The organism is Streptomyces sp. CNH287 (genome assembly GCF_000424825.1).
In genome coordinates, this window is sequence record NZ_AUKQ01000006.1 from 148365 (window position 1) to 204611 (window position 56247).

The window sequence follows — 56247 nt, forward strand, 5'->3', positions numbered from 1 at the left end:
GGAGTCGAGGACGACGAGGAAGGCCATGTTGACGGATTCGTCGAGGGTGACGTGGTCGGCGGGGTCGGTGGTGGTGCTGCCGGGGGTGGGGGTGCGTTCGGTGTGGTCGGGGAGGGGTTCGGGAATCCAGTCGCCGACGTAGCTTTCGCGGCGGGCGCGTGCGGAGCGCAGCAGGTCGAAGCAGATGCGGCTGGTGACGGTGGTGAGCCAGCCGCCGGGGGAGGTGATGGCCTCGCGTTCGGTGGGGGTCATGGCGTACCAGCGGGTGCAGGCTTCCTGGACGACGTCCTCGGCGTCGGTCAGGGAGCCCAGCAGGCGGTAGGCGAGATTGATCAGCTGCCGCCGCTCACCCATGATCGCGTTCAGGCTCGCATCAGGCCGGACGTTCCCCTGCTCGGTCCTGGTCTCCATCGTGTCGCCGCCCCCCTTGGCCGCATCGTCTGTCACCCGTACGACGAGACAGCCGCGCCGAATGTGACAGGCCCCGCCTCCCGTTCCGCCGCAGCCCCGTCTCCGCCGCCTCACATCCCGCGAACCTGCCTCGTCGTACTGCCGGGACGAACGCGCGTACGTGCCGGCGAGGTGGGGCCGTACGCGCGTCCCGAACGCTCGGAACCCGTCCACCACCTCTTGCGCTCCGGGAGTGACCACGTATGACAGCCACGGCCCAGTTCGGCGAACTGACCGGCGACTACCTCATCGACCCCGCCCACACCCGGATCGGCTTCGTCGCCCGGCACACGATGGCCACCCGGGTGCGCGGGCGGTTCGAGGAGTTCGAGGGCGGCGCGCACCTGGACGGCGCCGACCCCTCGAGGTCCAGCGTCCGGCTCACGATCCAGGCGAAGAGCATCCAGACCCACCTCGCGCAGCGCGACGACCTGCTGCGCGGCAAGTTCCTGGACGCCGCCGCACACCCCGTCCTCACCTTCACCTCGACCGGGGTGCAGCAGGCCGACGGGAACCGATTCCACGTCACCGGCGATCTGGCCATCCGCGGCGTGGTCAAACCGGTCACCCTGGACCTCGCGCTGAGCGGCGGGGAGAGGGACCCGGACGGCGACTTCCGGATCGACTTCAAGGGCGGCGTCACGATCAACCGCCGGGACTGGGGCGCGAACTGGAACGTCTCGACCACGGCTCTGGTCAGCGCGAAGGTGCTGCTGGAGTTCGAGGTCTCCGTGGTCCGGCGGTCCTGAACCCGCACGGGGGAAGGGGCCGCCGGGTCACGGCGGCGCCCTCCCGCGGGTGCCGGGCGGTCAGGCGGCGCGGCCCGCCTTGAGCGCCGCGGTGATCTCGACCACGCGCCGGGCCTGGTGACCGGCCGCCTGGAGCGTCACCTCTCCCGGCGCGCCCTCGCCCGCGACATGGGAGGTGCCGTAGGGATTGCCCGCCGCGAACTGGACCGGGTCGGTGTAGCCGGGAGGCACGATGACACCGCCCCAGTGGTAGAAGGTGTTCGCCAGTGCCAGGATGGTGGACTCCTGCCCGCCGTGCGCCGTGTTGCTGGCGGTGAAGGCCGAGTACACCTTTCCGGCGAGCCCGCCCTGCCGCCACAGCGGGCCGGTGGTCTCGATGAACGCCCTCAGCTGGCTGGTCGGGTTGCCGAAGCGGGTGGGCGTGCCGAAGAGCACCGCGTCGGCCCAGCCGAGGTCGTCGAGGGCGGCCTCGGCGACCTCGGCGCTCTCCGCGTGGTGCCGTGCCCAGGCGGGCACGCCCTCTATCACCTGCGCGGGGGCGGTCTCGGCGACCTTGCGCAGCCGCACCTCGGCGCCCGCTTTCCGGGCGCCCTCCGCGACGGCCTGTGCCAGCGTGTGGACATTGCCGGTCGCGCTGTAGTAGATGACTGCGAGGTTCACGGGCTCGGTCACTGTCTCCTCGTTCCTTCGGGGCGGATTCGCTCTCCGGCCGTACGACGAGGCAGGCCGCCGCGATGTCAGGCGAGGGGCGCCGCCGCGCGGGCGGTGCGGGCCGTGCGGGCCGCAGGGCGCTGTCCGAGGGGGAAAACGGCTCGCCGGGACCGCGCCCCGGTGCCCTACGATGACTGCGGCCCGCAGATCCGCCCGTCACCCCGCGTGTCCGGCCGAGCCGCTCGCGCGGCCCGTCTGCCACGGCCCCCCGACCCGGGCCCGTCCGGGCCCCCGTGGCGCCGCACCACCGGCGCCGTACGTACGAAATGGAGCATCCAAGGATGGCTCGACACCTGGTCACCAGCGCGCTTCCCTACATCAACGGGATCAAGCACCTGGGCAACATGGTCGGGTCGATGCTTCCGGCGGACGTGTACTCCCGGTACCTCCGCCAGCGCGGTCACGACGTCCTGTACATCTGCGCGACCGACGAGCACGGCACGCCCGCCGAGCTGGCGGCGCACGCGGCCGGCCTCTCGGTAGCGGAGTTCTGCGCGCGTGCCCACGACGAGCAGCGGGCCGTGTACGAGGGCTTCGAGCTGGCCTTCGACTACTTCGGGCGCAGTTCCTCGCGGCAGAACGCCGAGATCACCCAGCACTTCGCGCGCAGGCTGCACGCACACGGCTTCATCGAGGAGCGGGCCATCCGCCAGGTCTACTCGCCGGTCGACGGCCGCTACCTGCCGGACCGCTACGTCGAGGGCACCTGCCCCCACTGCGGCTACGACAAGGCGCGGGGCGACCAGTGCGAGAACTGCACCCGCGTCCTGGACCCGACCGACCTGATCGACCCCCGCTCCGCGATCAGCGGCTCCACGGAGCTGGAGGTCCGCGAGACCACGCATCTCTTCCTGCTCCAGTCCAAGCTCCAGCACGAGGTGGAGGAGTGGGTCGCGCGGCACGAGGACCAGTGGCCGCAGCTCTCGTCCTCCATCGCCCGCAAGTGGCTGACCGAGGGCCTGCACGACCGCGCCATCACCCGCGATCTGGACTGGGGCGTCCCGGTCCCCGCCGACACCTGGCCGCAGCTGGCGGCCGAGGGCAAGGTCTTCTACGTCTGGTTCGACGCCCCGATCGAGTACATCGCCGCGACGAAGGAGTGGTCGGACGCCGCCCAGGGCGGTGCGGACCGCGACTGGAGGTCGTGGTGGTACGAGGCCGACGAGACCGTGCGCTACACCCAGTTCATGGCCAAGGACAACGTCCCCTTCCACACGGTGATGTTTCCCGCCACCGAACTGGGCGTGCGCGAGCCGTGGAAGAAGGTCGACGTCGTCAAGGGCTTCAACTGGCTCACGTACTACGGCGGCAAGTTCTCCACCTCCCAGAAGCGCGGCATCTTCACCGACGCCGCGCTGGAGACCCTGCCCGCCGACTACTGGCGCTACTTCCTGATCGCCAACGCCCCCGAGTCCGACGACTCCTCCTTCACCTGGGAGCACTTCGCCGCCACGGTCAACAAGGACCTGGCCGACACCCTCGGCAACTTCGTCAACCGCGTGCTGTCCTTCTCCCGCAAGCGCTTCGGGGACACCGCCCCCGCGGGCAGCGCCGCCGGTGAGGCGGAGGAGCGGCTCGGCGCGGAGATCGCGCGGCTGCTGGCGGAGTACGAGGAGCAGATGGAGGCCCTCCAGTACCGCAAGGCCGCCGCGGCGCTGCGCGCCCTGTGGTCGGCCGGGAACTCCTACCTGGAGGAGAAGGCCCCCTGGCTGGAGATCAAGACCGACCCGGACGCGGCGGCGCTGACCCTGCGTACCGCGATGAACCTCATCCACCTCTACGCGATCGTCTCCGAGCCGGTCATCCCCGCCTCGGCCGCCGCCATGCGTGGTGCCTTCGCCCTGGCGGACGACACCGCGACCTGGGTGACGGCCGAGCAGGCCGCGTCCCTGGACGCCGTACCGGCGGGCACCGCCTTCACCGTGCCGCCGGTCCTCTTCGCGAAGATTCCGGACGAGGACCTGGAGACCTACCGCGCGCGCTTCGGCGGCGCCGAGTACTGAGCGTGCGCGCGCCTGGCCGGCCGCCGTGCGCCGGTCAGGCGGTGGGGACCCGGCCCAGGCGCTCGCGCAGGGTGCCGGCGAACTCCTCGGCCCGGCCCAGCTGTTTGCGCAGGTCGGCCACGCGCTCGGCGGCGGCCTGCTCGAAGTGCCGTACGCGCTCCAGGAGTTCCTCGCGCTCCGCGCCCTGGGGCGCCGCGCCCGCGTCGAGGCGGTCGGTGGCGTCCAGCAGGTCCCGCATCTGGTCGAGGGTGAAGCCCAGCGGCTTCATACGGCGGATGACCATCAGACGGGCGACGTCCGTCTCGGTGTAGAGGCGGAAGCCGCCCTGCGAGCGGGCGGAGGGGATGACGAGGCCGGTCTCCTCGTAGTGCCGAATGGTGCGCAGCGACAGTTCGGTCCGCGCGGCAACCTCGCCGATCTGCATGTGCTCGCTGGTCACGCGGCGCCCTTCCTCGTATGTCACCAAGGCCACAGGCGGCCGGCGTCGATCTCTACCGTGTCGATCTCTACCGTAACGTCAGGGTAGAGTTGCTGAGTGTCGGGCCGGCTCCGTGCCGTCCCGTACCCATGGTGCGGGACGTACGAGCCCGGGACCAACAGCCGTGCCGGAGCCGACGACGTCCCCGGCCAGGACCGATGCCCGTAGGAGAGCGCGTGCCCAGGACGTCCAGCGCCGCCGCCTGCCCGCCGTGATGCCTCGTTCCTGAGCAGCACCCGGGCCGGGCGCGGAGTGTGCCGCTGCCCTGTGCCCCCTCAGCCCGCCGCGCGGGCTCCGCGAACGGCCGCCCCGGCCTTCCGTACGGTTCCGCACGCCCCTGGTGACGCCGGGTGTGCCCGAGCACGACAGGTTCCGCTTCTCTTGGCCTCCTCCGCACCCTCCCCGTCCCCCGCCGCGCGGCTGCGCGGACTCCGTCCCGACTGGCTGTCCGACCCGAAGGTCTGGCGCACCGAGGTCCTGGCCGGACTGGTGGTCGCGCTCGCGCTGATCCCCGAGGCCATCTCGTTCTCGATCATCGCCGGGGTCGACCCCGCGATCGGCCTGTTCGCCTCCTTCACCATGGCCGTGACCATCTCCGTGGTCGGCGGGCGGCGCGCGATGATCTCCGCCGCGACCGGCGCCGTCGCCCTGGTCATCGCACCCCTCAACCGGGAGCACGGCCTCAGCTACCTGATCGCCGCGGTGATCCTGGCCGGTGTCTTCCAGCTCGTCCTGGGCGCGCTCGGCGTCGCCAAGCTGATGCGCTTCGTGCCGCGCAGCGTGATGGTCGGCTTCGTCAACGCCCTGGCCATCCTCATCTTCCTGGCCCAGGTCCCCGAGATGCACGACGTGCCCTGGCCCGTCTACCCGTTGATCGCCGCCGGGCTCGCGCTCATGGTGTTCTTCCCGAAGGTCACCACGGTGGTCCCGGCGCCGCTCGTCGCCATCGTCATCCTCACGGTGATCACCGTGGCCGCGGGTATCGCCGTGCCGACCGTGGGCGACAAGGGCGAACTCCCCTCCTCCCTGCCCGTGCCCGGCCTGCCCGACGTGCCCTTCACGCTCGACACCCTGACCACCATCGCCCCCTACTCCCTCGCCATGGCGCTCGTCGGCCTCATGGAGTCGCTGATGACCGCCAAGCTCGTCGACGACCTCACCGACACGTACTCCTCCAAGACCCGCGAGTCCCTCGGGCAGGGCATCGCCAACATCGTCACCGGCTTGTTCGGGGGCATGGGCGGCTGCGCCATGATCGGCCAGACGATGATCAACGTGAAGGTGTCCGGCGCCCGGACCCGCCTGTCGACGTTCCTGGCGGGTTCGTTCCTGATGGTGCTGTGCGTCGTCTTCGGCCCGGTCGTCTCCGACATCCCGATGGCGGCCCTGGTGGCCGTGATGGTGATGGTGTCCTTCGCGACCTTCGACTGGCACTCCGTCGCGCCGAAGACGCTCCGGCGGATGCCCGTCGGGGAGATCGTCGTGATGGCCGTCACCGTGGTCTGCGTCGTCGCCACCGACAATCTCGCCATCGGCGTCGTCGTCGGCTCGGTCACCGCCATGGTCGTCTTCGCCAAGCGCGTCGCCCACCTCGCCGAGGTCACCGCCGTGGTCGACCCCGACGGCACCCAGGCCGTCTACTCCGTCACCGGCGAACTCTTCTTCGCCTCCTCCAACGACCTGGTCACCCGGTTCCACTACGCCACCGACCCCGACAAGATCGTGATCGACCTGACCGCCGCCCACATCTGGGACGCCTCCTCCGTCGCCGCCCTCGACGCGATCGAGACCAAGTACGCCCGGCGTGGCAAGACCGTGCAGATCATCGGCCTCAACCAGCCCAGCGCCCAGCTCCACGAACAGCTCAGCGGCGAACTCTCCGGCGGCCACTGAACGGCTCCCGCAGGCCTCTGCGCCTGCCGTACCGTTCGTGTGGCGGGTGCGTGTCGGCCACGGCGAAGGGAGAGGGCATGCAGATCGGGGAACTGGCGCAGCTCACCGGAGCGAGCCGCAGGTCGATCCGCTACTACGAGCAGCAGGGGCTGCTGGAGGCGCGGCGGACCGGCAAGGGCTGGCGGGCGTACGACGAGGTCGCGGTGAACCGCGTGCTGAACGTGCGGGAGCTGCTCGGCGCCGGACTGACGATGGAGGACATCCGCCAGGTCGTCCCGTGCCTGGACATGAAGACCGAGGACTTCCTGGCCTGCCAGGACAGCCCCGACGGCGTCCTCGCGATGTACGAGGGACGGCTGGCCGCGGTGGAGGCGAAGGCCGCGGAGCTGGCCCGGTACCGGGCGGAGCTGGTGGAGCGCATCGCGACGCTGCGCGCGGACGGGCGGCCTGGCGAAGGGCTGGGGGAGGCGCTGCGCCGGGCCGAAGCGGGCGCGGCGGGGGCGGAGACGGGCGCGGGGACGACCGCGACTTGAAGGTGACACCGGTGTCAGTACCTAGCGTGCGGACGCATGAGAGCTGTCGTCGCCGAGAAGAAGAAATCCCGCCTGCCGGGCTGGCTGCTCGTGCTGTTCCTGGCGCTGCTGGCCACGGCCACGGACGAGTTCGTCATCGCGGGAGTGCTGCCCGCCGTCGCCGACGACCTTGAGGTGGGCGTCCCGGCGGCGGGGCAGCTGGTGACCGTCTTCGCCGTCGTGTACGCGCTCGGGGCACCGACGCTGGCCGCGGTGTGCGAGCGGTTCCCCCGGCGTACGGTCCTGGTCGCCGCGCTGGCGTTCTTCGCCGTGGCGAACGCGGCGGCAGCCGTGGCACCCGGCTACTGGTGGCTGATGGCCGCCCGGGTCGCCGCCGCGCTGGGCGCGGCCGTGGTGGCCTCCGCCGTCTTCGCCACCGCCGCCGCCGGGGCCCCGCAGGGCGAACAGGGCCGCTACCTGGGCGTGGTGACGGCGGGCATGACGGCCGCGCTGTTCACCGGCGTACCGGTGGGCTCCTGGCTGGGGGAGGCGCTCGGCTGGCGGGCCACCTTCTGGCTGATCGCCGCCGTGGGCGCGGTGGCCGCGGTGGGCGCGGGCCTGAGCGCGCCGACCGTACCGGGGGCCGAACCGGCGCCCCTGCGCGCCCGGTTGGCACCGCTGCGCGACCTCGGCGTACTGCGGGTCGCCGGTGTCACCTTCCTGGCGGCCGGCGGCGGGCTGATGTTCTACACCTACCTGGCGGCGTACGCGGCGCACACCGTCTCCGGCTCCGCCGGACTGCTCTCGTTCCTGCTGCTCGTGGTCGGCGTCGCGGGCCTGGGCGGGGCACTGGCGGCGGGCCGGATCACCGACGCGTGGGGCCCGGACCGCAGCCTGCGCCTCGTGGTCGGGGGACACACCGCCGCGCTGGCGCTCGCCGCGGTGCTGAGCTTCTCCCCGCCGGCCGGCGCGCCGGTGCTCACCGCGGTCATCGCCTGCTGGGCACTCTTCGCCTGGGGACTCACCCCGCCCGTCCAGGGCAGCATCCTGGCGGCGGCCGGACCGTCCTCGGGCATGACCGCGATGGCCCTGAACATCTCCGGCCTGTACCTGGGCACGGGCCTGGCGGCGGCGGTCGGCGGCATGGTCATCGACCTGGCCGGCGCCGCGTACGTACCGCTGGCGGCCACGGCGCTGATGGCGGCCTCCTTCGCCCTGACCCTCGTACCCGGGGGCGCGCCCCGTCCGGCCCAGGGGTGAGGCGGGGGCCGCGCCAGGCTCCCCGCCGGGCGTCGCCGCACCGCACTTCGTTCAGGAGTCGTCGAAGCGGTACGCCCAGGGCGTGTCCGGACAACTCGGGCAGATGAACAGGTACATCCCGCCCATGTCGCCGATGCAGAAGCCGGTGGGACTGAAACCCCGCTCGATCGCGTCGCCGCGTGGATCGATGTCGGCGCCGACTTGCTGTACCGGTGCCCAGCGCCTTCCGCTCTCCACGTCGTACTCCCGGCTGGAGACCGTGAGCAGGTGCTCCATCCGGCGGCCACAGGCGCACTCCGGCCGGCGTGGCGACTGAATCCAGTTCGGCCACCCGCCCACCTTGACCCCCGGCGCCGCGGACAGGTGGTGGGAGTACGACCAGCCGGTCGCCGCCTCGACGGCGTTCACCCGGCCCAACAGATCGGGCTGGTACGCCAGTTCGCCGAGGTTCGGGTACTCGACGACTCGCTCCGGATCGATGAGGCACGGCCGCGGCACCGTCCCGGAGGGACTGCCCGCGGACGGCTCCGGCATGCCGACGGCCGGTCGGGCACCGACAGCCGCCTCGTTCCGCCAGTACAGCACCGGTCGGGGCCAAGATCCCCCACCCTCGTCGGGGTGGTCGAACGGGCACCAGAGCACCTGCAGCAGGTCCGTCCCGGGCGGGAACGGCACCGCTGGCACATCCCGTGCGTACAACTGGACGATCGGGACCAACGGCACCGCGCCACGGGGATCAACGGCGTCATCGGGGGCGAGGACGCTGTCCTGGGCGCGGCGGTGGGGCGTCAGGCAGTCCGGCCACGGTTCGACGCCGGGCCAGTGCAGCGGACCGCCCACCGAACTGTCCGACGCGGACGGCCGCCCCGGGCAGGGGTGCAGCCGGGTCGTCGTCCGGACCAGGGGAGCCAACTCGGGCAGGTGGTCCGCGAGATCGACCGGCTGCGCCCGGGTGGTGTGCATGCCGAACCGGTGCACTTCCCCTGGCAGAGCCACCTGGCAACGAAGCAAGGAGACCCGCGTCCACTGACCGAACAGCGACACCTGCACCTGGATCTGCCCGTCATCGACGCTCTCCAGCGTCGCTGCCATCCCCTCGAAAGGCCCGCTGACTATCTCGACGCCGCCTCGCATCGTGCCGCCGCCCGTGACCACAGCCACCCCCTCCGGTCCGGCGGCTATCCTAGGTCTGGAAGGTGAACCAGGCGCGGTAGTCCAGCGCGGTGCGGAGGTGGGCGGTGTAGCCGGCCGAAGGGTCGGCGCGACGGGCGTCCTCGATACGGCGTTGCAGCACATCGCGGAGTTGTTCGCTCTGTTCGCGTGTCCGGAGGCTCGACGGGCTGCGCAGCAGTTCGACGGCCACCCGCACGTCGGCGTCCGTGTCCACGGCGGACTCGTCGAGTTTCCAGCGCAGTTCCACCCCGAGGCCGTGCGAGGTGCGTACGGTCTTCAGCGTGTCGTTGAGGTCCGCGACCAGGTTGGCCGCCGTGATGACCTGCGTGGAGAGATGGTCGCCGAGCTCGCCGGTCAGGAAGCGCTGGAACACGTCGCTCTCGCGTTCGGTGAGCCGTCCTCTCGCCTCGGCGGCCTCCGCGGCGATCCGCTCGCCCACGACCGCGACGTCGTGCGAACCGTGGTCGTCGAGCAGGCGGCACACCTTGATGCCGTCGCGTTCGTCGAGCTGTGCGTCGTAGCCGCCCGCCAGTTGATCGCGCAGCGCGCGCAGGCGGTCGCGTGCGGGGGAAGCCGGGTCGTCCAGTACTTGCCCGGGGAGAGACGAGGGGTCCAGCCCCGCTCCGTTGACGATTTCCGGACGACCGAGGGCACCGCGCAGCGAGCGGCCTGTCTCGATCACGGCCGCCTCCTGGTCCGCCAGTTCCTCGCGTAGGCGTGCCTCCTCCTCCGCCGCCCGGACTCGTCGGTCGCGCACTTCGTTATGGGCACGCTCGCTCGCCGGGATGGCCGCCACGGCGGTCGCGATACGGTCCTTGGCCGCCCGCTCGTCGGCGAGGATCTTCTCCTCGGACGATCCGACGGCGGTCTCCCGGGTCCGCAGATCCTGCCGCGCGGTGCGTAGTTGGCGATGGTGCAGCCGGTAGCCCTCTTCTGCCTCCGCGCGCTTCTCGCGGGCCCGTGCGTACCGCCGGTCGGACTTCGACGACGCTGACAACCTGGTCAGCGTCGATCTGATCACCGAGCCTGCTCCGGTGCTGCGGTATGCCATGGCGCGTGACGCGGCATTTCATCATGCCATCTCATACGAGGAGTTCGCGGCACGGTTGACCGCGACGGAGGAGTGAGGCAGGTGCGTACCGGTGAGCACGGACTATCAGCAGGCACGAGAAGCACTCGGGGGACGGCTGCGCGAACTCCGGCTCTCCGCCCCTGGGGGCCCACTCACCGGCACTGAGCTCGCCAAGCAGTACGGGTGGAACAAGTCCAAGGTCAGCAGGTTGGAGAACGGCAGGCAGACGCCGACGCCCGATGATCTGCGCAAGTGGGTGGAGGCAACCGGGCAGCCGGAGGTGTACGACGAGCTGGTCGCACGCCTCCGGGGCTTCGAGTCCCACATCAGGTCTTGGCGGCGTCAGCTGGCCTCTGGGCACAAGGCAGTCCAGGACACCCACCTGTGCGCTCATGCCGACGCCTCGGTGTTCCGCGGCTGGGAGTCCTCCATGATCTTCGGGCTTCTCCAGACTCCGGACTACGCCCGGTCAATCTTCGAGAGATACGCGGAGCTACAGCGATCGCCACGCGACACCGAGCAGGCAGTGCGGTCCCGCACGAAGCGGCAGGAAGCGCTGTACGACTCCTCGAAGCGTTTCCACCTCCTTCTGTGGGAAGCCGCCCTTCACACCTTGATCTGTCCGCCGTCGGTGCTCGCGGCCCGGCTTGATCGCCTCGCCGGAGCCATCGGGCTGGACGCGGTCGAGCTGGGTATCATCCCCCTGTCCGCCTCGCTCAAGATCCCCCCGGCCACTGCTTTCTGGATCTACGACGACCGTCAGGTGATCGTCGAGAACTGGCACGCGGAGTTGTGGATCGACGACGAGGCGAGCGTCGACACGTATCTGCGGACCTGGAGAACGCTCCGCGAGTCCGCCCTGTACGGCGATGTGGCGCGGAACCTCGTCAGCGCAGCAAGACGAGCGTTGCACTCCTGCTGACGCGTCCGTCCGCGCGCCCCCTGCCTCAGTCTCCTCCGTGCCCAGCATGCGCAGAACGACCTGCCGTTCAGCCTCGTTCGCGGGTTCCGGGCGAGCGGACCGTCGGTGTGACCACACCTGGCCCATCGTACACATTTTCGAGTTCACGCTGGATTCAGAAGTCCGTTGACGTTGCCAACATGCTTGCGGCATGATCTGACGGTGAACGGCGTGCCCTTCGCGTCGTGCTCTCCGCCCGATCGTGCAAGGAGCACCGTCATGACCGACGACATCCCTCTGCGTCAGCTGCTCGACGCCCGCCTCACCGCGGGCCTTACCGCATCCGAACTGGCCCCGGGGGCAGCCGCCCTGCTGCGCGGCATGCTTCCCGAGCCGACGCCGGAGAGGCCCGCACGGGCCGGGCCCGTGTACCTGCGCTCCATCACGGCCGCGGGGTGGCGGGGGGTTGGTCCCGAGACCACGCTCGACCTTCCGCCCGGCCCCGGGCTGACCGTCGTCGCGGGCCGCAACGGCACCGGGAAGTCGAGCTTCGCGGAAGCGGGCGAGATGGCGCTCACGGGCCTGAACGCCCGCTGGGACGGCAGCAACGGCAAGCCCCGCCTGGCGGTGTGGAAGGAGGGCTGGCGCAACCTGCACGACTCCGCGGTCCCGGCCGTGTCCGTGCGGCTCACCCTGGACGACACCGGCGATCCGGTCACCGTGCGTCGCACGTGGTACGGGGAGAAGGTGCACGAGGCGCACACGACGGTGGAGCGGGCGGACGGCACGGAGCAGAAGCTGGAGGAGAGCATCGACGCCTCGATGCTCTCCCTCTACCGCCCGTTCCTGCCGTACAGCGAACTGGGCTCGATGGTCGACGGGACGCTCAGCGCGCTGCACAACACTCTGGCCCGGTTCGTCGGCCTCGGCCCGCTCGGTGACATCGACGACGGGCTCGCGGCCCGCGTCAAGGAGTGCAAGGACGTCGAGAAGCGGCCCGGTGCCCTGAAGACCGCGGCCGTCGAGGCCCTCACCGGGCTCGACGACCAGCGTGCCGTCGAAGCGGCTCGGGCACTCGGCGGACGTAACCCCGATGTGGCCGCCGTGCGCGCCCTGCTCGATCAGGACGCCGTCGCCGACACGGGTGGGGACGCCCGCCTCCGGGCACTCGCGACCCTGGTCGGCCCCGACCAGCAGGAGGTCGCCGGGGCACTGGCGCGGCTGCGCGAGGCGGCTGCCGCAGCCGAGGACGTACGGCATTCCGACGCCGAGGACGCGCGGCGGCTCGCCAGGCTGCTGGAGGGTGCCCTGGAATACCGGCGCCACTCCCAGGGCGCCGACTGTCCCGTCTGCGGCACCGCGGACCGTCTGGACCGGGCCTGGGCGGACGGCGCGCGGGCGGAGGTCGAGCGGCTCCAGTCGCAGGCGGCCGGGGCGGAGGCGGCTCGCCAAGCGCTCGGCGCCGCGCGGCGGGCCGTCCACGACCTGGTGCAGCCGGTGCCCGAACTGCTGCGGGCGGAGGAGTCGGAACTGGCGGGCCTCTGGCGCGAATGGGCCCTGTGCCGGAGCCTGACCGACCCCGCCGAGCTGGCGAACCGCGTCGAACACGTCGCCCCGACGCTGGGCGCGGCGTGCCGGCAGGTCGCCGAGGAGGCCGCCCGCAGGCTCACCGACCGCAACACCGCCTGGCGGCCCGCGGCCGTCCGGCTTGCCGAGTGGCTCGACGCGACGGAGAAGGCCGCGGAGGCGAAGGAGCAGCGCAGGGAGACCGAAGCGGCCCGCTCCTGGCTCAGGACGCTGACGGACGAGCTGCGGGACGCGCGGATGGCGAAGTTCGTCCAGCAGTCGCAGGACGTGTGGAGGAAGCTCTGCGAAGGCAGCAGTGTGACGCTCGGGTCCATCACGCTGAAGGGCACGGCCCGGCAGGGGAGTGTGCGGCTCGGCGTCTCCGTGGACGCTCATGAGGCGCCCGCGTACAGCGTGATGAGCCAGGGCGAACTGCACTCGCTGGCGCTGTCGTTGTTCATTCCGCGAGCGACGCACGACGACAGCCCCTTCGGCTTCCTCGTCATCGACGATCCGGTGCAATCGATGGACTCGCGGAAGGTGGAAGGGCTGGCCACCGTTCTGAGCGAGTGCGCCCGCCACCGGCAGGTAGTCGTCTTCACCCACGACACCCGGCTGGAGCAGGCCGTATCCCACCTCGGCATCGAGGCGACGGTCCTCCATGTCTCCCGCGAGAGCGACTCCGTCGTCACCGTCAAGAAGCGGAGCGATCCCGTCCAGCAGGCGTTCCAGGAGGCCCGTGACCTCTCTTACGACAAGTGCCTTCCGCAGAGCGTCGCCGAGCGGGTGATTCCGGCGATGTGCCGGCTCGCCCTGGAGATCGCCTGCGTGGAGACGGCGCGCCGTACCCTGCGGGACGACCACGGCCTCGGCCTCGCGAAGATCGAGGAGCGTATCGCCAAGGCAGAGCGGACCAAGGAGTACGTGGCCCTCGCCCTGCTCGGAGATTCCTCCGGGGAACCGCAGCGCCTGGTCGAGAGCCTGTACGGCGGAGGATGGCAGCTGATCAGCGAACTCAACAAGGGCTCCCACCTGAGTCTGCCGACGGTGCACGACCGCAAGCAGCTCGTGACGCGTACGGAGAGTCTGGCCGGGGCGATCCGGCGCGGGCGGGGCACGGTCGGGCCGCAGGGCGGTGCCCGATGACGGACGACGCCCGCGAACTCATCAGCGGTGCCGAGGCCCTTCTGCGGCCTGCGGCGGGCACGGCGGGACCGCTCAGCCCCGGCGCCCGCGCCCGTGCCGCCGCCATGCTGCTGCGCCTTGCCCTGGACCAGCGGCTGGACGACTTCTGGCACGGTGTGGCCCCTGCCATGACGCCCGTCGCCAAGCACCGCATGCTGTGCCTGGAGGCGTACACGGACCGGGGGACCGCCCGGCGCTGGCGCCTCACCTGGTCCGCGCTCAGCGGCGTCTGCCACCACCGGGTGCCCGAACTGCCGCCCCTGCCCGCCGAGATGCAGGCGCGTCTGATGGAGGTGAACGCCCTGCTGGACGCTCTCGACGCGGCGGTCTCCGGCACGGCTGCCGTGGTCATCCCGGCTCCGGCCCCCCCTCCGGGGGGCCTGCGGGCGGGCCGCCCCGTACCGAAGCCCGGCCCGCCGCCGGGACGACGGGTCGAACCTCCGGTCGTCAGCGGCCCGTGAACGCGTGGGGAACCGTCCTGGAGGAAGCCGCCCCGCCGCAACGCGAGCTGAGCCATGATGACCATCACTACGGCGAAGGACAGGGCCGCTGGGCAAGGTGGCCATGCCTGTGCCGTCCGGAACGGGGGAGCGGGCATGACCGAGACCGAAGACGGGACTCCCAGCGCGGGGGAGCCGCCGCAGTTCCTGCTGCGGCTCCCCGGCGCGAGCGGGGTCGACCGGGCACGAGGGGTGCTGCTGGACGAGGTGGGGACCAACGGAAGCCGGAAGTTCCGCATCCTGGCGGGCTCGCCCGCCCGGGACCGCGAGATGCCGTCCTTCTCCAAGCACTTCTCCGGCACGGCCAGGGTGCGGGAGTTGATGAAGAAGACGGGTGTGCTGCGCCCGTCCACTCGCTGGCCCGGGTGGCTGGAGCTGGCCGAGGACGCCGACTGCGGGTCCCCGTCCTTCGCCGCAGGCGTGCTCGTCGGGGCGCCGCGCAACGGATGGGCCGACTGGAAGACGGAAGCGGGGGCGCCGCTGTCGGACTTCATGGAGGGGGTCTGGTCGGGTCCTGCCAGGGCCTGGCTCGTCCGGGGCTCCAACGTGTCTGGGGCCGATCTCGTCCAGAAGCTGTGGCTCCCCGAGGAGCGGGTTTCCCTCGCCGCCCCTCGCCTGCGCCAGGGGATCGGCCAGGGGGCCAGCAAGGAGCGCCTGCGCACCGTCGTCGAGGAGGACTGGGGCAGCACGGCCACGTACAACCAGAAGCTGGAACTCGTCGAGGAACTCCACGCGTTCCTGTCCCGGATGAAGCCGGGCGACACCGTGTGCACACTCTCCGGCGGGCGGTTCTACGTCGGTGAGATCACCGGGCCCGCCGAGCAGACCGTCTCCGACAACGGCAGGTCCAATCTGCGGCGGCCCGTCGAGTGGCAGAGCACCGGCCACCCGTACGACGTGCTGCCCGAGGAGATCCAGCAGCGGCTTTCCGTCCAGCACGACGTCGTGGACCTCACCTCGGTCCAGCCGCTCGTCGAAGGGCTCGGCCTCTCCGACGAGGAGCTGGCCGTCGAGGCGGAGGCGACAGAGCGCGACCCCGGCGGCACGACACCCGCCCTCACCGCCCGCCGAGAGCTGGAACTCCCCGAACCCAACCGGCAGCTCGCCGACGAACTGCTGGTGCACGACGCGGCCTGGCTGCGGGATATGCGCGACCTGCTGTGGGACGAGCGGCAGCTGATCCTCTATGGCCCGCCCGGGACTGGCAAGACGTACACGGCCCTCAAAGTGGCCGAATACCTCGGCGGCGGGCCCGAGCAGGTGAAGCTCGTGCAGTTCCACCCCTCTTACGCCTACGAGGACTTCTTCGAGGGCTTCCGCCCTCGCGAGGACCCGGATACCAGGGAAGTCGCCTTCCGCCTCACCGCAGGCCCGCTGCGCGAGCTCGCCGACCTGGCGTCCCGCGAGGGCAACCGGCACATCCCGCACTTCCTGATCATCGACGAGATCAACCGGGCCAACCTGGCCAAGGTCTTCGGCGAGCTGTACTTCCTCCTGGAGTACCGCAACAAGTCGGTACGGCTCACGTACTCCGGTGACGACTTCGCGCTCCCGCCTAACCTCTTCGTCATCGGCACGATGAACACCGCCGACCGGTCGATCGCCCTGGTGGACGCCGCGATGCGCAGGCGCTTCGCCTTCGTCGAGCTGTCACCGCGCACCGAGCCCACCAGCGGCCTGCTACGGCGCTGGCTCGACCGGGAGGGGCTCGACACCCGCACCGCGGACCTGCTGGACGCGCTCAACTCCCGTATCCAAGAAGCGGACTTCCGTATCGGCCCCTCCTACCTGATGAAGCAGGCGGCGCACCGGGAGGGCGGCCTGGAGCGCACGTGGCGGACCAAGATCCTGCCGCTGCTGGAGGAGCATCACTACGGGGAGTCCTTCGACATCGAGAAGCGCTACGGTCTCGACGCTCTGGCGCGCTCCCTCGGCGACGGCACACCGGACGAGCCCCTGCCGTGACGACCGTCGAGCTGACCGAGTACGGCCCGCCCGTCACCGTGCCTCTCCCGGACGAGGTCGGGCGCTCTCTCGCCGCCTCCAGAATGGTCGAGGCCGCCCCCGATCCCTACCGGTCGGGCTGCTGGCGACTGCGCGCCGGCGGCAAGGTCGGCGCGGTGGCCCTGAGGTCACCGGGGCACCGCCCCGTCACCCTCCGCATCGCCCCCAAGGTGCCGGTGGCGCGGCTGTTCTTCCTCATCGGCTACGCATCCGACCCCCGTATCCACCGGGACGGGGAGGTGAGCGTGGCCGAGCGGGACGAGCTGCTTCCCGCGCTGGCGCAGGGATTCGAGCGTTCTCTCGAACGTGCCCTGCGGCAGGGAGTGCTCCAGGGATACCGGCACACGGAAGAGACCGCACCGGTCGTCCGAGGACGTATCAGGGAAGCGGATCAGGTCCGGCGGCACCATGGGCGGGCGTTCCCGGTCGAAATCGCCTACGACGACTACGGCACCGACATCGCGGAGAACCGGCTGCTGCGCGCGGCCACGGAACGGCTGCTGACCCTGCCCAGGGTGCCCGACAGCGTACGCCGTCGGCTGCGCCACCACCGTGGCCGGTTGCTGGACACACAGCCGCTGATCCCCGGCAGCCGTGAACTGCCGCAATGGCGGGCGAGTCGGCTCAATCTTCGCTACCAACCCGCGCTACGGCTGGCCGAGACGGTGCTGCGCGGCTTGTCGGCCGAGCACGTGAGCGGCCCGGTCACCCTCGACGGATACCTCTTCGACACCCACAAGATCTTCGAGGATTTCGTCTGCACCGCGCTGCGCGAGGCGCTGGGGCCATACGGGGGGCGCAGCGCACTTCAGGCGCAGGGCGTGTACCTCGATGCGGCCGAGGCGGTTCGGATGCGTCCGGACCTGGTCTGGTACGGCGACCAGGGCGTTCCGCGAGCTGTCGCGGACGCCAAGTACAAGGCGGAGAAGCCCGAAGGGTTTCCGGACGCCGACCTCTATCAGATGCTCGCCTACTGCACGGCGCTCGGCCTCCGCGACGGCCATCTCGTCTATGCGAGGGGCTACGAGCCGAGCGCGACGCACCGGGTGCGGCACGCGGGAATCCGCATCCACCAGCACGCTTTGGCCCTGGAACAACCGCCCGACGAGCTGTTGGCCGCGATCACGTCCATCGCCCGTTTGATGGCCGAAGGCACGGTCGCGATGCGACCTCCACAGGAATCCGTCAGGCACCGTCCTCGGGAGGCAGGAGCGCCCCGTTGGTGAGGCCGTCACGGGCAAGAGCACTGACCTTTCCTGCCAGCCGGGTCACTTCGCCGATGTGCTCCTCGAATTCTTGGAGTGCGCGGAAGGCGACACCGTAACGGCGTTGTTCCTCGACGGCCATCTGCGGAATCCGCGCCCCCTTGACGTCGAGGCGGTAGGAGCCGCTGCTGCTCGTCGAACGGCGGTTGTTGGAAGCGCTGCGCAGGAAACCCCGTAGATATCCCGTGTCCAACTGCTCGCTGGTGGAGACTGGTTCAGCCTCAGCGAGGTCGACGAGCCCGGCACGGGAGAGGTCGGCCAGGCTGATCGTCGCGCTGTCCAGCGACCCAGGCCCGTCGCCTGCGGTGAGGGCTGGTAGCAATGCGGTCAATCGATTGAGCCGTTCCTCGATGCCCCGTTGCAAGGAGCGGTACTCGGCGGGGAAGTCCTGTCGGGAAGCGTCCACGTGCGCGCTCGGCGTGAGATCGACAGAGTCGTCCAGGAGATCGATCAGCGGTACGTCGGCGACTTGCTCGGCCGTCGGCTCCATGGGGCCGTCGGGTGCGTTGGCGGTGAGATCCACCATGCGCACGGAGGCCGCGCTGTCGGAGGGACCGCTCGGGCGGTGCAGCGTCCACAGGTGCACTGGTTGAGCGTGTGATGCCACCATGCCGGGCGGCAGTGCGACGATCTCGGTAAGGAGGCCGCGCCGGACGATTTCTGCCCGGATGCGTCTGCCCGCCTTGCGGTAGGCCACGGAAGCGGGCATGACGACCATGGCCCGACCGCCTGGAGCGGTATGGGCGTAGCAGTGCTGGAGCCAGGCCAGCTCTCCCTCCGCCTTGGAGGGCGTGCCCAGCTCCCAGCGGGCGTCGAGGAGCAGCTCCTCCCGGCCCCAGTCCGGGCCGGCGGCCGGGGGGTCGCAGAGGACGAGATCGGCGCGCAGATCGGGCCAGCGGTCCGCACGGAGAGAGTCCCCGGCCTTGATCACGGTGTCCTGCGACCCTGCGAGCTCGGCTCGTGCCTGTGCCAGCTCCCCGGCCGCTGGATCGATCTCCTGGCCCCGGCGTACGGGCCCCTCGGCGAGGCAGGTGGAGCGGCCGGTGGAGAGGAGGAGCGTGCCGATGCCGCAGGCCGGATCGAGGATGACGGAGTCGTCGGGTACCGGCCCCACGAAGTGACTCACGGCTCTGACCAGCCGCAACGACGTGACCTGGTCGGAACCGGCCCGCCGCGAGGAGTCCAGGAAGCGTTCGACCAGCTGGTCGATGACCTGGGCCGCTGACTCCTTCGCCGCCAACCTCGCAGCCAGCTCGGCCAGGTCGTCGTCAAGCCTGGATGCGTCATCGCGCGCGAGGAAGCGGGCGATACCCGCGATGCCTGCGACGAGGTCGTCGCCGAAGGCACCCCGCAGCGCCTGCCACAGGCGGACGTCGTCCGCGAGATTGGTGCCCTTCTGCTGCTTGGCCAGCCAGGAGCGGACTTCGCTCAGCGAGAAGAGGGGGGTGCTCGCTCCACCGTCGGCAGGTGCGGGGAAGTCGCCGTACCGCCGCCTCCAGTTGGAGACAGCGGCGCGCGTCACCCCCGCCAGCCTGGCAATCTCCGCCCCGGTGATCAGTGGTTCGGAAGTCGGGGGAGTCGATTCCTTCATAGTTCCACCGTACACGTAATCGAGAGGGAATCCGATAGTGCATGCGTTGGCGCTGTCAACAGGACTGCGGTTGTGGACCGCGCTACGCATCCCTCGGCTTCACCACCACCGCTGCCCCCTCCACCTGGTGGGCTTCGAGGTGACGTCGTCACCTCGGGCCCTGCGGCAGACGGGCCCGGACGGTGAGGCCGCCGTCGGGATTGGCGTGTGCGGTGACGGTGCCGTGGTGTGCGTGCACGATCGACTGGACGATGGCGAGGCCCAGCCCGTGGCCGGAGCGGACGTCGGCGACGCGGGAGCGCGGCCGGTAGAAGGGCTCGAACAGGCGCTGAGCGACGACGTCCCCGACGTGCGGCCCGGTGTTCTCCACCTCGATGACGACTCCGTCCTCGTGCCGGATCGCGAGATGTACTGAACCGCCGGGCCTGTTGTAGGCCAGGGCGTTGTCGAGGAGGTTGAGCAGGAGTTGGCGGAGCAGGGTGGTGTTGCCGGGGACGGAGCAGCCGGGCTCGGTGCCGACGTGCAGACGCAGGTGCGCCGTGGCCGCCTGCGCGGTGCGTTCGGCGGCGGCGTCCTTGGCGAGGGCCGCGAGGTCGACGAGTCCGTGGTCGAAGGGGGCGTGGTCGGCCGCTGCCAGGGCGAGGAGGTCCTTGACGATCGTGATGTTGCGTTCGTTCGTCTCGACGAGCATGGGGGCGAGCTCGGCGAACTCCTCACCGCTGGGGTCGGCGACGGCGAGGTGCAGGACGGCGCGGGTGGTGGCCAGCGGGGTGAGCAGTTCGTGCGAGGCGTTCGCCGCGAAGCGCTGATGGGCGGTGAAGGACTCCTCCAGCCGGGCCAGCATCGTGTCGAAGGTGTCGGCGAGCTGCTTGAGTTCGTCGGCGGGGCCCACGGCGTTGATGCGGTACTGCAACTGACCGTCGGCGGCCTTCGCGGCAGCCTCGCTGATGACGCCGAGGGGCGCGAGAAGTCGTTTCGAGAGCACCCAGCCCACGCTCAGCCCGATCACCGTCACCAGGAGGAGACCGCTGACGGACAGCCACAGCAAGGTGTTCCAGACGTCTTCCTTGCTGCGGATCGCCCCGTCCGCCGTGGCGCCCGGCCTGACCTCCGGCGGTGCGCTGATCTCGAAGAACGCCTCCCCGCCGTGGGACACCCGGTGTGGTGCCAAGGGGTGCGTGATGACGACGGTGTCCATGAAGTCGTACGTCGGCATGAACCGCATGCCCGTGTAGATGACGGAGACCATCAGCACGGCCGAGGCGGTGAGCGCGCCCGCGAAGCCGAGGAAGAGCCTGGCGTGGATGTTCCGGGCCCGCCCGTGCCGCCTCGGGGCCGGCCATGCGGAACGCCTCACTCGGCACCCAGGTAGTAGCCGGCGCTGATCGCCGTGTGCACCAGTCGGGGCTCCCCCAGCTTGCGGCGCAGCGTGTGCACGACGAGGCGTACCGCGTTGGTGAACGGATCGGCGTACGCGTCCCACGCCTTGTCCAGGAGGTACTCGGCGCTCAGTACGCCGCCGTCGGCGCGCAACAGGAGTTCCAGCACGGCCAGTTCCTTCGGGGTGAGGCGCACCTCCCGGCCGGCGCGCAGCACGCGCCGGCGATGGGTGTCGAAGCTCAGGTCGGCGAAGGTGAGGACGGGAGCGTGTGCCATGGGGCTGCGCCGGTACAAGGCCCGCAGGCGGGCGACGAGTTCGGGGAAGTCGAAGGGTTTCGCCAGGTAGTCGTCGGCGCCGAGACCGAGTCCTTCGACCTTGTCGCCCAGCCGCCCGGCGGCGGTGAGCATGAGGACCCGGCACTCCAGGCGCATGGCGACGATGCGCCGACAGACCTCGTCGCCGTGGACGCCGGGCAGGTCGCGGTCGAGGACGACGGCGTCGTAGTCGTGGACCGCCAGTTCGTCCAGAGCGGCGGCCCCGTCGTGCGCGACGTCGGCGGCCATGGCCTCGCGGCGCAGCCCGATCTCCAGGACCCGGGCCATGTACGGCTCGTCCTCCACCACCAGTACTCGCACGATCCGCGGTCCTTTCCTGTGAGATTCCGGGTGCATTCGAATTCCCGGCTGCCCACACCTACCAGAGGCGGGTTATGAACCGTGTATGAGATCCCGCCCGGCCCATGCATTCGGCAAACACGGCTCAAAGCGGCTGCTGGCTACCGTGACATGCGGTTTCACGTTATTCACCGGCAGGGAGTTGTCGCGCGCAATGAATCTCTTCAAACGGGCTTGGTGGCGGCTGACCAGCCACCTCGGAAAGACCCTGATGCTGGTCGGGCTCTTCTTCGTCATCTGCACCCTGGTGCTGGCCGGATTCCTGATCCGATCCGCCGCGGCCCGGGCGGCCGACGACACCAAGCAGAGCGTCGGCGCCACCGTCACCATGCAGTTGGACGTCGACGCCCTCATGAGGTCGGGAGGGGCCACCAAGCCCGACGGCGCCACACCCGGCGTGATCGGCCCGGAAGGTGATCTCCGTCGCGGTCTGGTCAACAAGATCTGCGCGTCGTCAGTGGTCAAGCGGTGCAACTACACGACGGAGGCCGCCGCCGCGCCCGTCGGCGGCTCGAAGCTGTACCGGCCGGCGCCGCCTCCGCCCGGTACGGACACCAGCGGCACCGACTTCTTCAAGGCCGACGGGGTGCGCGAGCAGCGGTCGGTGGCCTCGTTCCGGAACGGCGACGACAAGATCGTCGCCGGGCGCGGGATCGGCCTGCGGAGCGAGAGCGACGAGATCGTGATCGAGCGGCGCCTGGCCGAGCAGAACGGTTGGGAGGTCGGCGCCGAGATCACTCTGAAGGTGGGTGAACTGCCGCTGCCCGGCGAGAAGAAGAACGAGAGCGAGGTCGAGTTCACGGTCGTCGGCATCTACGCCAGCGCCGCCGCGGGCGGCAGCCGGTACGTGCCGGCCATGACCGACCCCGTGAACCACGTGTACGTCGCCCCGGACGGCGCCACCCGGCTCCTCGGCAAGAAACCGGGCGCCGACGGGGGCGTGGTCGATCAGGCCACCTTCACCCTGTCCGACCCGGCGGACATGGCGCGGTTGCAGAAGCACGCGAAAGCCTCCGGCGCCGACCTCGAAATCTTCCCGATGACGGTCAACGACAAGCAGTACAGGCAGCTCGTCGGCCCCATCACCAAGACCGCGGACTTCGCGACCGTCACCGTATGGCTCGTCGCCCTGGCCGGCACCGTGATCCTCACCCTGATCGTCGCCTCGTCGCTGCGCGAGCGACGTAAGGAGCTGGGCATACTGCTTTCCCTCGGAGAGAAGAAGCCCAAGCTGCTCGGCCAGCACCTGGTGGAGGTCGTCTCCTGCGCGGTGATCGCGGTGGGCCTCTCCGCCGTCGGCAGCCAGTTCCTGTCCCAGGCCGTCGGCGACCGGCTGCTGTCCAGCGAGGTGTCCTCGGCCGAGGAAGCCGCCGCGAAGGCGGACGACGACGTCGACCGGAGCACCGTGCTCGGTGCCGGAGAAGCCACCCCCGCCGAGGACGAACCAGAGGTGAAGCCCCTCGAATCGCTCGACGTGCGCCTGGGCACCGCCGACATCGCCAAGGTCGGCGCCACCGGCCTCGGTATCGCTGCCCTGGCCACCCTCATCCCCGGCGCGCGCGTGCTGCGCCTCCATCCCCGCGACATTCTGACGAAGGGCGACTGAAGCGAGATGACCTCCCTCCCGCGAACTCCGGCGCCGGTGCTCGAACTCACCGGGGTGACCCGCACCTACCAGAGCGGCAACCGCGAACGCACCGTGCTCAAGGGCGTCAGCTACGCCTTCGAACCGGGCCGTGTGTACGCCGTGATCGGCCCCTCCGGCAGCGGCAAGACCACCCTGCTCTCACTGGCCAGCGGCCTGGACGCACCCACCTCCGGCACCGTCCGCTTCCGCGGCCGGGACGTCGCCGAACTGGGCCTCGGCCGCTACCGCAACCGCCATGCGGCCACCGTCTTCCAATCGCTGAACCTGCTCACGTACATGACGGCGGTCCAGAACATCACCTCCGCCATGGAGATCACCGCGGTGCGGCGGGGCGACAAGAAGCGGCGCGCGGCCGAACTCCTCGAACTGCTCGGGGTGGACGCCGCCGACCACCACCGCCGGACCCTGCGGCTCTCCGGCGGGCAGCAGCAGCGGGTCGCCATCGCCCGGGCGCTGGCCTGCGAGGTGGACATCCTCTTCGCGGACGAACCCACCGGAAGTCTCGACCACGAGACGGCGCACGGGATCATCGCCGCCTTCCAGCGGCTGGCCCATGAGGAGGGCAAGTGCGTGGTGGTGGTGACGCACTCCCGGGAGGTGGCGGCCGCCTCGGACCAGGTGTTGCAGCTCAAGCGGGGCAAGCTCAGCGCGCGATAGGCGCGGACGGACAGCCCGCCGCACGGCGCGGAGCGGTCATCCTCCGACGGCGTGCCGGCCTAGGAGACAGCACCCGTGGCCTCCGGCGGTCCCGCGATCTCGGCAACCGCGCGGGCGGAACCGGCCATGGAAGGCCGAGACGGCAGCATCCCCGTTGGCCCCTGGGAATGCCAGAGGCCCATTCGCGATCAAGCGAATGGGCCTCTGACCTGTGTCGGGGTGGCGGGATTTGAACCCACGACCTCTTCGTCCCGAACGAAGCGCGCTGCCAAGCTGCGCCACACCCCGAAGCAACGAGGAACACTCTAGCCCAGCGGGAGCCGGACGCGAAATCCGGTTTTCGGGGGTTCTCGCCGGGGTCGTGGGTGGTCAGTCCCGGGGGGTGAGGGTGAGCAGGGTGGCCTCCGGGGGGCAGGCGAAGCGGGCCGGGGTGTAGCGGCTGGTGCCGCAGCCCGCGGAGACGTGCAGGTGGGCCTCGTGGCCGCCCGCGCGGTGGGCGGAGAGGCCCTTGACGCGCTTCGCGTCGAGGTCGCAGTTGGTGACGAGCGCGCCGTAGAAGGGGATGCAGAGCTGGCCGCCGTGGGTGTGACCGGCCAGGATCAGCGGGTAGCGGTCGGCGGTGAAGGCGTCCAGGACGCGGAGGTACGGGGCGTGCACGACGGCCAGTGACAGGTCCGCATCGGCTTCCGGGCCGCCCGCGACCTCGCTGTAGCGGTCGCGCTTGATGTGCGGGTCGTCGAGTCCGGTGAGGGCGATCTCCTGGCCGCCCGCCAGCTTGAGGCGCCCGCGCGCGTTGGAGAGGCCGATCCAGCCCGCCGCGTTGAAGGCGTCGCGGATGCCCTCCCACGGATTGTGGATGGCGCCGACCGCGGGCGGGTTCCCGTTGAGGCCGTGCCGTCCGCTGACCGCCTCGAAGAGGTAGCGGGCGGGGTTGCGGAGCTTGGGGCCGTAGTAGTCGTTGGAGCCGAAGACGTACGCCCCCGGGTACTCCAGCAGCGGCCCGAGCGCGTCCAGCACCTCGGGTACGGCGTCGGGGTCCGAGAGGTTGTCGCCCGTGTTGACGACGAAGTCCGGCCGCAGCCCCGCCAGGCTCTGGAGCCAGCGGCGCTTCTTGCCCTGCCCGCTCACCATGTGGATGTCCGAGACCTGGAGGACCCGGAGCGGCTGCATACCGGCCGGCAGCACGGGGACGCTGACGCGCCGCAACCGGAAGGATCTGGCCTCCACGCCCGCCGCGTAGCCGACGCAGGCCGCGCCGAGTGCCGTGATGCCGAGGGGGATTCCGTATCGCGCGCGCATGGGCCCATGGTGGCAGACGGCGCGGGCTCATATGCAGTGGGCGGCCGGGCCCGCTTGCTGGCACACTCAGCGGCATGACCACGCTCAAGTCCCAGCTGAAGGACGACCTGACCGCCGCGATCAAGGCACGGGACGAACTGCGTTCCGCGACCTTGCGGATGACGCTCACCGCGATCACCAAGGAGGAGGTGGCGGGCACCGAGTCCCGGCAGCTCTCCGACGAAGAGGTGCGGCAGGTGATCACCCGCGAGGCGAAGAAGCGCCGGGAGGCCGCCGAGGCGTTCGGGCAGGGCGGCCGGGCCGCGCAGGCCGAGCGGGAGCGGGCGGAGGGCGAGGTGCTCGCGGAGTACCTGCCGCAGCAGTTGGGGGACGAGGAGCTGGCCGTGCTGGTCGGCGAGGCGGTCGAGGAAGCGCGTGCGGCCGGGGCGGAGGGGCCGCGGGCGATGGGCGCCGTGATGAAGATCGTGGGACCGAAGGTGGCGGGCCGGGCCGAGGGCGGCCGGGTGGCCGCCGCGGTGAAGCAGCGGCTGGCGGCGGGCTGACGGTCCCGGCCGTCGGGCGGCACGGGCCGCTCAGGGTGTGGAGGCGGCCGTTCCGGCTCCCGGGCCGTGCGGCACGCGGGGCGGGCTGGTGGCCCGGTCGGCGCGTACGACCACCAGCTCCTCCTCCGTCTGGCCGCGGCGGATCAGCCCGCGGTCCGTCAGCCAGTCCGCGCGTGCGGTCAGGACCGGCCCGAAGGGCTGGCGGCGGCGGGCCACGACGGACGCCTTGAGCCCGGCCCGGACGAGCAGGTGCAGGGTCCGGTCCGGATCGCACAGGGCGGAGTGGACGACCAGCATCGTCCCGCCGGGGTGCAGCAGTTGCGGTGCCATGGCGCACAGCCGGTCCAGGTAGAGCCGCCCGTCGGGTCCGGCGTTCCACGCGCGCGCCGCGCCTTTGGGGTCGTCGGTGCCGGGGGTGGGTACGTAGGGCGGATTGGCCGTGACGAGGTCGAAGCGGTGACCGGGCGGGCGATGGCCGCCCAGGCGGTGGCGGAAGTCGCCGTGCTCCACACGGATGCGCAGCCTGTTCAGCCGCGCGTTGCAGCGGGCGGTCAGCACGGCGCGGTACGAGGTGTCGATCGCCCGCACCGGGCGGGCGCCGAGCCTGGCCGCGGTGAGCGCGATCAGGCCGGTGCCCGAGCACACGTCCAGGGCTCGGGCTCCGCTGGGTACGGCGGACTTGAGCAGGGCCTCGCGCAGCAGCAGCGAGTCCCCCTGCGGCTCGTACACTCCCCACGGTCTGACCAGCATCTGTACACCCTTCGTGTGAGCGCGGCGGTGTGCGGTGGCGTGGCCCGTGTGTCCTACAGGCGCGGCGCGTAGCGGGCCATGCCGATGATGAGGATGCGGCGTTCTCCGGGACCTGGCCCGCCTCCCCGGCGTACGGGGCCGACGTAGTGGCTGACCCGGTGGTCGTGGACGGCGTACCCGTCCAGCGGCTCGGTCAGGGTGAAGCGGGCGTGGAGGGCGTCCGGGGACAGCTCGTCGGGCTGCCGTCCGGCGCTCTCCGGGGTGGCGATGACGTTCTCGCCGCCCTCGACGTTGTCGCACCCGATCAGGTGGGCGAAGGTGAAGGTGGTCGGCGAACCGCCGTCCTGGTGCAGGCAGTCGGGGGAGGAGACGGCGGCCTTCAGCCGGTCGTGCACGCCCAGCTTGATCAGGTGGACGCCGATGTAGAGCGGTGTCCGGCGCAGCTCCTCCAGCCATCCGATCCGCCGGAGGTCGGCGTGCACGAGATGCCGCAGCAGGGCATTGGCGCGCAGGGCCTCGGGGAGGTCGGGCAGCCTGCGGCGCACGTTTGGGTACTCGGGGTTGTGCTCGTCCTGCCAGTACTCGGTGACGCTGCCGTACTCGTCGTCCGGCGTGCCGGGGACGAAGTGCAGTTCGCCGGTCCAGGGCAGGTGGACCGCGTGCGAGTAGCGGCGGAACCGGTTGGTCGCCGGGGCGTACGGGTCCGCGGGCAGGCGCTGGTAGGCGTCCGCGAGCTGGGCGAGGTCGCCCGCGTACGCCGTCCCTTCCAGGCCGAGGTCCCGGGCGCGGTAGCGGGCGTAGCCGAGGCGCTGGAGGTCGTCCGGGGCGGCGGCCGGCGGGGTGCCGGGCGGGCTCGCCGTAGCGGTTGCGGTGCCGTCGCCGGTCACCAGCGCGCGAGGTGAAGGGGCGTCCTCCATCACTGCCTCCACGGCCGGGGTGCGGACGATGTCCGGCCCGGCGGCTCTGCTCGGATGGGTGCTCGGTCTTCGTCAGACTCACACGGCTGTCAGGGAACGTCCTGGTGGAGCGGCCATCCCGGTGAGATCCGGGGCAGCCCGCAGGCGGTGGCAGCGGCAGCGGCGTCTCCGCCGCCGGCCAGCGAGGCCAGGTCGTCCACGACGGGTACGAGCCCGCCCCCGCCCCGCAGCGCCACGGCGCGCTGCCGGTGCGCGCCCGACCCCCGCCGGGCCAGCCGGCCGAGGAAGGCGGCGACGACCCCCGTGTCCTCGTGCGCGGCCAGCGCCGGGCGGATGTGGCGCACCAGCCGGGCCGCACGCTCCGGCGCCGGCAGCATGGCACCGGAGCGCGTGTCCGTGCCGAGCCCCGGCCATCCGTCGCGGGTGGCGTACCAGTACGCGGAGCGCAGCAGCTCGCTGCACGGCCGCGGCCCGGGGTCCCCGCCGCGTACGAGCTTCGCCGAGGTCACCACCAGTGCTCTGACCACGGCCGCGAGGGCTGCCGAGTCGGCCGGGTCGGCTGGGACGTCCATGCTCCGCACCTCCAGCGTCGGCAGCCGGGGGTGCGGCCGGATGTCCCAGAAGGGCAGCTCGGCGAACGGCATCGCGCCCGCCTCGCCCATGGCGGCGGCGATGCGCAGGTAGTCGTCGAACGACTCGGCGTACGGCGGCGGCCCCAGGCAGGGGAAGCGGATGCGGATCACCGAGCGCCAGCTCGCGTAGCCCGTGTCGCGGCCCGCGTGGAAGGGCGAGTTCGCGCTCATCTCGACCAGGAGGGGCAGCCACGGCCGCAGGTGGTTGCCGACCAGCACGGCCGTCTCCCGGTCCGGCAGGTGCACGTGGACGTGCTGGGCGCAGATGGCGTAGTCCTCGATCATCGTGCGATACAGGTCCACGCTCGCCCGGTACCGGGCGTGATCGCCCACGGCTACGGGGGCCGCGCCGCCGAGGACCGGGGTGCCCGAGGGGCAGACCCGCAGCCCCTCGGCGGCTGCCGCGGCGGCGGCTGCCGCCCGCAACCGGACCAGTTCGGCGAGCAGCTCCTGCGTCGTCGCGCAAGGTGGCGTCTTGATCTCGATCTGGTAGTCCGTGAACTCGCCGGAGACCAGGTCGCCCACCGCGGCGGCGGCCCGCGCCACCACCCGCGGCCCGGCCGGTGCCACGGCCCGGGTCACCGGGTGCACCAGGAAGTACTCCTCCTCGACGCCCATGGTGGGCGCCGTCGCATCCGCCCTCTCCGCACCCGTCCCGTCCGGCGCGGGGTCCGCGCGGTGTGCGCCGGTTCCCTCCGTGTTCTCCATGGCCTCAGCCTTCCCGACGGACCCCGGCCTCTCGCGGTGGCCGCCGCGAATGGCGCAGTGCCGTGCCCGCTGCGCGAGCGTCCGGGCGGCGGGGGTGGGACGATGACCGGGCGGCCCCGGGCGGGCACGTCACCCGCAGCAGGCCGCCAGCTGACCCGTGCGGGAGAACACGATGCCTCCGAGTCCACCGGAACAGGTCACCCGGACGAGGGGCGCCTCCGCGTCCCCCGCGATGCCCGCCGCCCGCGGCCCGCTGTCCGAACGGGTGGCCGGTGCGCTGGCGGGCCCCGCCGGCGACGGGGGCCGGGTCGGGACCCGTGCGGCGCTGCACGAGGTCGCCGCGGCCGAACCGCTGGGCGCGGACCTGCACCTCGCGCTGCACCTCTGCTACGAACTGCACTACCGCGGCCTCGACGGCGTCGATCCGCGGTGGGAGTGGAATCCGGATCTGCTGCGGCTGCGCGGGGCGATGGAGGACGCCCTGGAGGCGTGCCTGCGCGACCGGACCGCCGGCGGCACCGACGTGGACGCCGAGCTGGAGGCGCTGCTCGTCGACCCGGTGGACGGCCCCGGCCTCTCCCACCGGCTGCGCCGCGAAGGCACCTGGGAACAGGTACGGGAGCTGTTCGCGCACCGTTCCCTCTACCAGCTCAAGGAATCCGACCCGCAGGCGTGGGTGATCCCCCGGCTCACCGGCCGGTCCAAGGCCGCCTTGGTCGCGGTCGAGTACGACGAGTTCGGCGCGGGCCGGGCGGAGCACGTCCACGCACGGCTCTTCGCCGACCTGATGGCCGCGGCCGGGCTCGACCCCCGCTACGGCGGCTACGTGGACGTGCTGCCTGCCAGCACCCTCGCCACGGTCAACCTCATGTCGTACCTGGGGCTGCACCGCGCCCGCCGGGGTGCGATCGTCGGCCACTTCGCGGCGGCGGAGATCGCCTCGCCGCCCGGTGCCAAGCGGATGCTCCAGGTGCTGGAGCGGCTGGACGCGCCGGAGGCGTGCCGGTACTTCTACCGCGAGCACGTCGAGGCCGACGCCGTGCACGAGCAGGTCATGCGCCGTGAGGTGATCGGCGGCCTGCTCGACGACGAGCCGGAGCTGCGCGCGGACGTGGTCTTCGGCATCCAGGCCGCCAACTACCTCGACGGCCGGTTCTCGGCACAGGTGAGGGAGCACTGGGCAGCGGGTACGACCTCGCTGCTGCGGCCCCTCCCCGAGGTGAGGAGCAGCGATGCCGGACAACCCTGACCAGGAGCGCGGGCTGCGGCGCGTGACCGTGAGCGAGGGCGGGCCGCTGCTCGTGGACGGCCCGGTCGAGGTGACGGGGCCCGACGGCGCCACGGCCGTCTCGCACCGGTTCGTCGTGGCGATCTGCGTGTGCCGGCGCAGCCGCACGCCTCCCTGGTGCGACACCAGTCACCGGCGCCGCTCCGGGGGGCGTACCGCCGCGGAGCCGCCGCCGGGGCCGCCCGGCGACGGCTGACCGGTCGCCGCCGCCCGCGCGTCCGTCAGCGGGGCTGGGGCCAGCGGCCGTTTCCGCCGCCGTTGCCCCCGCCGCCGATCATGTCCGGCGGGAGGCTGACGTCCGGCCACGGATTGCCGCCCCCGCGCCCGGGCCGTTCGCCGCCGTCCCTGTCCCCGTCGTCGCCGCGGTCTTCCTCGTCCCGGTCCTCTTCGTCCCCGTCGTCGCCGCCCTTGTCCTTCTTGTCGTCCTTTTCATCCTTGATCGGGACGGTGGGCAGGCTGGTGGGCGGCTTGCCCTCCAGCGCGCCGCTCATCGCGTCGCGCCAGATCGGCCCGGGGACGCCGCCGCCGAAGACCTTGGGGTGGTACTGCCCGCCGATGGTGATGTCGACCATGCGGCGCTCGTGCGCCGGGTCACCGACCCAGACGGCACCCGCCGCCTCCGGGGTGTAGCCGACGAACCAGGCCGCGTACCGCTCGTCCGTCGTACCGGTCTTGCCCGCGCTGTCCCGGCCGGCGAGCCCGGCCTTCTTGCCGGTGCCGTCCTCGACGACGCCGCGCAGCAGGGAGTTGATCGTCTTGGCGGTCCGCTCCGACATGGCCCGCTCGCACCTGGACTTCGGCACCCGCACCGCCTTGCCGTGCGCGTCGGTGATCGACTCGATGGCGATCGGGGTGCAGTGCACGCCGTCGTTGGCGAAGGTGGCGTACGCCGTGGCCATGGTCAGCGGTGACATCTCCTCGCCGCCGAGCGCCATCGACGGCACCTGGCCGAGCTTGTTCCCGTCCGCCCGCTCCAGGCCCATCCGGCTGGCCATGTTGGTGACCGGGCAGATCCCGATGTCGCTGATGAGCTGGATGTAGTAGGTGTTGACCGACAGGGCGGTCGCCTCCTTCATCCGGTAGGGGCCGACCTCCTCCTCGGTCTCGTTCTCGACCGTTTCGCCGCTGGAGCTCCAGGACTTCCCGTCGCACATCGCGACGGGGCTGGGGTAGGGCATCTTGTACGGCGACGAGTACTTCTGGTAGACGCTCTTGCCCTGCTCCATCGCCGCCGCCGCGACGACCGGCTTGAACGTCGAGCCGGGCTGGTACCCCTTGCCGCCGCCCATGTCCTCGTCGACCGAGAGGTTCAGCTCCGTTTCGTTCTTCCCGTATCCGTAGGGGCGGGACTGGCCCATGCCCAGGATCTTGCCGGTGCCGGGCTCGACGATGGTCACGGCGGTGGCGACCTCGTCCGACTGGTTCACGTGGTTCTGCACGGAGGCCTGGATCGAGGCCTGCGCCTTCGGGTCCAGCGTCGTTTTGACGGTGAGGCCGCCCCGGTTCCAGCGGCGCACGCGGTCCTTGCGGGTCTTGCCGAAGGTCTTGTCGGAGAGGAAGACCTCCTCCACGTAGTTGCAGAAGAAGCCCGCGCTCTTCGTCGCCGTGATGCAGCCGTTCTTGGGCTTGCTGACCTTGAGGCCCAGCGGCTTCTTCTTGGCCGCCGCCGCCTGCTTCGCGCTGATGTCGCCGACCTGGGCCATCCGGGAGAGCACGACGTCGCGCCGCTTCTTGCCCTCGTCCGGGCTGTTCACCGGGTCGTAGCGGCTCGGCGACTGCACGAGCCCGGCCAGCAGGGCGGACTGCTCCAGGGTGAGGTCCTTGGCGGAGGTGGAGAAGTACCGCTGGGCGGCGGCCTCGACGCCGTAGGCCTGCTGCCCGAAGAAGGTGATGTTGAGGTAGTTCTCCAGGATCTGCTTCTTGCCGAGCGTCTCCTCGACCTGGATCGCGTACTTCAGCTCGCGGATCTTCCGGCCGATGCCGGCCGCGCCGGTCTGCCGGGTGGCCTCGGCGATCTTCTCCTGGTCGTTGCCCGCCTCCTCGACGAAGACGTTCTTGACGTACTGCTGGGTCAGGGTGGAGGCGCCCTGTACGTTCTCGCCCGACTGCGCGTTCTGGTTCAGCGCGCGGAGCACGCCCTTGAGGTCGATCGCGCCGTGCTCGTAGAAGCGGGAGTCCTCGATGGCGACGATCGCCTTGCGCATGTGCGGGGAGATCTGCTTGAAGCCGACCACGGTGCGGTCGCGGTGGTAGACCTTCGCGATCTCGTCGCCGTTGACGTCCAGGATGGTCGTGCGCTCGCTCAGCGGGGGGCGCTTGAGGTTGGCGGGGATCTCGTCGAAGCCCTCGACCGACCCCTTGGCCGCCAGTCCGATCAGCCCCGCGGCGGGCAGTGCGATGCCGGCCAGCACCGCCCCGGCGAGCACACTGACGCCGAGGAACTTGGCGGCCTGCTGGGTGACGGTCAGCCCACTGCCCGCGCGCTTCGTAGCCATGGAATGCAGCTTAAGGGGTGGACCGCGCGGGGCGGCAGCGGCGCCCGCTACTCCTCGCGGCGGGGTGGGGTGAGGCGGGTGGGGCGAGGCGGGCGCCGGGCAGCCCGCGCGCTCAGAGTGCGCAGCCCTCCGTGTCCGCCCGCCCCTCGGCCGTACGGCCCCGCTTGATGTCCTCGCGCACCTCGTCGACCGTCAGCGCGTACCCCGTCTCGTCGTCCTCCAGGGACTTGGCGAAGACCACGCCGTAGACCTCGCCCTCGGGTGTGAGCAGCGGGCCGCCGGAGTTGCCCTGCCGGACGGTGGTGAAGAGGGAGTAGACGTCGCGGTGGACGGTGCCCCGGTGGTAGATGTCCGGGCCGCCCGCCTCGATCCGGCCGCGGACCCGCGCGGCGCGTACGTCGAAGCCGCCGTTCTCCGGGAAGCCGGCGACGATCGCGTCGCTGCCGCTGGTCGCGTCGCCGTCGGCGAACTCGAGGGACGGGGCGTCCAGGTCCGGTACGTCCAGGACGGCGACGTCGCGCTCCCAGTCGTAGAGGACGACCGTCGCGTCGTAGAGCCTGCCCTCGCCGCCGATCTGCACCGTCGGCTCGTCGACGCCGCCGACCACGTGGGCGTTCGTCATGACCCGCCCGTCGTCGAAGACGAAGCCGGTGCCCTCCAGCACCTTGCCGCAACTGGTCGCGGTGCCCATCACCTTGACGATGGACTCCTTGGCCCGGCTGACCACCGGGCTCTTGGCCAGCTTCGGATCGGGGGCGGGGACGGAGGTGATCGGTTCGCTGGAGAACGGGGAGAAGACCTGCGGCAGCCCGTTGCGCGCGAGCACGGAGGAGAAGTCCGCGAACCAGGTGTCCGCCTGCTCCGGCAGCACGCGGGAGACGCCGAGCAGCACCTTGGAGGCGCGCACCTCCTTGCTCAGCGTCGGCAGCGCCGTACCGGCAAGCGCGGAGCCGATCAGCCAGGCCACCATCAGCATCGCCAGTACGTTGACCAGCGCACCGCCGGTGGCGTCCAGGGCGCGCGCGGGCGACCAGGTGAGGTAGCGGCGCAGCTTGCTGCCCAGATGGGTGGTGAACGCCTGCCCCACGGACGCGCAGATGATCACGACCGCGACCGCCAGGACGATGCCCAGGGTGCCCGGCTCCGAGTCGTCCGTCAGCTCGCCCCACAGCACGGGCAGCACGAAGATCGCCACCAGGCCGCCGCCGAGGAAGCCGATCACCGACAGGATGCCCACGATGAAGCCCTGGCGGTAGCCCACGATCGCGAACCACACGGCGGCGAGCACGAGCAGTACGTCCAGCACGTTCACCGAATCAGCCTCGCAGAGATGTCACCGCGTACGGAGGTCGCCGAGATCACCGTCTCACGGGTGCCCGGCGGGCCCTCATCCGTGCCCGCCGAGGCGTCACGCATGCGGGCCGAGCGGGACCAGCTTCTCCCGGTCCCACGCCTGCTCCCAGCCCGCGAGGTGGAGCAGGCGGTCGATCACCCCGGCGGTGAAACCCCACACCAGCGCGGAGCCGACGGTGAACGCCGGGCCCCGGAAGCCGCTCGGGTGCACGGCGGTGGCACGGTTGGCCGGGTCCGTCAGCTCGGTCACCGGGACGGTGAAGACCCGGGCCGTCTCCGCCGGATCGACCGGTGCCACCGGGGTCGGGCGGCGCCACCAGCCGAGCACCGGGGTGACCACGAAGTCGCTGACCGGGATGTAGAGGGCGGGCAGTGCGGCGAAGACCTGCACGCCGGACGGGTCGAGGCCGGTCTCCTCCTCGGCCTCCCGCAGCGCGGCGCGCAGCGGGCCCGCGCCGGCCGGATCGCCGTCCTCCGGGTCGAGGGTGCCGCCCGGGAACGAGGGCTGGCCCGCGTGTGCGCGCAGACTGCTGGAGCGCTCCATCAGCAGCAGCTCCGGGCCGCGCGGGCCGTCCCCGAAGAGGATGAGCACGGCGGACGGTCTGCCGCCGCCCCCGGCGGGCGGCAGGAACTGGCTGAGCTGGCGCGGCTCGACCGCGCGCGCCACCCGGTCGACCGGCTCCAGCCAGGCGGGCAGGCCCTCGCTGCTGACCAGGACGTCGGAGGCGGGGGCCGGGACCGGCGCGGTGGAGGGCGGTACGGGCGCGGCGGAGGGCGGTACGGGGACGCGGGCCGTGCCGGGCGGCTGCTCCGGACGCGGGGACCGCCGGTACCGCGCGCCCGTCATGCCCGGCCCCCGGCGGGGCGGGCGCCGCTCACGGGGCCGCCTGCGCGGGCGCAGCCGGGCCCGGGTAGTCCGCCGGAGGGTTGAGCCGCTGGCCCGGCTGGCCGCCCAGCTCGTACTTCAGCAGCTTCCGCGCCTTCTCCGGGTCCGTCTCGCCCTCGCCGTAGGAGGGGCAGAGCGGGGCGATGGAGCAGGCGCCGCAGGCGGGCTTGCGGGAGTGGCAGACGCGGCGGCCGTGGAAGATGAGCCGGTGCGAGAGCATCGTCCACTCGCTCTTGGGGAAGAGGTCCGCGATCTCGGCCTCGACCTTGACCGGGTCCTCCTGGTGCGTCCAGCCGAAGCGGCGGACGAGGCGGCCGAAGTGCGTGTCGACGGTGAGGCCCGGGACGCCGAAGGCGTTGCCCAGCACCACGTTGGCCGTCTTGCGGCCGACGCCGGGCAGCGTGACCAGCTCCTCCAGGGTGCCGGGCACCTCGCCGTCGAAGCGGTCCCGCAGGGCGGTCGAGAGGCCCAGCAGCGACCTGGCCTTCGCCCGGAAGAAGCCCGTCGGCCGGATCAGCTCCTCCAACTCCTCGGGGACGGCCATCGCCAGGTCCTCGGGCGTGGGGTAGCGCGCGAAGAGCGCCGGGGTCGTCTGGTTCACCCGCAGGTCGGTGGTCTGCGCGGAGAGGACCGTGGCCACCAGGAGCTGGAACGGGCTCTCGAAGTCCAGCTCCGGATGCGCGTACGGATACGTCTCGGCCAGCGCGCGGTTGATCCGCCGCGCCTGCCGGACCAGGCCCGTCCGCGTCGGCGCGACCTTGGCCCGCCTCTTCACCGGCCCGCCGCCGACACCGGCCACTCCACTGATCGCCATGCGTTCAGCCTACGGGCCGCCACCGACACCGAGCAGGCGAACCGGGGCAGCTCGGGGGATTTCGCCGGGGGCTGGGGCCGGGGCGGGGGTGTACCCAGCGCCACTACGGGCGGGGCCGTACGTCCGGGCAGACCCGGGCCGTACACCCCGTGTGCCCGGCGGTCACCGCTCGTAACTTCGTAACCGGGCACAGAGCGTGCCGGGAAGAGGGTGGACACCATGTCCCGCAACAGGACCAAGGCCGCGCCGCCGGCCGCCGCAGAGGCGCTGCGCCTGGTGGCGGTCACCAAGAGGTACGGCGCCGCGGAGAATGCCGTGACCGCGCTGGACGGCGTTTCGCTGAGCCTGCCGGCCGGCAGCTTCACCGCGGTGATGGGCCCGTCCGGATCGGGGAAGTCCACGCTGCTCCAGTGCGCGGCGGGCCTGGACCGGCCGGACCGCGGGCAGGTGCGGGTGGACGGCGAGGAGATGACCGGGGGCAGCGAGGCGGCGCTGACGAAGTTCCGGCGGCAGCGGATCGGCTTCGTCTTCCAGCAGTACAACCTGCTGCCCACCCTGACGGTGGCGCAGAACACGGTGCTGCCGCTGAAGCTCGCGGGCCGCCGCGCCGACGGCGACCGGACCCGGGAGGTCCTCACCCAGGTCGGTCTCGGCGACCGGCTCGGCCACTATCCCGACCAGCTCTCCGGCGGCCAGCGCCAGCGCGTCGCCATCGCGCGGGCGCTGGTCACCGAGCCGAGGCTGGTCTTCGCGGACGAGCCGACCGGCGCGCTCGACACCCGCAGTGCGCGGGATGTGCTGCGGCTGCTCCAGCACTCGGTACGGCAGCACGGCCGCACGGTCGTCATGGTCACGCACGACCCGCTGGCCGCCTCGTACGCCGACGCCGTGGTCTTCCTGGCGGACGGGCGGCTGGCGGGGCGGCTGGAGGCGCCGACGGTGGAGGCCGTCGCCGAGCGCCTCGCACACCTGGGCGACGGGGTCCGGTCCGCGGACGAGATCCGGGCGGGGGTCTGAACCATGTTCCTTCTGGCCATGAGGTCCATCCGGCGGCGTCCGGGACGCTTCGCCGCGACGCTGCTGTCCGCCTTCCTGGGCGCGGCGATCATCATGACGTTCCAGGCGATGCACGACACGGCGGGCGCGGCGGGCGTCGACGACGTCAGCGCGGAGTCGCTCACCGTCGCCGCCTCGGTCGTCGGCGGCTACGGCACCCTGCTGGTGTTCTTCGCCGTCGCCTCCACGCTGACGGTCAACGTGCGCCAGCGGCAGGAGGAGATCGGCCTGCTGCGCAGTACGGGGGCCACGCCCGCGCAGATCACACGCATGATCGTCGGCGAGGCGGCGGTGGTCGGCCTGGTCGCGGCGGTGCTCGCCGTCGGGCCCGCGATGCTGGGCGGGCGGGCGCTGCTGGAGCAGTTCCAGGACAGCGGCCAGGTGGCCGGCGGCGTGGACTACGCCTTCGGGCCGATCGCGCTCGGCTCGGGGCTCGGCGTCACGCTGCTCGCCTCGGCGGGCGCCGCGTTCCTGGCGGTGCGCCGTGCGACGAAGGCGTCGGCGGGGGTCCGCGAGCGGCGCGGCCGGGTGCGGAACATCGCCGCCTGGGGTGCGCTGGTGGTCGGGGCGGCCTCGGTCGGCACGACCTTCGCGATGGACCCGACGGACGCGGCGGCGATGGCGCCCCCGGCGTACGGGGCGATCCTGCTGGCCGTGGGCTTCGCCCTGCTCTCCCCGGCGCTGCTGGCGGGGCTGCTGGGGTGGCTGGGGCGGCCGGTCACGGCGCTGTTCGGGGCGAGCGGATACCTGACGGTGCACCACATGCGCCGCCGCGCGGCCGAGTTGTCCGGGGTGCTGATGCCGCTGATCGTCTTCACCGGCATGGCGACGGCGACGCTCTACATGCAGGCCGTCGAGAGCGACGCGATCAAGGCCGCCGGGCTGACGAAGTCGGTGGAGGACAAGAACCTGGAGACGCTGAACCTGGTGGTCGTCGGGATCATCGTGGTCTTCTCCTGCGTCATGCTGATCAACAGCCTGTACGCGGCGACGTCGTACCGCCGCCGGGAGTTCGGCCAGCAGCGCCTCGCCGGGGCCACCCCGGGGCAGGTGCTGGCGACGGTCGGACTGGAGGGCGCGATCCTGACGGTGACCGGGGTCTTCCTTGGGTCCGTGGCCGCGGTGGCCGGGATGGTGCCGTTCACCGCCGTCCGCACCGACGCGGTGTGGCCCGGTGAGCAGGGGCCGGGCATCTGGCTGGCGGTGGTGGGGGTGGCCGCCGCGGCGACGCTGGTCACCAGCCTGGTCACGGCGCGTGGCGCGCTGCGGGCCCCGGCGGTGGAGGCGGTCGCGGTGGCCGCCTGAGCCGGGGCGTGAGCCGGGGCGCCCGAGCCTGCCCTGCGTCGGGCGCGGCAGGCAGCGCCAACGGGGCGCGCACCGGTGCTTTCGCCGGATCGGGGGACGCCCCGCCGCCGTGTTCGCTCACAGCGGAATCGACCCGTACGGGTCACTCTTCCGGCCCGCTTCCCGCATGCCCCACCGGCCCCGCGGGCACCCGGGCAGCGTAGCGAGGACACCCGACATTGACCCCGCACGCAGGCGGTTCACGGCCCAATCGGCCCCCTGCCGTACGGGCAGCCGCCCGAGTGCGTCAAACTTGTGACTGATCCCACTGCTTTACCGTCCGGCATCATGGGGTGCCACAGAGAGCCCCATGGGCAGGTCGACAAGGAGAGAACTCGTGGACGACGTTCTGCGGCGCGCCCCGCTCTTCGCGGCGCTCGATGAGGAGCAGGCCGCTGAGCTGCGCGCCTCCATGACCGAGACGACACTCGCCCGCGGCGACGCGCTCTTCCACGAAGGAGACCCCGGAGACCGGCTGTACGTCGTCACCGACGGCAAGGTGAAGCTGCACCGCACCTCGCCCGACGGCCGGGAGAACATGCTGGCGGTGCTCGGTCCGGGCGAGCTGATCGGCGAGCTGTCGCTGTTCGACCCCGGGCCCCGTACGGCCACGGCTTCCGCGCTCACCGAGGTCAAGCTGCTCGGCCTGGGCCACGGCGACCTCCAGCCCTGGCTGAACGTCCGGCCCGAGGTGGCCTCCGCGCTGCTCCGGGCGATCGCCCGGCGGCTGCGGCGTACCAACGACTCGATGTCCGACCTGGTCTTCTCGGATGTGCCGGGCCGCGTCGCCAAGCAGCTCCTCGACCTGTCGCGCCGCTTCGGCGTGCAGTCGGAGGAGGGCATCCACGTGGTGCACGACCTCACGCAGGAGGAGCTGGCCCAGCTGGTCGGCGCCTCCCGCGAGACCGTCAACAAGGCGCTGGCGGACTTCGCCGGGCGCGGCTGGCTGCGGCTGGAGGCGCGCGCGGTGATCCTGCTGGACATCGAGCGGCTGGCGAAGCGGAGCCGCTGACCGCAAGCCGCTGACCGGAGCCGCGGCGGGCGCGGGACCGGCAGCGGCCCCCGGCCCCGCCGCGGCGGGCGGTCACACCAGCCCGTGCTCCCGCAGGTAGTCCAGCTGCGCCTGGACGGACGCCTCCGCCGCGGGCCACAGCGCGCGGTCCACGTCCGCGTACACGTGTGCGACGACCTCCGGCGCCGTACGGTGCCCCGCCTCGACCGCCGTCTCCACCTGCGCCAGCCGGTTCGCCCGGTGCGCGAGGTAGTACTCGACCGCGCCCCGCGCGTCCGTGAGCACGGGCCCGTGCCCCGGCAGCAGCGTGTCGGCGCCGTCGTCGACGGTGAGCTCGCGCAGCAGGCGCAGCGAGTCGAGGTAGTCGCCCAGCCGCCCGTCCGGATGGGCCACGAAGGTGGTGCCGCGCCCGAGGACGGTGTCCCCGGTCAGCACGGCGCCGTCGGCGGGCAGCTGGAAGGAGACGGAGTCCGAGGTGTGGCCCGGCGTCGGCACGGCGATCAGCTCCAGGCCGCCCGCGGTGATCACGTCGCCGGTCTCCAGGCCGTCACCGCCGCCGTGCCGCAGCGTCGGGTTCCGCGCCCGTACGGGGCTGCCGGTGAGTTCGGCGAAGCGCGCCGCGCCCTCCGCGTGGTCCCAGTGGCCGTGCGTGAGCAGCGTGAGGGCGACGCGCCTGCCGCCCGCCTCGGCGGTCTGCGCCACCCGGCGCAGGTGGGCCTCGTCCAGCGGCCCCGGGTCGACCACGACGACCTGGTCGGAGCCCGGCTCGGCGAGCACCCAGGTGTTGGTGCCGTCCAGGGTCAGCGGGGAGGGGTTGCCGGCCAGCACGCACACGGCGCGGGCGGTGCCGGTGCCGTCGATGGCGTCCGTGCGCGGGCACCCCGGCAGGGTGGTGTCGACGGGCGGCTGCACGGTCATCGGGCGATCCTCTTGGTGAACTCGTCGTGGCCGGGCCAGCTGAGCACGATCTCGTCGCCGACCAGGTTCGCGTCGGCCAGGACGGGCGTCAGGTCGCGGTCGGCGCAGCCGTCGAGCGCGGCGGCGGCGCTCGGGCAGCGCTGGATCTCGCGCAGCGTGGTGATGGTGGGCGGCATCATCAGGAACTCCCCGCGGTCGTAGCCCGCTGCGGCGTCCGCGGGCTTGATCCACAGCGTACGGTCGGCCTCGGTGGAGGCGTTCCGGGTGCGCTGCCCGACCGGCAGCACGGCCACGAAGAACCAGGTGTCGAAGCGGCGCGGTTCGAACTCGGGAGTGATCCAGCGCGCCCAGCCGCCGAGCAGGTCGCTGCGCAGCAGCAGGCCGCGGCGGTCCAGGAAGTCGGCGAAGGACAGCTCGCGGGCGACCAGGGCGGCCCGGTCGGCCTCCCAGCTCGCGCCGGTGGTGTCGGCCACGACGCTGTCCGCGTCCGGCCCGGCCAGCAGTACGCCCGACTCCTCGAACGTCTCCCGGACGGCCGCGCAGACCACGCCCTGCGCGGTGGGCTCGTCCGTACCGAGCGCGGCGGCCCACTCGGCGCGGGAGGGGCCCGCCCAGCCGGGCTGCCGGGCACCGCCGGTCTCCTCGTCGCGCGGGTCGACGGAGCCGCCGGGGTAGGCGTACGCGCCCCCGGCGAAGGCCATGGACGCGCGCCGGCGCAGCATGTACACCTCGGGGGCGCCGGGGGCCTCGCCGCCCGCGGGCGGCGCCGGGTCCCGGAGCAGCAGCACCGTCGCGGCCCGGCGCGGGGCGACCGGCGTGATCTCACCCGAGGCGAGGGCGCGGATGCGCTCCGGCCACTCCGCCGGGTACCACTGGCCATTCGTCGTGGACATGGACGGATGCTACGGGGAGCCGCCCGGATGTTCGAGGGCGTGCGGCGCGCGCCGGGCGTGCCCGGCACGCTCGCGCCGCGCCCGCAGCCCCGCGCCCCGCCGCCGTGCTCAGTCGTCCGTGCTCAGTCGTCCGTCAGCTCGACCAGGATCTCCACCTCGACCGGCGAGTCCTGCGGCAGCACGGCCACGCCCACGGCGCTGCGCGCGTGCACGCCCCTGGCGCCCAGCACCTCGCCGAGCAGCTCGCTCGCGCCGTTGATGACGCCGGGCTGTGCCGTGAAGTCCGGCGCCGAGGCGACGAACCCGGTCACCTTGACGACCTGCGCGATCCGGTCCAGATCCCCGGTCACCGACTTCACCGCGGCGAGCGCGTTCAGGGCGCAGATACGGGCCAGCTCCTTGGCCTGCTCCGCGCTGACCTCACCGCCGACCTTCCCGGACGCCGGCAGCTTGCCGTCCACGAACGGCACCTGTCCGGCCGTGTAGACGTACCTGCCCGACCGGCGCGCCGCGACGTACACGCCTGCCGGTGCCGGGGCCTCCGGCAGCGTCAGGCCCAGCTCGGCCAGCCGCGCCTCCACCGAGCCGCTCATGCGCCCTTCTCCCTCTTGAGGTAAGCCACCAACTGCTCGGGGTTGTTGGGGCCGGGGACGACCTGGACCAGCTCCCAGCCGTCCTCTCCCCAGGTGTCCAGGATCTGCTTGGTCGCGTGTACGAGCAGCGGCACGGTCGCGTATTCCCACTTCGTCATGGCACGACCCTAATCCAGTCCCGCACCGCTCTGGTCCGCTCCCGCCCGCTCCTTCGCGCCCCGCTTCCCCGGCGACCGCCCGCACGCGCCGCGCAGGCGGTGGTTAGGCTCCAGCCGTGAGCAGGCTGCACGTAGTCACCGGCAAGGGCGGCACCGGCAAGACGACGGTCGCCGCGGCACTCGCGCTCGCGCTGGCGGACGAGGGGAGGCGGACGCTCCTGGTCGAAGTGGAGGGCCGGCAGGGCATCGCCCAGCTCTTCGAGACGCAGGCGCTGCCGTACGAGGAGCGCAAGATCGCCGTCGCGTACGGGGGCGGCGAGGTGTACGCGCTGGCGATCGACGCCGAGCGCGCGCTGCTCGACTACCTCCAGATGTTCTACAAGCTGGGCAGCGCGGGCCGCGCGCTCCGGAAGATCGGCGCGATCGACTTCGCGACCACGATCGCCCCGGGCCTGCGCGACGTGCTGCTCACCGGCAAGGCGTGCGAGGCCGTACGGCGCCGGGACCGGCGCGGGCGGCGGGTCTACGACGCGGTGGTCATGGACGCCCCGCCCACCGGCCGCATCACCCGCTTCCTCGGGGTGAACGACGAGGTGGCGGGGCTGGCCAAGGTCGGTCCCGTGCACAACCAGGCGCAGGCGGTCATGCGGGTGCTCAAGTCGGCGGAGACGGCCGTGCACCTGGTGACCCTGCTGGAGGAGATGCCCGTGCAGGAGACGGTGGACGGGGTCGCGGAACTGCGTGCGGCCGGGCTCCCGGTGGGCAGCGTGCTGGTCAACATGGTGCGGCCGGCGGTGCTGGACCCGGCGGCGCCGGACCCGGGGGAGTGGGGGGCCCGGACCGCGGGGGCGCCCGCGGGGGCCGGGCAGGACGAGGGCGCCGAGGGCGCCGACGCGCTCGGCGCGCCGCCCGGGACGCGTGCGGAGCTGGCGCGGGCGTTCTCCCGCGCCGGGCTCGGCAGCGCGCGGCGCGGCGGCCGGGCCGAGCGCCTCGTCGAGCCGCTGCTGCGGCAGGGCCGCGAGCACGCCGAGCGGCTCGCGCTGGAGCGGGCCCGGCGCGCCGACATCGACGCGCTGGGACTGCCGGTGTACGAGCTGGAAATGCTCACCGACGGCGGCGATCTGGCCGGGCTCTACGCCCTCTCCGCCGCGCTGCGCGACCAGGAGGTGTTCACGTGACGCCCGTACGGACGGGACTGGCGGACGTACCGGTGCTGGACGTCGACGCGCTGCTCGACGACCGGGGCACCCGGATCATGGTCTGCTGCGGAGCGGGAGGCGTCGGCAAGACGACCACCGCCGCGGCGCTCGGCGTACGGGCGGCCGAGCGGGGGCGGCGTGCGGTGGTGCTCACCATCGACCCGGCCCGGCGGCTCGCGCAGTCGATGGGCCTGGCCGAACTGGACAACACCCCGCGCGCGGTGCCCGGGGTGGAGACCTCGGCGGGCGGCGAACTGCACGCCATGATGCTGGACATGAAGCGCACCTTCGACGAGATCGTCGAGGCGCACACGGACGCGGAGCGGGCCCGCGCCATCCTGGAGAACCCCTTCTACGCCTCGCTCTCGGCGGGGTTCGCCGGGACCCAGGAGTACATGGCGATGGAGAAGCTGGGGCAGCTGCGGGCCCGCGACGAGTGGGACCTGATCATCGTGGACACGCCGCCGAGCCGGTCCGCGCTGGACTTCCTGGACGCGCCCAAGCGGCTCGGCTCCTTCCTGGACGGGCCGTTCATCCGGCTGCTGGCCGGTCCGGCGAAGGCCGGCGGGCGGGCGGGCATGAAGTTCGTGCATCTGGGGATGGCCGGGGTGTCGATGTTCACCGGGGCGCTCAACAAGCTGCTGGGCGCGGGGCTGCTGCGCGACGTGCAGACCTTCGTGACGGCGATGGACACGATGTTCGGCGGCTTCCGCACCCGCGCCGACGCCACGTACCGGCTGCTCCAGGCGCCCGGTACGGCCTTCCTGGTCGTGGCCGCCCCGGAGCGCGACGCGCTGCGCGAGGCGGCGTACTTCGTGGAGCGGCTCGCGGCGGACCAGATGCCTCTGGCGGGGCTGGTGCTCAACCGGATGCACGGCAGCGAGGCCGGACTCAGCGCGGAGCGGGCGCTGGCCGCGGCGGAAAATCTTGAGGACGGCGGCATTGTGGATCATGTGACCGGGAAGGGTGATCTACGAGACGCCAGCCGGTCCGATGTCCTCCGGGCCGCAGGTGTCGCTGCTCCCGAGGCCGGCTCCCCCGAAGCCCACCTCAACCGTCCCTCCCCGCACGCACCCGACGACACCCACGCCGTTGACCACATCCCGACCGCTGACCACGCGGGCGTACCGGAAGGCTCAGGCACCCCTGACGGCCCGGACGCTCCGCAGGGCCCGGACACCTCCGCCGACTTGGACACCTCTGACGCCTCGGACACCCCTGGCGGCGCAGAAGTGCCCGCGCACGCACCCCAGTCGGGGCCTGCGGGCGCGGCAGACAGCGCGCTGCCCGACCCGACGGCGCTGTTGGCCGCGGGGCTGCTCCGACTGCACGCCGAACGGATGCGCGTGCTCGCGCGCGAGCGGCGCACACGGGACCGCTTCGCCGCGCTGCACCCCGAGGTGCCGGTGGCAGAGGTGGCCGCGCTGTCCGCAGACGTCCACGACCTGACGGGGCTGCGCGCCATCGGCGCACAGCTCGCCAACCAGCCTGCCGGGCAGGCGGGTTGAGCGAGGGTCGGCATGCGGAGGGTGCCCTGCGCGCTGCCTGGCGGTGCGTGCCTGACCTGCGGACGTGCCCGGCTGTGCGCCGACGAGGCGCCGTGGGAGCACCGACAGGACGAGGCGCCGACGGAGCGCCGCCGCCGTGTCAGCCCGCGGCTACCGCGTAGGTCACACACTCCTCCATCGCGTCGAGTTCCACCGGCAGCACATCGCTGCCGCGTTCGTACTCGGCGCGCGCCGTCTCCAGCAGGCGCCGCCACGACGTGACCGTCGGGCGACGGCGCAGCAACGCTCTTCGTTCACGCTCGGTCATTCCCCCCCAGACGCCGAACTCCACCCGGTTGTCGAGGGCGTCGGCCAGGCACTCCGTCCGCACCGGACACCCGGTGCAGACTGCCTTGGCGCGGTTCTGCGCCGCCCCCTGTACGAATAGTTCGTCCGGATCGGTAGTGCGGCAAGCTGCCTGTGCACTCCAGTCGGTTACCCAGCCCATAGCCGGTGCCGTCCTCTCCCGAATCGAGGCTCCCCCACGGCGGCAATCGGCATATTCACCGTTGCCAGTTGAGGACGTTACGGAAGGAGGGCAGGGTGCAACACCCCCGCGCGGCCCAATCTTGAATGGTCCGAACGGACTATGCGTGCGCGCCAGATCACCCAACGGAGTGACGCGGTGATGAGCAGGGCCTTCTCCACGCGGGGAACAAGGCGGTTTCGCGTTCAACTGTGAGTTCAGTCGGGACCTCAGCGAGTGACGCCATGCGGGCACCGGGAAGAGGGCGCACTCCTGTGGGGGATGCCGTCAGCTTAGGCGCACAACGGCGCCCGTGTCCGGCGAACTCGCGAACCGGGGGTCTCGGGAGCCTGTCGGGTGGTCTCTTGCCGGACGGTCACGCCCTGGCGCGCCCCCTCGGCCTGCGAGCCTGCCTGCTGCCCCGCGTACCCGCGTTTGCCGTCGGTCACCGGCGCTTCGCGTCGGCGCTCCCTCCTCCGCCTTGGCACCCCACACACCGGACCGCGCCCAGCAGTCGGTCCAAGGCCACCCGACGGGCCCTCAGCCGCGCGGGTGCCGCAGCCGCGCGCCGACCCAGCGCGCCCGGCGGCGCAGGATGCGGGGGATGCCCATCTCAGGATGCCGGTGATGTCGGAGGCTGTGCAGATCCGCGCGCCGCGCGGAGAGCCGCCCCCTGAGATCGCTGTGCTCGCGTGCCACGTCACGATAGCCGTGCGTCCAGCCCATACTCCGGACTCTGCCCCCGGGCCAAGGTCGCTAACCGCACCGGACGCCGCGGAACGGTCTATGCGGCAGGCATGTGGCGGACGCGCCGGTCAGCGGTCCGGCTCAGGGTCCCGGAGCCACTCGACCAGTTCTCCGGAGAAGGCCGCCGGGTCCTCCTCGTGCGGGAAGTGCCCGAGCCCGTCGAAGAGCCGCCAGCGGTACGGCGCCTCCACGTACTCCCCGGAACCGGCGGAACTGCGCGTCCGCAGCACGGGGTCGAGCGAGCCGTGCAGATGCAGCGTGGGCACCCGGACCGGCCGCTTCATCCGGCGGTTGAACTGGAAGCCGTCCGGCCGCACCAGCGAGCGCACCAGCCAGCGGTACGGCTCCACCGCGCAGTGCGCCGTCGAGGGGATGCACATCGCCCGCTCGTAGCGGCGCACCGCCGCCTCGTCCACGGCGTGCGGGAGCTTGGGCCCGGACCAGTCGCGGATCAGCCTGCCGACCAGCGCGCCGTCGTCCGCGACGAGCTGGCGCTCCGGCACCCAGGGCCGCTGGAAGCCCCACACGTACGAGCCCGCCGCCGTCTGCCGTACGTCCCCCAGCATCGCGGCGCGCCAGCGGCGCGGGTGCGGCATCGAGCTGACGGCCAGCCGGCGGATCAACTTGGGCCGCATCACGGCCGCCGTCCAGGCGAGGTAGCCGCCCAGGTCGTGGCCGACCAGGGCCGCGTCCGGTTCGCCGAGGGAGCGGATGACACCCGTGACGTCCAGCGCGAGGTTGGCCGGGTCGTAGCCGCGCGGCGTGCGGTCGCTGCCGCCCACGCCGCGCAGGTCCATCGCGACGGCACGGAACCCCGCGTCGGCGAGCGCGGTCAGCTGGTGCCGCCAGGTCCACCAGAACTGCGGGAATCCGTGCAGCAGCAGCACGAGCGGGCCCTCGCCGGCTTCCGCGATGTGGAACAGCGCGCCGTTGGCCGCGACGTCCCGATGCGTCCAGGGGCCGGCGGCGCGTACGACCTCGGCGGGACTGTCGGGGAGTGTCATGCCGTCGAGCCTGTCATATCCCCGGCTCACACGGCGGGCTTGTCCATGTCGACGCCGCGCCGCGGGGAGTCCTCCAGGTGCGCGCCGGAGCCGCCCCGGGGGAGCGCGCCGTTCTGGAGCGCGCGCGGGTGCGGCTTCACCTTCGACAGCACCGCGGCGGTCTCCTTGGCCGAGGCCATCGTCTTCTTCGGCGGCTCGATCCGCTTGAGCACGATCTTCGCCGCCAGCCCCAGCATCCCCGCGAGCACGATGAACGCACCGCCCACGATCAGGAACGACCAGGCGAGCCCGAGCCCCAGGTTGTGGATGCCGTACGCCGCGGCGAAGCTGAGCACCGGCAGCGAGAAGAGGACCAGGACGGCGGCCACGACGAGGGCGCCGCTGCCGATCGCACCCCGCTTCACGTCCTGCTTGATCTCGGCCTTGGCCAGCGCGATCTCGTCGTGCATGAGTGCGGACAGCTCCGTGGTGGCCGCGGCGACCAGCTGGCCGAGGCTGCGGCCGTCGTCGGCTGCGCTCATCGGTGTCTCCTCGTTCGCTAGGTGTCTACTGCGCTGGGTCTGTACTGCGCCGGGTGTCTGCTCTTCCTGTTCCGCTGGCTACCCGTCAGTCAGATGATGCCGGACCATCATCGTCCGTCGTACGCCGGTGGTTGGCCACTTCGGTGGAGCGTCGGTGCCGCACTGCCGTCCGGCCGGGCCGGGGGCGGCGGGGTGCGGGCGGGGAGCGCGGGGGGGCGCGGAGCCATGGGGCAGACGCGCGGGAGCCGCCCGTCCCTGCCTGTCCGCGTCCGCGCCTGTCACCTGTCCGCGCCTGTCCCGGTCGCCGCCGTCGGACGGCGACGCCCGCCTGTCGCGCCGTCAGCCTAGTGCTGCGGCGGGCAGGGTTCACCCCGCGCGGTGCTCTGGCACGGCCACCGGCCGTGTTGTTGCCCGAACGGCCGAGCAGCCCGTTACGAGGCCGCTCGGGCGCCTTGCCGCTGACCGCACCAGGACACCTCGCCGCCGGGCAGCACCGGGCAGACCCTGCCCGACGCGGCACTGGTGAAGAGGCCGCGGGAACGGAGGGAGGGGCACCCGGCCGCAGCCCGGTGCCCCTCCTCCGCCTGCCCGTGTGCGGCGGCCCGCCGCCTCAGTCCTCGCTGGACCCCGGCAGCTTCGCCTGGATCAGGTCCATCACCGAGGAGTCGGTGAGGGTCGTGACATCGCCCAGGGTGCGATTCTCGGCGACGTCGCGCAGCAGGCGCCGCATGATCTTGCCGGAGCGCGTCTTCGGCAGCTCCGCGACGGGCAGAATCCGCTTCGGCTTGGCGATCGGGCCGAGCTGCTTGGCGACGTGCTGCCGCAGCTCCTCGACGAGGCCCTCGGCCGCCACGCCGTCGCCCCGCAGGATGACGAACGCGCAGATCGCCTGCGTGGTCTGCGGGTCGGTGGCGCCGACGACGGCCGCCTCGGCGACCTTGGGGTGCGACACCAGGGACGACTCGACCTCGGTGGTGGAGATGTTGTGCCCCGACACGAGCATCACGTCGTCCACCCGGCCCAGCAGCCAGATGTCGCCGTCCTCGTCCTTCTTGGCGCCGTCGCCCGCGAAGTACTTGCCCTCGAAGCGGCTCCAGTAGGTGTCCAGGAAGCGCTGGTCGTCACCCCAGATGGTGCGCAGCATGGACGGCCACGGCTCGGTGAGCACCAGGTAGCCGCCACCGCCGTCGGGGACCTCGTGCGCTTCGTCGTCCACCACCGTCGCCGAGATGCCGGGCAGCGGCACCTGCGCCGAACCGGGCTTGGCCTCCGTCACGCCCGGCAGGGGGCTGACCATGATGCCGCCGGTCTCCGTCTGCCACCAGGTGTCCACCACGGGCGTACGGTCGGCACCGATGTGGTGGCGGTACCAGATCCACGCCTCCGGGTTGATCGGCTCGCCGACCGAGCCCAGGATGCGCAGCGAGGACAGGTCGAACTTCGCGGGGATGTCGTCGCCCCACTTCATGCAGGCGCGGATCGCCGTCGGCGCGGTGTAGAGCGTCGTGACGCCGTACTTCTGGACGATCTCCCACCAGCGGCCCTTGTGCGGGGAGTCGGGCGTGCCCTCGTAGAGCACCTCCGTCGCGCCGTTGGCCAGGGGGCCGTAGACGATGTAGGAGTGGCCGGTGACCCAGCCGACGTCGGCCGTACACCAGAAGACGTCCGACTCGGGCTTGAGGTCGAAGACGGCGTGGTGCGTGTAGGCGACCTGGGTGAGGTACCCGCCGGTGGTGTGCAGGATGCCCTTGGGCTTACCGGTGGTGCCGGAGGTGTAGAGGATGAAGAGCGGGTGTTCGGCGTCGAAGTCCTGCGGGGTGTGCACCTCGGACTGACGGGCGACCAGCTCGTGCCACCACACGTCGCGGTCCTCGGTCCAGGCGACGTCCTCCTGGCCGGTGCGGCGTACGACCAGGACGCTGCGCACGTGTTCCGTGCCGGGGCGGGTGAGCGCCTCGTCCACGGCGGGCTTGAGCGGGCTCGCGCCGCCCTTGCGGAAGCCGCCGTCGGCCGTGATGACGACGTGGGCGTCCGCGTCCTTGATGCGGGTGGCGAGGGCGTCGGCCGAGAAGCCGCCGAAGACCACCGAGTGCGGGGCGCCGATGCGGGCGCACGCCAGCATCGAGATGACCGCCTCCGGGATCATCGGCAGGTAGATCGCCACCCGGTCGCCCGCGGTGACGCCCAGCTCGGTGAGGGCGTTGGCGGCCTGGGAGACCTCGCGCAGGAGGTCGGCGTAGGTGAGCGTGCGGCTGTCGCCCGGCTCGCCCTCGAAGTGCAGGGCCACCCGGTCGCCCAGGCCCGCCTCGACATGGCGGTCCACGCAGTTGTACGCGACGTTGAGCTTGCCGTCCGCGAACCACTTCGCGAAGGGCGGGTTGGACCAGTCGAGGGTCTCGGTCGGTTCCGTGCCCCAGCTGAGACGGCGCGCCTGTTCGGCCCAGAAACCGAGCCGGTCGGCTTTGGCCTGCTCGTAGGCCGCGGCCTGCACGGTGGCGTGCGCGGCCAGCTCGGCGGGGGGCGCGAAGCGCCGTTCTTCCTTGAGAAGATTGGCCAAGCTCTCGTTACTCACGACTTCTCCCAATCCCGGGTGTCCGATGTCTCCCCGGGGCCTAGCTCATCAGCCCCCGTGCGCTGTGACAAGGGCTGTCGGCAAAATTGGTTTAGACCTGTCGTGGGACTCACGGGTGTGAAGACCGCGGGGGCGCCGCTCTCCGCGCGGTCCAGCACGTACGCCTGGGCCTCGCCGACGTCGAAGTACATCCCGTGCAGTTCCAGGCCGCCCTCGCGCAGGCGGCGGGCCACGCACTCGTGCGCGGCCAGATGCTCCAACTGCTGCACCACGTTGGTCAGGCACAGCAGCTCCGTCGCGTCCGACGCGCGCGTTGCGATCCGGGGGGCGGGGGAGTGCCCTGCGGCGAGCCGCAGCACGCTCGGGCCGCCGTGGCGCAGCCAGCGCACCAGCGGGGTGCCCGCGGGCTGCCCGTACCCGTAACCGTGCCCCTGCCCGGCGTCGCTGCCGCGGTCGCCGCCGGCTGCCGGGGCGGCGCCCGCGAGCGCGACCGTGTCCGTACCCAGGGCCACCGGATCGGCCGCCGCCGCGACCTGGAGCGCCTGCATGGCGTTGCAACCCGAGTGCCCGCACACGGTGATGGACTCCACCTCCAGGATGTCCACCGCGTACTCGATGGCGGCGGCGACCGAGTCGTCCGCCGAGGGCATCGCCCGCGGTGCCGCGGCCGGGCCGGGCCGCTGCTGCTCGGGCAGCGGCACGAAGTTGCCCATGTTCCGCACGGTGAACAAGTCACCCGGGCCGCTGGAGGTGATCATGCTGGTGATCAGCCGGGAGTCCGTACAGGTCAGGAAGAGCTGGGACGGCCGCTGACCCTCCCGCGCCAGCCGCGCCAGCTCGTCCCGTACGAGCGGAGCGGTGGTGCGCTGGAAGTTGCCGACGCCGCTGAGCAACTGGCCGCGGTGGGTGTGCCCGGAGCGGGCACCGGGCGGACGGGTGCACTGGTGGTTGCGCCAGGGCGTCCAGGGCGAGCAGCTGTGGGCGGCGGCCGGCTCGGCGAGCCGCGCCCCGGCGCGGCCGGTCACCTCCACACTGCCGCCGTGCGCCTCGTGCGTGGCCGCCCACTCCTGGATCGTCTCGAACGCCGCGTGGTCCATGAACGAGCCGTCCAGCACCACCGCGGCGCTCACCCCCTCCGGCACCTGGCCCAGCGACCGGCTCAGCCGCGGCACCGCGAGGAACGTCAGCTGGCCGCGCACCCGCACCCGGTGCACTCCCTCCGCCGCCTCGACGGTGATCCGCGTACGGGTGAGCCGGTGCAGCGCCAGCACGACCGCGACCGCGCCTCCGACCGCGACGCCCTCCAGCACGCCGAGCAGCACCACACCGGCCGTCGTCGCCGCGTGGACCACGGCCTCGCGATGCCGGGTCACCGTACGGATATGGGTGAGGCTGACCATCTGGATGCCGACCACCATCACCAGCGCGGCCAGCGCCGCCAGCGGGATCAGCTCCAGCACGGACATCAGCAGCCCGGCGGCGAGCAGCACCCACACGCCGTGCAGGATCGCGGAGTTGCGGCTGACGGCGCCCGCCGCGACGTTGGCAGAGCTGCGCACGGCGACACCGGCCACCGGCAGCCCGCCGAGCCCGCCCGAGACCATGTTGGAGACGCCCAGGCCGCGCAGTTCGCGATCCAGGTCGGAGCGCGGAATCCGGCCGTCCGCCGGATCGTCGCCCGCCTGCCGGGCGGCGACCATCTTGTCCACGGCCACGGCCGACAGCAGTGTCTGGACCCCCGAGACCAGGGTGACCGTCAGCACGGCGGCGCACAGGCCGAGCAGCGGGCCGCTGGGCATGACGGGCAGCGCGTGGCTGCGCCAGGAGGGCAGGTCGACGCGGGAGACCTGGAGCCCGGCGCAGATCGTCACGGCCGTCGCCAGGCCCACGGCCGCGAGTGCAGCCGGGATGCGGCGGGTCACCTCCGCCGTGATCCGGGCGCCCGGGCTGGGGACGGAGCCGGGCGCCGCCACGTCGGCCACCGCGTGCGCGCCACTGGCGCAGCGCCGCCGCAGCAGCGGCCACACCAGCAGCACCGCCACCGTCACCGCGCTCACCGCGATCGCGCCCGGATGCGGGTCGGCGAGCCGGCCGGGCAGCGCGACGACGTTGGCGACGGCGGACTCCTCCGGGGAACTGCCGAGCGCGATGTGCAGCTGGGCCAGGGCGATGGTGACGCCGATCCCGGCCAGCATGCCGTGCACGATCGCCGGGCTCACCGCCAGCGCGGAGCGGGCCACCCGTAGAAATCCCAGGGCGAGTTGGAGCAGCCCGGCACCGATGGTGATGGCGCAGGTGGCGCGCCAGCCGTAGACGTGGATGAGGTCGGCGGTGACCACCGTGAGCCCGGCGGCGGGGCCGCCGATCTGGAGCGGTGAGCCGCCCAGTCGCCCGCCGACGATGCCGCCGACGGCCGCGGCCACCAGCCCCGCCTGGAGCGGTGCGCCGGCGGTGAGCGCGATGCCGAGGGACAGCGGCAGGGCGATGAGAAAGACGGAGAGGGAAGCCGAGAGATCGGCTCCGTGAACGGGAATCCGGGTGGCGGGTCGTGCGGGGGTACGGGCGGACATGGGTCCGTCACCTCCTCCAAGGCTCGTCACTGGGCGTATTGGTTTGGACACTCTCAAGCGCCAGTAAACAAACCGTAACGGAGCGTAAAGACTTGGAGAAGTGCCTGATGGCGAACGGGGCCGAGGTTCCGTCGATCAGGTGAAAAAAGTCCGTGGAACCGCTTGTCATACCGGCTCCTCTTCCTCTGCGTGTGACGTTGATTCGGCATAAAAGCTGCTGGTCATACAAATGACGAGGAAGAGGTGGGTCGATGACAGCCAATCGGCGCCGGGCGGCCGGAACGGCCACCGTGACCGCCCTGGCGGTGCTGCTCGGGGGGTGTGCGAGCGGCTCGGGCGACACCGGTTCGGACCGTGACCGCAAGCCCGCGCGCGACGGTGACAAGGGAAACCGGGTGGCACCCCGCCTCCTGGGCGACGGCTCCACCTCGTACACCGGCAGACAGCCCCATCAGCCCACCCCGGCCAAGCTCCGGCCCGGCCAGAAGCCGCCCCAGTTCGTCGTCTTCTCCTGGGACGGCGCGGGCGAGGACGGCAACGCGCTCTTCTCCCGCTTCCGCGAACTGGGCAAGAAGTACGACGCCTCGATGACGTACTTCCTCAGCGGGATCTACCTGCTCCCGGAGGACGAGCAGCAGCGCTACCTGGCGCCCGGCCGCTCGCCCGGTGCCTCCGACATCGGCTACCTCCGGGGCGAGAACATCCGGGCGACGCTCCGCCAGCTGCGCCAGGCCTGGCTCGACGGCAGCGAGATCGGCACCCACTTCAACGGCCACTTCTGCGGGCCGGAGGGTGTCGGCAGCTGGTCCGCGGAGCAGTGGGAGAGCGAGATCAGCCAGGCCAAGTGGTTCGTCAAGAACTGGAAGACGACCACCGGCTGGAAGGATCTGGAGGCGCTGCCCTTCGACTACGAGAAGGAACTCATCGGCGGCCGGACGCCCTGCCTCGAGGGGCGCGCCAACCTGCTGCCCGCCGCGCGGAAGATGGGCTTCCGCTACGACTCCAGCGGCAACGGCACCCAGGTCTGGCCCGGCAAGGAGGGCGGGATGTGGGACCTGCCGCTCCAGCAGATCCCCATGCCCGGCCGCTCGTTCGAGACGCTGGCGATGGACTACAACTTCCTCGCCAACCAGTCCAAGACCGTCAACGGACCGCCCGCGATGCACCCCGCCTACGAGCGGCAGATGCGCGAGGGCCTCCTCCAGGGCTTCACCCGGGCCTATGAGGGCAACCGGGCACCGATGATCATCGGCAACCACTTCGAGCAGTGGAACGACGGCATCTACATGGACGCCGTCGAGGACGTGATCAAGGAGGTGTGCGGCAAGCAGGACGTGCGCTGCGTCTCGTTCCGGCAGCTGGTCGACTGGCTGGACGAGCAGGACCCGCAGGTTCTGCGCAAGCTGCGCACCCTCCAGGTCGGCGAGAAGCCGGCGCGCGGCTGGCGGACCTTCCTCGACCCGGCCGCGCCGACGGCGCCGAGCGCGCCGGCCGCGTCGACCGGGCCCGCCGTGTCGACCGGGCCCGACGCGTCCGACGCGTCGCGCCCGTCCTGATCCGGCGCGTCAGGCGGGCTGGGGCGAGCGCGCCTCGTGCAGGACGAAGCCCGGGTCCACCTGCGCCGCCAGGTCGGCTCCGGTCTGCGCGTTCCCCCAGCTCTCCGCGTTGCGCAGGTGGAAGTGGACCATCTGCTGCGTGTAGCGGTTCCAGTCGCGCCGCGCGTACGCCGCGTCGGCCGCGTCCTGGAGTGTGCGCAGCGCGCGCAGGTTCGCGCTCTCCAACTCGCCGAAGGGGAGCGGGCGGCCCTTCTCCATGGCCCGCACCCAGTCCGAGTGCCCGAACGTCACCAGCAGGTCGTCGCCGACCTCCGCGCGCAGGAAGGCGAGGTCGTCGGGGGAGTGCACCTTGTTGCCGACGACCCGCAGGGCGACGCCGAAGTCCCGCGCGTACTCCTTGTACTGGCGGTAGACCGCGACGCCCTTCCTGGTCGGTTCGGCGACCAGGAACGTCATGTCGAAGCGGGTGAACATCCCGGAGGCGAAGGAGTCGCTGCCCGCCGTCATGTCGACGACGACGAACTCGTGCCGCCCGTCCACGAGATGGTTGAGGCACAGCTCCACCGCGCCCACCTTGGAGTGGTAGCAGGCGACGCCCAGATCGGACTCGGTGAACGGGCCGGTCGCCAGCAGCCGGACGTCACCGCCCTCCAGCGGCACGGTACGGGCGCAGGCGTCGTAGACGGGATTGTCCTCGTCGATGCGGAGGAGCCGGGAGCCCTCGCCCGGCGGGGTGGTCTTGATCATGGTCTCGGCGGAGGTGACCCGGGGGTTGGCGCCGCGCAGATAGTCCTTGATCAGCGGAAGTCTGGCTCCCAGCGCGGGGAGCGCGGCGGCCTCGGCCTCGTCCAGGCCCAGGGCGGCGCCGAGATGCTGGTTGATGTCAGCGTCGACCGCGATCAGGGGGACCTGCTGGGCGGCGAGCCGGCGGATGAACAGTGAGGACAGCGTGGTCTTGCCGCTGCCGCCCTTGCCTACGAAAGCGATCTTCATGTTCGTCAGCGTAGTCATGCGGGCGCGGAGGGTGGCGAAGCGGAGTGAAGAAGACCACTCGATCGAGGGGCTTGCGCGCCTGGGCGGATGCGTAGGGTCATACGCATGAGCAACCCCGCCGGCCCCGCCGAACCCCTCGGTCCCGCAGGCTCCTCCGCGCCCGCCGATCCGCTGGCACCGCTGGCTGCTCTGCCCGGCGTGTCCGAGGCGGTGGAAAGCGTGCGCAAGTCCGTGGACCGCGTCTACGGTCACCGCGTGATGCGGCGGCGCAGCAGCGAGGTCACCGCGGAGGCGGCCCTGCGCGGCGCCCGCGCCTCGGCCGCGCTGGACGGCGCGGACTGGGAGTTGGAGGAGGTCCGGCGCCGCAGCGACTTCGGCGCCGAGGACGCGGCCCGTACGGTCGGCGCGGCGCTGCGGGTGACCGCCGAAAGCGGCCAACTCCTGGACGTGTGGCGGCAGTCGCCGCTGCGCGTGCTGGCCAGGCTGCACCTGGTGGCGGCGGGCGGTGGCGGCGCGCTCGCGGACTCGGTGGGTCGCCCCCGGCTCGCGGGCGAGACGGTGAGCGATGAGCTGGTGAGCGGTGAGGTGGCGAGTGCTGAGGCGGCGAGCGGCCAAGCCGTCGCGCTGCCGTCGGCCGAGGAGGTCTCGGCGCGGCTGGACGCGCTCTCGCGCCTGGTGGTGGCCGGCTCCACCGCGCCCGCGCTGGTGCTCGCGGCGATCGTGCACGCAGAGCTGGCGGTGCTGCGGCCCTTCGTCTCGCACAACGGGGTGGTGGCCCGTGCGGCGGAGCGGATCGTCCTGGTGGGCAGCGGTCTGGACCCGAAGTCGGTGTGCCCGGCCGAGGTCGGTCACGCGGAGCCGGGCGGCGAGGCGTACGCGCGTGCGCTGGCGAGCTACGCCTCGGGGGCGCCGGAGGGGGTGGCGGAGTGGATCGCGCACTGCGGCCGCGCGGTGGAGCTGGGCGCGCGGGAGAGCACCGCGGTGTGCGAGGCGATGCAGCGCGGAGCGGCGTAGCGCACCACTCGGCGGGCCGTGCGTGAGCCGCCGACCGCGGCACGCGGGGGCGTGCCCTCACGAGGTTGCGGCGGCACCGCTCCTGACGCGGTACCGCCGCTGGCATGGCCACCGGGTTACCAGTGCGTGCACGAAATATCGTCCATCAGGTCGGGACTTCGCCCGTCACCTGGTGCGACTGGCCCGAATCGCGGGTCGGCTGCGCGTGGGTTCCCGGTATTCATGCTTTCCGGTCCGTGGGCCTGGTGCGTGAAACAGGATCCTCTCGGATGCCGCTGGTCTCGCGGGCCGTTGATTCCTTTGTACCCCGATGAGGGGGCGAGCGGAACCCCTCGTCGGAGAACTTTACTTTTCGCGTCAAATGACTCCAAAGCGGGCGCGGCGTCTGCTCGCGTACCAGACCAGTCCCGCCGTGGCCGCCGCCGCCGTCACCGCCGCCGCGGCGACGGTCAGCGCCGGGCGCGAGGGCATGGACAGGGACGGCAGCCGCTGCTTGAGCCGCACCGGCCGGGAGAAGGAGAGTACCGGCCAGTCGCGGGCGAGCGCCTCCCGGCGCAGCGCCCGTCCGGGGTTCACCGCGTGCGGATGACCGACCGCCTCCAGCATCGGCAGGTCGGTCGCCGAGTCGCTGTACGCGTAGCAGCGGCTCAGGTCGTATCCCTCGGAGCGGGCCAGCTCCTTGACGGCGTCCGCCTTGGCGGGGCCGTAGGCGTAGTAGTCGACTTCG

The 56247-nt window shown here is 72.2% G+C and carries 51 protein-coding genes and 1 tRNA gene (1 of these 52 cut by a window edge); 23 read left to right on the plus strand and 29 right to left on the minus strand.

The window, feature by feature from the left end; all coding sequences use genetic code 11:
- Positions 1–411, minus strand: a 411-nt coding sequence (locus H299_RS38230) for a sigma factor (RefSeq protein WP_486587236.1), incomplete at its 3' end; no start/stop codon positions are given.
- A gap of 242 nt (positions 412–653) precedes the next feature.
- On the opposite strand from H299_RS38230, the gene H299_RS0110045 reads away from it, so the two are divergent.
- Positions 654–1199: a YceI family protein gene (locus tag H299_RS0110045; protein WP_027748307.1), complete on the plus strand. Its 546-nt coding sequence runs from the start codon at positions 654–656 to the stop codon at positions 1197–1199.
- Positions 1200–1259: 60 nt separating this feature from the next.
- On the opposite strand, the gene wrbA is transcribed toward H299_RS0110045, so the two are convergent.
- Positions 1260–1871 (minus strand): NAD(P)H:quinone oxidoreductase, encoded by a 612-nt coding sequence (wrbA, locus tag H299_RS0110050; RefSeq protein ID WP_027748308.1) that lies wholly within the window; start codon positions 1869–1871, stop codon positions 1260–1262.
- 320 nt (positions 1872–2191) lie between these two features.
- Here wrbA and metG point away from each other — a divergent pair, with 320 nt between their 5' ends.
- The gene (metG, locus tag H299_RS0110055) at positions 2192–3913 is read left to right on the plus strand and encodes a methionine--tRNA ligase (RefSeq protein WP_027748309.1); all 1722 of its coding nucleotides are present in this window, start codon (positions 2192–2194) and stop codon (positions 3911–3913) included.
- 34 nt (positions 3914–3947) lie between these two features.
- Here metG and H299_RS0110060 read toward each other — a convergent pair whose 3' ends face one another.
- On the minus strand, positions 3948–4352 hold the full coding sequence (locus H299_RS0110060; protein WP_027748310.1) for a MerR family transcriptional regulator: 405 nt from the start codon (positions 4350–4352) through the stop codon (positions 3948–3950).
- 420 nt (positions 4353–4772) lie between these two features.
- Between H299_RS0110060 and H299_RS0110065 the strand changes: the two genes are divergently transcribed.
- From H299_RS0110065 to H299_RS33230, 3 genes are all read left to right on the plus strand, one after another.
- Positions 4773–6284: a SulP family inorganic anion transporter gene (locus H299_RS0110065; protein ID WP_027748311.1), complete on the plus strand. Its 1512-nt coding sequence runs from the start codon at positions 4773–4775 to the stop codon at positions 6282–6284.
- A 77-nt stretch (positions 6285–6361) separates the two neighbouring features.
- Positions 6362–6817: a MerR family transcriptional regulator gene (locus tag H299_RS37495; RefSeq protein ID WP_051262295.1), complete on the plus strand. Its 456-nt coding sequence runs from the start codon at positions 6362–6364 to the stop codon at positions 6815–6817.
- Positions 6818–6853: 36 nt separating this feature from the next.
- On the plus strand, positions 6854–8056 hold the full coding sequence (locus H299_RS33230; protein ID WP_037758577.1) for an MFS transporter: 1203 nt from the start codon (positions 6854–6856) through the stop codon (positions 8054–8056).
- A gap of 51 nt (positions 8057–8107) precedes the next feature.
- Here the strand turns inward: H299_RS33230 and H299_RS0110080 are convergent, their stop codons facing one another.
- Positions 8108–9217, minus strand: coding sequence for a DUF1963 domain-containing protein (locus H299_RS0110080; RefSeq protein ID WP_486587222.1), 1110 nt, complete (start codon positions 9215–9217; stop codon positions 8108–8110).
- Positions 9218–9239: 22 nt separating this feature from the next.
- The gene (locus H299_RS0110085; protein ID WP_027748313.1) at positions 9240–10226 is read right to left on the minus strand and encodes a hypothetical protein; all 987 of its coding nucleotides are present in this window, start codon (positions 10224–10226) and stop codon (positions 9240–9242) included.
- Positions 10227–10245: 19 nt separating this feature from the next.
- Here H299_RS0110085 and H299_RS40370 point away from each other — a divergent pair, with 19 nt between their 5' ends.
- The 6 genes from H299_RS40370 to H299_RS33235 all read left to right on the plus strand — a co-directional run bounded on the left by H299_RS40370 (position 10246) and on the right by H299_RS33235 (position 17683).
- Positions 10246–10356: a hypothetical protein gene (locus tag H299_RS40370; RefSeq protein WP_486587237.1), complete on the plus strand. Its 111-nt coding sequence runs from the start codon at positions 10246–10248 to the stop codon at positions 10354–10356.
- A gap of 15 nt (positions 10357–10371) precedes the next feature.
- Complete coding sequence (locus H299_RS0110090; RefSeq protein ID WP_027748314.1) at positions 10372–11223, plus strand: Scr1 family TA system antitoxin-like transcriptional regulator; 852 nt, start codon at positions 10372–10374, stop codon at positions 11221–11223.
- Between the two features lie 258 nt (positions 11224–11481).
- Complete coding sequence (locus tag H299_RS0110095; protein ID WP_027748315.1) at positions 11482–13914, plus strand: AAA family ATPase; 2433 nt, start codon at positions 11482–11484, stop codon at positions 13912–13914.
- On the plus strand, positions 13911–14414 hold the full coding sequence (locus H299_RS0110100) for a hypothetical protein (protein ID WP_027748316.1): 504 nt from the start codon (positions 13911–13913) through the stop codon (positions 14412–14414). Before H299_RS0110095 ends, H299_RS0110100 begins: the two co-directional genes overlap by 4 nt.
- Positions 14415–14549: 135 nt before the next feature.
- Positions 14550–16418: a DUF4357 domain-containing protein gene (locus H299_RS0110105; protein WP_027748317.1), complete on the plus strand. Its 1869-nt coding sequence runs from the start codon at positions 14550–14552 to the stop codon at positions 16416–16418.
- Positions 16415–17683: a 5-methylcytosine restriction system specificity protein McrC gene (locus H299_RS33235; protein WP_037758457.1), complete on the plus strand. Its 1269-nt coding sequence runs from the start codon at positions 16415–16417 to the stop codon at positions 17681–17683. Before H299_RS0110105 ends, H299_RS33235 begins: the two co-directional genes overlap by 4 nt.
- Here H299_RS33235 and H299_RS0110115 read toward each other — a convergent pair.
- The 3 genes from H299_RS0110115 to H299_RS0110125 form a co-directional block, all read right to left on the minus strand.
- Positions 17643–19313, minus strand: a complete 1671-nt coding sequence (locus H299_RS0110115; protein ID WP_027748318.1) for an N-6 DNA methylase — start codon at positions 19311–19313, stop codon at positions 17643–17645. The two genes, H299_RS33235 and H299_RS0110115, sit on opposite strands and share 41 nt — an antisense overlap.
- A gap of 148 nt (positions 19314–19461) precedes the next feature.
- Positions 19462–20670 (minus strand): sensor histidine kinase, encoded by a 1209-nt coding sequence (locus tag H299_RS33240; protein WP_051262296.1) that lies wholly within the window; start codon positions 20668–20670, stop codon positions 19462–19464.
- Positions 20667–21329, minus strand: a complete 663-nt coding sequence (locus H299_RS0110125; RefSeq protein WP_027748319.1) for a response regulator transcription factor — start codon at positions 21327–21329, stop codon at positions 20667–20669. The genes H299_RS33240 and H299_RS0110125 overlap by 4 nt, the downstream gene beginning before the upstream one ends.
- A 193-nt stretch (positions 21330–21522) precedes the next feature.
- Here H299_RS0110125 and H299_RS0110130 point away from each other — a divergent pair, with 193 nt between their 5' ends.
- On the plus strand, positions 21523–22974 hold the full coding sequence (locus tag H299_RS0110130; protein ID WP_027748320.1) for an ABC transporter permease: 1452 nt from the start codon (positions 21523–21525) through the stop codon (positions 22972–22974).
- Positions 22975–22980: 6 nt separating this feature from the next.
- Complete coding sequence (locus H299_RS0110135) at positions 22981–23673, plus strand: ABC transporter ATP-binding protein (protein WP_027748321.1); 693 nt, start codon at positions 22981–22983, stop codon at positions 23671–23673.
- Between the two features lie 214 nt (positions 23674–23887).
- Here H299_RS0110135 and H299_RS0110140 read toward each other — a convergent pair.
- Positions 23888–23961, minus strand: a tRNA-Pro gene (locus H299_RS0110140).
- Positions 23962–24042: 81 nt separating this feature from the next.
- Positions 24043–24972, minus strand: coding sequence for a metallophosphoesterase (locus H299_RS0110145; protein ID WP_027748322.1), 930 nt, complete (start codon positions 24970–24972; stop codon positions 24043–24045).
- Positions 24973–25046: 74 nt separating this feature from the next.
- Here H299_RS0110145 and H299_RS0110150 point away from each other — a divergent pair, with 74 nt between their 5' ends.
- A complete protein-coding gene (locus H299_RS0110150; RefSeq protein WP_027748323.1) occupies positions 25047–25514 on the plus strand; it encodes a GatB/YqeY domain-containing protein in 468 nt (155 codons plus the stop codon).
- Positions 25515–25544: 30 nt separating this feature from the next.
- Here H299_RS0110150 and H299_RS33245 read toward each other — a convergent pair whose 3' ends face one another.
- The 3 genes from H299_RS33245 to H299_RS33255 form a co-directional block, all read right to left on the minus strand.
- Positions 25545–26264, minus strand: coding sequence for a HemK2/MTQ2 family protein methyltransferase (locus H299_RS33245; RefSeq protein WP_051262297.1), 720 nt, complete (start codon positions 26262–26264; stop codon positions 25545–25547).
- Between the two features lie 53 nt (positions 26265–26317).
- Positions 26318–27181 carry a 2OG-Fe dioxygenase family protein gene (locus tag H299_RS33250; RefSeq protein ID WP_051262298.1) on the minus strand — a complete coding sequence of 288 codons (864 nt, stop codon included), beginning with the start codon at positions 27179–27181 and terminating at the stop codon, positions 26318–26320.
- A gap of 89 nt (positions 27182–27270) precedes the next feature.
- Positions 27271–28521: a YbdK family carboxylate-amine ligase gene (locus H299_RS33255; RefSeq protein WP_078512609.1), complete on the minus strand. Its 1251-nt coding sequence runs from the start codon at positions 28519–28521 to the stop codon at positions 27271–27273.
- A 172-nt stretch (positions 28522–28693) separates the two neighbouring features.
- On the opposite strand from H299_RS33255, the gene H299_RS0110170 reads away from it, so the two are divergent.
- The gene (locus H299_RS0110170) at positions 28694–29770 is read left to right on the plus strand and encodes an iron-containing redox enzyme family protein (protein ID WP_027748324.1); all 1077 of its coding nucleotides are present in this window, start codon (positions 28694–28696) and stop codon (positions 29768–29770) included.
- A complete protein-coding gene (locus tag H299_RS33260) occupies positions 29754–30005 on the plus strand; it encodes a CDGSH iron-sulfur domain-containing protein (RefSeq protein WP_037758462.1) in 252 nt (83 codons plus the stop codon). The genes H299_RS0110170 and H299_RS33260 overlap by 17 nt, the downstream gene beginning before the upstream one ends.
- A gap of 25 nt (positions 30006–30030) precedes the next feature.
- On the opposite strand, the gene H299_RS0110180 is transcribed toward H299_RS33260, so the two are convergent.
- From H299_RS0110180 to nth, 4 genes are all read right to left on the minus strand, one after another.
- Complete coding sequence (locus H299_RS0110180; protein ID WP_027748325.1) at positions 30031–32304, minus strand: transglycosylase domain-containing protein; 2274 nt, start codon at positions 32302–32304, stop codon at positions 30031–30033.
- A gap of 112 nt (positions 32305–32416) precedes the next feature.
- Positions 32417–33616 carry a MarP family serine protease gene (locus H299_RS0110185; RefSeq protein WP_027748326.1) on the minus strand — a complete coding sequence of 400 codons (1200 nt, stop codon included), beginning with the start codon at positions 33614–33616 and terminating at the stop codon, positions 32417–32419.
- A 96-nt stretch (positions 33617–33712) separates the two neighbouring features.
- The gene (locus tag H299_RS0110190; protein ID WP_078512610.1) at positions 33713–34504 is read right to left on the minus strand and encodes an NUDIX hydrolase; all 792 of its coding nucleotides are present in this window, start codon (positions 34502–34504) and stop codon (positions 33713–33715) included.
- Between the two features lie 28 nt (positions 34505–34532).
- The gene (nth, locus tag H299_RS0110195) at positions 34533–35357 is read right to left on the minus strand and encodes an endonuclease III (RefSeq protein WP_051262299.1); all 825 of its coding nucleotides are present in this window, start codon (positions 35355–35357) and stop codon (positions 34533–34535) included.
- A gap of 219 nt (positions 35358–35576) precedes the next feature.
- On the opposite strand from nth, the gene H299_RS0110200 reads away from it, so the two are divergent.
- The 3 genes from H299_RS0110200 to H299_RS0110210 all read left to right on the plus strand — a co-directional run bounded on the left by H299_RS0110200 (position 35577) and on the right by H299_RS0110210 (position 38769).
- On the plus strand, positions 35577–36374 hold the full coding sequence (locus H299_RS0110200) for an ABC transporter ATP-binding protein (protein ID WP_027748329.1): 798 nt from the start codon (positions 35577–35579) through the stop codon (positions 36372–36374).
- A gap of 3 nt (positions 36375–36377) precedes the next feature.
- Positions 36378–37718: an ABC transporter permease gene (locus H299_RS0110205; RefSeq protein ID WP_027748330.1), complete on the plus strand. Its 1341-nt coding sequence runs from the start codon at positions 36378–36380 to the stop codon at positions 37716–37718.
- A 376-nt stretch (positions 37719–38094) separates the two neighbouring features.
- Positions 38095–38769, plus strand: coding sequence for a Crp/Fnr family transcriptional regulator (locus H299_RS0110210; RefSeq protein ID WP_027748331.1), 675 nt, complete (start codon positions 38095–38097; stop codon positions 38767–38769).
- A gap of 72 nt (positions 38770–38841) precedes the next feature.
- On the opposite strand, the gene H299_RS0110215 is transcribed toward H299_RS0110210, so the two are convergent.
- The 4 genes from H299_RS0110215 to sp36 all read right to left on the minus strand — a co-directional run bounded on the left by H299_RS0110215 (position 38842) and on the right by sp36 (position 41331).
- Positions 38842–39687 (minus strand): MBL fold metallo-hydrolase, encoded by an 846-nt coding sequence (locus H299_RS0110215; RefSeq protein ID WP_027748332.1) that lies wholly within the window; start codon positions 39685–39687, stop codon positions 38842–38844.
- Positions 39684–40580 (minus strand): NUDIX hydrolase, encoded by an 897-nt coding sequence (locus tag H299_RS0110220; RefSeq protein WP_027748333.1) that lies wholly within the window; start codon positions 40578–40580, stop codon positions 39684–39686. Before H299_RS0110220 ends, H299_RS0110215 begins: the two co-directional genes overlap by 4 nt.
- 122 nt (positions 40581–40702) lie before the next feature.
- Positions 40703–41173: a RidA family protein gene (locus tag H299_RS0110225; RefSeq protein ID WP_027748334.1), complete on the minus strand. Its 471-nt coding sequence runs from the start codon at positions 41171–41173 to the stop codon at positions 40703–40705.
- Positions 41170–41331: a Sp36 family protein gene (gene sp36, locus H299_RS39040; RefSeq protein WP_106965770.1), complete on the minus strand. Its 162-nt coding sequence runs from the start codon at positions 41329–41331 to the stop codon at positions 41170–41172. The genes H299_RS0110225 and sp36 overlap by 4 nt, the downstream gene beginning before the upstream one ends.
- Positions 41332–41447: 116 nt before the next feature.
- Here sp36 and bagA point away from each other — a divergent pair, with 116 nt between their 5' ends.
- Positions 41448–42509, plus strand: a complete 1062-nt coding sequence (gene bagA, locus H299_RS0110235) for an ATPase BagA (RefSeq protein WP_027748335.1) — start codon at positions 41448–41450, stop codon at positions 42507–42509.
- A 77-nt stretch (positions 42510–42586) separates the two neighbouring features.
- Positions 42587–44038, plus strand: coding sequence for an ArsA family ATPase (gene bagB, locus H299_RS0110240; RefSeq protein WP_078512646.1), 1452 nt, complete (start codon positions 42587–42589; stop codon positions 44036–44038).
- Between the two features lie 139 nt (positions 44039–44177).
- On the opposite strand, the gene H299_RS0110245 is transcribed toward bagB, so the two are convergent.
- From H299_RS0110245 to H299_RS33265, 6 genes are all read right to left on the minus strand, one after another.
- Entirely contained in the window at positions 44178–44525 is a 348-nt protein-coding gene (locus H299_RS0110245; RefSeq protein ID WP_027748337.1) for a WhiB family transcriptional regulator, read from the minus strand.
- A 558-nt stretch (positions 44526–45083) separates the two neighbouring features.
- On the minus strand, positions 45084–45269 hold the full coding sequence (locus tag H299_RS0110250) for a hypothetical protein (RefSeq protein ID WP_027748338.1): 186 nt from the start codon (positions 45267–45269) through the stop codon (positions 45084–45086).
- A gap of 89 nt (positions 45270–45358) precedes the next feature.
- The gene (locus tag H299_RS0110255; protein WP_027748339.1) at positions 45359–46294 is read right to left on the minus strand and encodes an alpha/beta fold hydrolase; all 936 of its coding nucleotides are present in this window, start codon (positions 46292–46294) and stop codon (positions 45359–45361) included.
- A 26-nt stretch (positions 46295–46320) separates the two neighbouring features.
- Positions 46321–46815: a phage holin family protein gene (locus H299_RS0110260; protein WP_027748340.1), complete on the minus strand. Its 495-nt coding sequence runs from the start codon at positions 46813–46815 to the stop codon at positions 46321–46323.
- A gap of 610 nt (positions 46816–47425) precedes the next feature.
- Positions 47426–49387, minus strand: a complete 1962-nt coding sequence (gene acs / locus H299_RS0110265) for an acetate--CoA ligase (protein WP_027748341.1) — start codon at positions 49385–49387, stop codon at positions 47426–47428.
- Positions 49384–51957, minus strand: coding sequence for a SulP family inorganic anion transporter (locus H299_RS33265; protein WP_051262300.1), 2574 nt, complete (start codon positions 51955–51957; stop codon positions 49384–49386). Before H299_RS33265 ends, acs begins: the two co-directional genes overlap by 4 nt.
- A gap of 251 nt (positions 51958–52208) precedes the next feature.
- On the opposite strand from H299_RS33265, the gene H299_RS33270 reads away from it, so the two are divergent.
- Positions 52209–53513 (plus strand): hypothetical protein, encoded by a 1305-nt coding sequence (locus H299_RS33270; RefSeq protein ID WP_051262301.1) that lies wholly within the window; start codon positions 52209–52211, stop codon positions 53511–53513.
- 9 nt (positions 53514–53522) lie between these two features.
- Here H299_RS33270 and H299_RS0110280 read toward each other — a convergent pair whose 3' ends face one another.
- Positions 53523–54506, minus strand: a complete 984-nt coding sequence (locus H299_RS0110280; protein WP_027748342.1) for an ATP-binding protein — start codon at positions 54504–54506, stop codon at positions 53523–53525.
- A gap of 105 nt (positions 54507–54611) precedes the next feature.
- Between H299_RS0110280 and H299_RS0110285 the strand changes: the two genes are divergently transcribed.
- Complete coding sequence (locus tag H299_RS0110285; protein WP_051262302.1) at positions 54612–55520, plus strand: Fic family protein; 909 nt, start codon at positions 54612–54614, stop codon at positions 55518–55520.
- A 357-nt stretch (positions 55521–55877) separates the two neighbouring features.
- Here the strand turns inward: H299_RS0110285 and H299_RS0110290 are convergent, their stop codons facing one another.
- Positions 55878–56247, minus strand: the 3' portion of a protein-coding gene (locus H299_RS0110290; protein WP_027748344.1) for an HAD family hydrolase. 470 nt of this gene lie beyond the right edge of the window; only the last 370 of its 840 coding nucleotides appear in the window; its start codon lies beyond the right edge, outside the window — the gene reads right to left on this strand; its stop codon occupies positions 55878–55880.

What these genes read in the sequence shown, in the direction of transcription:
- H299_RS33255 (WP_078512609.1), bottom strand. Translation starts at nt 28,521, where the DNA reads ATGGAGAACACGGAGGGAACCGGCGCACACCGCGCGGACCCCGCGCCG.
- H299_RS33265 (WP_051262300.1), bottom strand. Translation starts at nt 51,957, where the DNA reads ATGTCCGCCCGTACCCCCGCACGACCCGCCACCCGGATTCCCGTTCAC.
- H299_RS0110260 (WP_027748340.1), bottom strand. Translation starts at nt 46,815, where the DNA reads ATGAGCGCAGCCGACGACGGCCGCAGCCTCGGCCAGCTGGTCGCCGCG.
- H299_RS0110180 (WP_027748325.1), bottom strand. Translation starts at nt 32,304, where the DNA reads ATGGCTACGAAGCGCGCGGGCAGTGGGCTGACCGTCACCCAGCAGGCC.
- H299_RS0110200 (WP_027748329.1), top strand. Translation starts at nt 35,577, where the DNA reads ATGTCCCGCAACAGGACCAAGGCCGCGCCGCCGGCCGCCGCAGAGGCG.
- H299_RS0110115 (WP_027748318.1), bottom strand. Translation starts at nt 19,313, where the DNA reads ATGAAGGAATCGACTCCCCCGACTTCCGAACCACTGATCACCGGGGCG.
- H299_RS37495 (WP_051262295.1), top strand. Translation starts at nt 6,362, where the DNA reads ATGCAGATCGGGGAACTGGCGCAGCTCACCGGAGCGAGCCGCAGGTCG.
- H299_RS0110130 (WP_027748320.1), top strand. Translation starts at nt 21,523, where the DNA reads ATGAATCTCTTCAAACGGGCTTGGTGGCGGCTGACCAGCCACCTCGGA.
- H299_RS0110255 (WP_027748339.1), bottom strand. Translation starts at nt 46,294, where the DNA reads ATGACACTCCCCGACAGTCCCGCCGAGGTCGTACGCGCCGCCGGCCCC.
- H299_RS33260 (WP_037758462.1), top strand. Translation starts at nt 29,754, where the DNA reads ATGCCGGACAACCCTGACCAGGAGCGCGGGCTGCGGCGCGTGACCGTG.
- H299_RS0110250 (WP_027748338.1), bottom strand. Translation starts at nt 45,269, where the DNA reads ATGGGCTGGACGCACGGCTATCGTGACGTGGCACGCGAGCACAGCGAT.
- H299_RS0110245 (WP_027748337.1), bottom strand. Translation starts at nt 44,525, where the DNA reads ATGGGCTGGGTAACCGACTGGAGTGCACAGGCAGCTTGCCGCACTACC.
- H299_RS0110220 (WP_027748333.1), bottom strand. Translation starts at nt 40,580, where the DNA reads ATGTCCACGACGAATGGCCAGTGGTACCCGGCGGAGTGGCCGGAGCGC.
- H299_RS33230 (WP_037758577.1), top strand. Translation starts at nt 6,854, where the DNA reads ATGAGAGCTGTCGTCGCCGAGAAGAAGAAATCCCGCCTGCCGGGCTGG.
- metG (WP_027748309.1), top strand. Translation starts at nt 2,192, where the DNA reads ATGGCTCGACACCTGGTCACCAGCGCGCTTCCCTACATCAACGGGATC.
- H299_RS0110145 (WP_027748322.1), bottom strand. Translation starts at nt 24,972, where the DNA reads ATGCGCGCGCGATACGGAATCCCCCTCGGCATCACGGCACTCGGCGCG.
- H299_RS0110095 (WP_027748315.1), top strand. Translation starts at nt 11,482, where the DNA reads ATGACCGACGACATCCCTCTGCGTCAGCTGCTCGACGCCCGCCTCACC.
- bagB (WP_078512646.1), top strand. Translation starts at nt 42,587, where the DNA reads ATGGTCTGCTGCGGAGCGGGAGGCGTCGGCAAGACGACCACCGCCGCG.
- H299_RS0110215 (WP_027748332.1), bottom strand. Translation starts at nt 39,687, where the DNA reads ATGACCGTGCAGCCGCCCGTCGACACCACCCTGCCGGGGTGCCCGCGC.
- sp36 (WP_106965770.1), bottom strand. Translation starts at nt 41,331, where the DNA reads ATGACGAAGTGGGAATACGCGACCGTGCCGCTGCTCGTACACGCGACC.
- H299_RS0110150 (WP_027748323.1), top strand. Translation starts at nt 25,047, where the DNA reads ATGACCACGCTCAAGTCCCAGCTGAAGGACGACCTGACCGCCGCGATC.
- nth (WP_051262299.1), bottom strand. Translation starts at nt 35,357, where the DNA reads ATGGCGATCAGTGGAGTGGCCGGTGTCGGCGGCGGGCCGGTGAAGAGG.
- H299_RS0110280 (WP_027748342.1), bottom strand. Translation starts at nt 54,506, where the DNA reads ATGAAGATCGCTTTCGTAGGCAAGGGCGGCAGCGGCAAGACCACGCTG.
- H299_RS33250 (WP_051262298.1), bottom strand. Translation starts at nt 27,181, where the DNA reads ATGGAGGACGCCCCTTCACCTCGCGCGCTGGTGACCGGCGACGGCACC.
- H299_RS0110045 (WP_027748307.1), top strand. Translation starts at nt 654, where the DNA reads ATGACAGCCACGGCCCAGTTCGGCGAACTGACCGGCGACTACCTCATC.
- H299_RS0110100 (WP_027748316.1), top strand. Translation starts at nt 13,911, where the DNA reads ATGACGGACGACGCCCGCGAACTCATCAGCGGTGCCGAGGCCCTTCTG.
- H299_RS33245 (WP_051262297.1), bottom strand. Translation starts at nt 26,264, where the DNA reads ATGCTGGTCAGACCGTGGGGAGTGTACGAGCCGCAGGGGGACTCGCTG.
- H299_RS0110135 (WP_027748321.1), top strand. Translation starts at nt 22,981, where the DNA reads ATGACCTCCCTCCCGCGAACTCCGGCGCCGGTGCTCGAACTCACCGGG.
- H299_RS0110285 (WP_051262302.1), top strand. Translation starts at nt 54,612, where the DNA reads ATGAGCAACCCCGCCGGCCCCGCCGAACCCCTCGGTCCCGCAGGCTCC.
- H299_RS0110205 (WP_027748330.1), top strand. Translation starts at nt 36,378, where the DNA reads ATGTTCCTTCTGGCCATGAGGTCCATCCGGCGGCGTCCGGGACGCTTC.
- H299_RS0110225 (WP_027748334.1), bottom strand. Translation starts at nt 41,173, where the DNA reads ATGAGCGGCTCGGTGGAGGCGCGGCTGGCCGAGCTGGGCCTGACGCTG.
- H299_RS33270 (WP_051262301.1), top strand. Translation starts at nt 52,209, where the DNA reads ATGACAGCCAATCGGCGCCGGGCGGCCGGAACGGCCACCGTGACCGCC.
- H299_RS0110105 (WP_027748317.1), top strand. Translation starts at nt 14,550, where the DNA reads ATGACCGAGACCGAAGACGGGACTCCCAGCGCGGGGGAGCCGCCGCAG.
- H299_RS0110170 (WP_027748324.1), top strand. Translation starts at nt 28,694, where the DNA reads ATGCCTCCGAGTCCACCGGAACAGGTCACCCGGACGAGGGGCGCCTCC.
- H299_RS0110190 (WP_078512610.1), bottom strand. Translation starts at nt 34,504, where the DNA reads ATGACGGGCGCGCGGTACCGGCGGTCCCCGCGTCCGGAGCAGCCGCCC.